We start from the raw sequence: 56,761 nt of genomic DNA, 5'->3' as shown, positions 1-56,761 counted from the left end.
CCGCGGCCCTCGTGGCCGCGCATGTAGACGACAGCACCTGCGCCCTCTGCCTGAATCTGCTCGAGCGCCTCGTTCAGCTGCGGTCCGCACTCGCACTTGAGCGAGCCGAACGCTTCGCCGGTGAGGCACTCGGAGTGCACGCGCACGAGCGCGTCGTCGGGCAGCGAGTCGCCGACCATGACGGCGACGTGGTCTGCGCCGGTCGAGCGGTCGCGGTATGCGCGCATCGTGAAGTTGCCGTAGATCGTCGGCACAACGGTTTCGACCTCGAACTTGACGTGCGACGAGGCCGAGACCGAGGCAGCAGCCTCCTGCGGCTGGGCACCGGCGTCGAGGTACTCGATCAGGTCTGCGATCGTGATCAGCGGCAGGTCGTGCTCGACGCCGAACCGCAGCAGCTCTTTCATGCGCAGCATCTCGCCGGTGTCTGCCACCAGCTCGCCGATCAGTCCGACGGGCTGCATGCCCGCCAGCCGCGTCAGCTCGACCGCTGCCTCGGTGTGCCCCGAGCGCTCGCGCACGCCGCCGTCGACAGCACGCAGCGGAATCACGTGACCCGGGCGAACGACGCTTGTCGGCCCCGAGTCGGGGTTCGACAGAACGCGTGCAGTGTGGGCGCGGTCGTCTGCCGAGATGCCGGTGGTGTTGCGATCGGATGCGTCGACCGAGACCGTGTAGGCGGTCTTGCGGGTGTCTTCGTTGTCGACGACCATCGGGGCCAGGCCGAGGCGGTCGACGAAGTCGCCGGGCATCGGCGCGCAGAGGTAGCCAGAGGTGTGGCGCACCATGAAGGCGACCCACTCGGTCGTGGCGGCGTCAGCGGCGAGGATGAGGTCGCCCTCGTTCTCGCGGCCCTCGTCGTCGACGACGATGACAGGTCGCCCTTCGCGCAGCACCTCGAGGGCGCGTTCGATGGTGTCGGTCATTCGTTCTCTCCGTTCGATGCGGTTGCTGCGTGTGCAGTCGTGTGCTGCGCTGCCACGAGGTCGCGCATCCGCGCCACGTGTCTTGCCAGGATGTCGGTCTCGATGTTGACGCGGTCGCCAGCCTCGAGCGCGCCGAGCACGGTCGCTCGAAGCGTCTCGGGGATGAGCGAGACCTCGAACCAGTGCTCTTCCGCGTCAGCGTCAGAAAGCGCTGAGACAGTGAGGCTCACGCCGTTGACCGTGATCGAGCCCTTGCGCGCCACGTAGGTCGCGAGGTCGTCGCTGAGGCTGAAGCGGTACACGCTCCAGTCGTCGGCCGGCTCGACCTGCAGCAGCGTCGCTGTGCCGTCGACGTGCCCCTGCACGATGTGGCCGCCGAGCCTGTCACCGAGGGCCGCGGCTCGCTCGAGGTTGACGCGGTCGCCGACCTTGCTGTCGCCGAGTGCGCCGGTGTCGAGCGAGACACCCATGACGAATGCGGTGAACGTGTCGTGGGTCTGGTCGACCACTGTGAGGCAGAGACCGTTGACGGCGATCGAGTCGCCGTGCTTCGCGTCGCTCACGGCGATGGGCCCGCGAACGACCAGGGTCGCGCGGTCGCCGTCGCGGCTGAACTCGGTGATCTCGCCGAGCTCTTCGATGATGCCTGTGAACACTAGGCGTCCTCCTTCTTGGCTGCCGCGTCTGCGGCCGGGTGTGCGATCAGCAGTATGTCGTCGCCGAGCTGCTGTGTCTTCGAGACCGCGAGCCGCAGCTGCTGGCCGATGGTCGTGACGCCCACATCGCCGGTAGCGAGCCTGTCGCCGCCGAGCAGTGTCGGCGCGATGTAGACGTGAATGTCGTCGACAAGGCCCTCGCGGAGGAAGGCGCTCGCTAGTGTGGGGCCGCCCTCGACATAGACCGACTGCACTCCCTGCGACGCGAGCAGCTCGAGGCTGGCTGTGAGGTCTCCGCTGACCTGCTGGAACTCGTGCGGGTGTTCGCGGATGCGCGCATCCGCCGGAACGCTGCGGGTTCCGAACACGACGGGGCGGGGCTGGGATGCGCCCTCGATTCGAGCGGTCAGTCGCGGGTCGTCAGCGATGACGGTGCCGGTGCCGACTGCGATCGCGTCGTGGGCCGCGCGCTGCTGGTGCACGTGCTCGCGGGCTGCGTCGCCCGTGATCCACTGGCTTGTGCCGTCTGCGGCGGCGGTGCGGCCGTCAAGGGACTGCGCCCACTTGACCGTGACGCGAGGGCGCCCGGTGCGCTGCACGAGCAGCCAGTCTGCAATCAGGGCTTCGGCCTCGTCGACGGCCCATCGCTCGACCTGCACGCCGGCTTCGCGAAGGCGCTCGGCCCCGCTTCCGGATTCGATGCCGGGGTCGGCGGCTCCGTAGACCACGCGGCTGATGCCGGCCTCGATCAGTGCGAGGGCGCACGGGCCGGTGCGGCCGAAGTGGTTGCAGGGCTCGAGCGTGACAACCATGGTCGCGCCTTCGGCCTCGCCGGGGGAGAGCTTCGAGAGCGCGTCGACCTCAGCGTGGGGCGTGCCGGCACCGCGGTGCCAGCCTTCTGCGAGCGTGCGGCCATCTGCGGAGACCACGACGGCGCCCGTCTGGGGGTTGAGGGTGCGGGGGCCGCGCAGAGCGATCTGCAGCGCATGCGCCATGGCGCCCTGGGCAGCGTCTGGCTGTGCAGCGTCTGGCTGGGCGGGTTCGCTCGTGGTTGCGTTCATTGGCATCTCGACTCCGGTGGGGTCGAGTCGGATGTCCGGGGCGCGCGACGACAGCGGGTGCTGCCTCCCATCCCGACTGTACGGTCTGCGCAGGAATTTCACCTGCCAGGCCAGCTTGCGCTGGTTTGTGGGCTTTGACCACAGGTGCGGAATCTCACCGCATCTCGGAGCACTCGACTCAACATGAGCGTACAACGCGACTTCTCGGCGACCTATTCCGAGCACATTCCGTGGGCTCTCTGGCGTGACAAGCAGGTGCACGATATGCAATTAGACGTAGGGCAACAACACCCGTTACCCTTTCTCTGTGCAAGAGACACTTGAGGAAGCAGCAGCGAAGCCGCGGTCGATGAAGACCAGATGGCTCGGTGCCGAAGTCGACTATCAGTGGGCGTGGGATCTGCAGCGGCGGCTGCACGAGAGCGTGTGCGGCGGCGGCGAGAGCGAGACGCTGCTGCTGGAGCACGCATCCGTGTTCACCGCGGGCTCGCGAACCGAGCAGCACGAGCTGCCCGTCGACCAGACGCCCGTCGTCTGGGTCGATCGCGGCGGCAAGATCACCTGGCACGGACCGGGCCAGGCCGTCGTGTATCCGATCGTGGCGCTGCCCGACGCGGTGCGAGTCGTCGACTGGGTGCGCCGTCTCGAGGAGGCGATCCTGCGCGCCCTCGCCGAGTGGGGCATCCGCGCACGTCGCATCGCCGACCGCGCCGGAGTCTGGCTCGACGACGCCGCCGGGCCCCGCAAGATCGCGCAGATCGGCGTTCGCGTCAGTCAGCGCGTGAGCATGCACGGAGTCGCGATCAACGTCTCGTGCGGGATGCAGGGGTTTGATCAGATCGTGCCCTGCGGCATCACCGACGCGGGGGTGACGTCAATGCAGACCGAGCTCGCCGGGCGCGGTGCAGCGGCCCCGCACGTGCGTGAGGTCGCCGAGGCATTCGCCCGACACCTGCAGGAGCTGCTCGACTTCGAGCCGTTCGACACCATTGCCGAGACCAACAAGGAGGAGCAGCGATGAGCGTTGCCTCAGACGGACGCAAGATGCTGCGGCTCGAAGTCCGCAACTCGCAGACCCCCATCGAGCGCAAGCCCTCGTGGATCAAGACGACGGCGAAGATGGGGCCCGAGTACCGCGAGCTCAAGGCGCTCGTGAAAGAGCAGGATCTCAATACGGTCTGCCAGTCGGCCGGGTGCCCCAACATCTACGAGTGCTGGGAGGATCGCGAGGCCACGTTCCTGATCGGCGGCGACCAGTGCACGCGGCGCTGCGACTTCTGCCAGATCGACACGGGCAAGCCGGCCGCGTTCGACGCAGAGGAGCCCGGCCGCGTCGCCGACTCGATCAACAAGATGGGGCTGCGGTACGCGACGGTCACGGGCGTCTGCCGCGACGATCTCGAAGACGAGGGCATCTGGCTCTATGCCGAGACGGTGCGCAAGATCAAAGAGGTGAACCCGGGCGTCGGCGTCGAGATGCTGGCTCCTGACTTCACGGGGCACCGGCACCTGCTCGAGCAGCTCTTCGACACGCGCCCGGAGGTGTTCGCGCACAACGTCGAGACGGTTCCGCGCATCTTCAAGCGCATCCGCCCCGGCTTTCGCTTCGACCGCAGCCTCGACGTGCTGCGCTGGAGCCGCGAGGCGGGCCTAGTGACCAAGTCGAATCTGATCCTCGGCATGGGCGAGACCGACGAAGAGGTCGTCGACGCGCTCGCGCAGCTACACGACGCCGGGTGCGAGCTCATCACCATCACCCAGTACCTGCGGCCCTCGCTGCGGCATCACCCGATCGACCGCTGGGTCGAGCCCGACCAGTTCGCCGAGTTCGGCCGGCAGGCCATGGCGATGGGGTACTCGGGCGTGATGTCGGGGCCTCTGGTGCGCTCGTCGTATCGTGCGGGGCGGCTGTATCGACAGGCGATGGAAGTGCGCAGCGGCACGGCGGCTCCCGAGCCGATGCTTGCCGGGATGGGCGCAGACCTGCGGCCGCGCGCTGGCGGTGTCAGCAACGGACGGGGCAACTGAGACGCTGACTCACGGATTCTGCTTGCGCTCGTGCATCTCGCGATATATCGTGTTTCTGTAACGCGATATATCGCAATGGGGGGAATCCATGAACGACACGAACGCAGACGACAAGAGCGACTTCAGCAGCCAGAGTGACGCCGACTACACCGTGCAGGCCTGGCGCGTGGCTCCGGGGTCGAGTCGCACGATCGATATGACCGAGGTGCGCGAGCTGCATATCGGCCTCATGGGCGGCCAGGTGAGCGTCGTCGGCCATGACGGCGACGACACGCGCATCGAGGTCGACGGGGTCGTGCACGAGAACGTCGACATCAGCCTTGACGACGGCTTGCTCAACATCAACCAGCCCAAGATGCAGTTCTCGCGAGCCTTCGACTCGCTGAAGTCGGTGTTCGGCTCGTCGACGAAGGCGAGCGTGCATGTGCTGACACCGCGAGGCACCAAGGTCAAGGTCGGCACCAAGACGGCCGAGGTGCTGGTGAGCGACCTTACCGCTGGTGCCACCGTGAACTCGGCAACGGGTGAGATCCAGGTCAACGGGGTCACGGGGCGCATCGACATCAACTCAGCTTCGGGCAGGGTCGACGTGTTCGACCTCGACGGTCGACTCGAAGCGCGCACGGTCAGCGGCGAGGTCACAGTCATGGGCAGCTCCGACGAGATCGGCGTCGACACGGTGTCGGCTGACGTGCTGCTCGACCTCAGCGGGCATACATCGTCGATCAGCATCAACAGCGTCTCGGGCAATGTGACCGCCCGGCTCGACGCAGACCTGGGGGTCGCCGCCCGGCTTCGCTCGGTCAGCGGATGGATGCGGCTGTTCGACGGCCAGGCCGTCAAGGGAGGGCAGACGGTCGAGACAGAGGGTGAGGCGACCGTGCGCATCACGAGCTCGTCAGTCTCGGGTGACCTCACCGTGATGCACCGATGAGCGCGGTGTTTGCCCACGGCGACCTGCGGCTGTTCCTACTGCATCTGCTCGAAGAGAAGCCCCGGCACGGCTACGAGCTCATCCAGCTGATCGACGAGCGCTTCGGCGGCACCTACACGCCGAGCCCCGGCACGATCTATCCGCGGCTGGCCAAGCTCGAAGGCGAAGGCCTGGTCGAGAGCAAGCGACAGGGCCGTACGACGAGCTACGCGCTCACGGACGCGGGCCGAGAGTACATGACCGCCAATGCGCACCGCGTCGACGAGATGCTGGGAACCGTGTCGGCATCCGTTCGATCCCTTGCTGACGATGTACGCGAGAGCGTGCGCGCCTCGATGAAGACGCTGCGGGCAGACCTCGCCGCGGCACGGGCTTCGGAGCAGCCTCCGACCGATCGGAGCGGGGCCGAGTGGGCTCCCGACACGGATGCGGGGGCGAAGTTCTCGGCAGCGACAGTCGATCGTGAACTCGCTGATCTGCGGCGCAGCGTTCGGGGATGGATGCGCGGGCACGACCTCGACGAAGGGGCGACTGCCGAGGTGGTTGCTGAGGTGCATTCGGCGAAAGAGCGACTGCGCGCGCTGATCACCCGGGACTAGGGTAGGTGTGTGAGCGATATTGAGATTGGCCGCAGCAAACGCGGCCGCCGGGGCTTCTCGTTCGACGACATCGCGGTTGTGCCGACCAGGCGCACTCGCGACACCGAGGTCGTGAACCTGGGGTGGCAGATCGATGCCTACAAGTTCGAGGTGCCGTTCATCGGAGCGCCGACCGATTCGGTCGCGTCGCCGGCGACGGTCATCGCGATGGGCAAGATGGGCTCGCTCGGCGTGCTCAACCTCGAGGGCGTCTGGACTCGCTACGAAGACCCCGAGCCGCTGCTGGCCGAGATCGCACAGCTTCCCGGCGAGCAGGCCACCAGCCGCATGCGCGAGATCTATGCCGAGCCGATCAAGGGCGAGCTGATCAAGGCGCGTCTGGCTGAGATCCGCGAAGCCGGCGTCACGGTCGCCGCGAGCCTGAGCCCGGCTGAGCTACTGAACCACTACGAGACGGTGCTGGACGCCGGCGTCGAGCTCATGGTGATCCGCGGCTCGACCGTCTCTGCTGAGCACGTCTCGACGGAGGGCGCGTCGCCACTCAACCTCAAGCGCTTCATCTACGAGCTCGATGTGCCGGTGATCGTCGGCGGCGTCGCAACCTACACGGCGGCGCTGCACCTCATGCGCACAGGAGCCGCCGGCGTGCTCGTCGGCTTCGGCGGGGGAGCCTCGTCGAGCTCGCGCTCGGTGCTCGGCATCCACGCGCCCATGGCAACGGCCATCAGCGATGTCGCGGCCGCTCGCCGCGACTACCTCGACGAGTCGGGCGGACGCTACGTGCAGGTCATCGCCGACGGCTCGCTCGGCACCTCCGGCGACATCGTCAAGGCCTTCGCGATGGGATCCGACGCAGTCATGCTCGGAACCGCGCTCGCACGGGCGACGGATGCACCGGGCCGCGGCTGGCACTGGGGTCCCGAGGCGCACAACCAGAAGCTGCCTCGCGGCAACCGCGTGAAGGTCGAGCAGGTCGGCCCGCTCGAAGTCGTGCTCAACGGGCCGGCGCCGGTCGCCGACGGAACAGCGAACCTGACGGGGGCGCTGCGCAAGGCCCTCGCCACAACCGGATACCAAGACGTGAAAGAGTTCCAGCGCATCGACGTGGTGCTGTCGAACTCGTAGAGATCGAAGGAGTCAATCATGGCAACTACAAAGAACCGCCGACCTGTCTCACGCTCACGCAAGCTGGGCCCCGAAGAGCGCGCGGAGGCAATTGCCACCATGCGCGACCGCGAGGTCGATGTGCTCGTGATCGGCGGCGGCATCGTCGGCGCCGGCTCAGCGCTTGACGCCGCGACCCGTGGCCTGCGCACCGGGCTCATCGAGGCCCGCGACTTCGCGTCGGGCACCTCCAGCCGCTCGTCGAAGCTCATCCACGGCGGCATCCGCTACCTCGAGCAGTTCAACTTCGGGCTCGTGCGCGAGGCGCTCATCGAGCGCGGCCTGCTGCTGCAACGCCTTGCTCCGCACATCGTGAAGCCGGTCAAGTTCCTGTACCCGCTGCAGACGCCGCTCGCCGAGCGCTTCTACATCGGCGCCGGCATGGCGATGTACGACGCGTTCAGCTACACGGGCTTCATGAAGCCGGGTGTTCCGCTGCACAAGCACTACTCGAAGAAGCAGCTGCAGCGCGAGGCTCCGAGCCTCGACACCGACAAGATCATCGGCGGACTCTCGTACTACGACGCTCAGGTCGACGACGCGCGCTACGTGGCGACGCTGGCTCGCACCGCATCGTCCTACGGCGCCCACGTCGCACCCCGCGTTCGCGCCGAGGGGTTCCTGAAGGTCGGCGGCCGCGTCGTCGGCGTGCAGGCGCACGACGTCGAGACCGGCGAGAAGTTCGAGATCCGCGCCAAGCAGGTCGTGAACGCGACCGGCGTCTGGACGGGCGACACGCAGGCCATGGTCGGCACCCGCGGCCAGGTCAAGGTGCGTGCCTCGAAGGGCGTGCACCTCGTGGTGCCGCGCGACCGCTTCCACTCCACGATGGGCCTGCTGCTGCGCACTGAGAAGAGCGTGCTGTTCGTCATCCCGTGGGGTCGCCACTGGATCATCGGCACGACCGACACCGACTGGGAGCTCGACAAGGCGCACCCGGCAGCGACGGCCGCCGACATCGACTACATCCTCGAGCACGTCAACTCGGTGCTCAGCGCCAAACTGACCCGTGACGACGTCGAGGGCGTCTACGCAGGCCTCCGCCCGCTGCTGGCGGCCAACGACGACGGCTCGACGGCATCGCTGTCGCGCGAGCACCACGTCGCGCACACTGTGCCCGGCCTCGTCATCATCGCCGGCGGCAAGTTCACCACCTACCGCGTGATGGCCAAGGACGCGATCGACGAGGCTGCCGCAGCGCTCGACGGCCGCGTGCCCGAGTCGTGCACCGAACAGATTCCGCTGATCGGAGCAGAGGGCTACCGCGCCGCCTGGAACAAGCGGGCGAAGATCGCTCGTGCCTTCGGCGTGCACACCGTGCGCATCGAGCACCTGCTCAACCGCTACGGCGTCATGACCGACGAGCTGCTCGACATCATCCGCGAGTCGCCCGAGCTGGCCGAGCCGCTGCCGGGCACCGAGGACTACATCGGCGCCGAGGTCCGCTACGCCTGCACGCACGAGGGCGCGCTGCACCTCGACGACGTGCTGACGAGGCGCACCCGCATCTCGATCGAGTCGTGGGACCGCGGAGTCGCCGCGGCGCCCGTGGCCGCACGCATCATGGCGGATGCGCTGGGCTGGGACGACGCGCGCGTCGAGCACGAGGTCAACACCTACAACAAGCGTGTGAAGGCCGAGCTCGAGAGCCAGGAGCTGCCCGACGACGAGTCGGCAGACCGCGCTCGCCTCGAGGCGCCCGACATCATTCCGCTCGGCTCGCTGCCGACGCAGCAGCCGGTCGGCACGCGGGAGCCCGCGCAGGCCGAGTAGCTGCGAGGCGGCTCGTTCACGAGAAGCCGCGATGTCACGAAAGACCGCACACTGTGCGGTCTTTCGTGCACACACGGCCGAATCACGGCTGCTCATGACGGCTGCGCATGGGAGGGCCCGGGCTCGCCTCAGTGTGTGCGGCCGGCGATGCTGCGGGCCACGAGCGCGCTCACCCCGGGCACCCTCGCAAGGCGAGCGACGCCGCGTCTGGCGGCCTGCGCCACCCGCGTCGACGGCACGAACGCAGACGCCCCGCGGCGTCCCGAGCGCTGCACGCCCTCGACGACCGGCCGCCACACGCGCTCGTACTCGGCGGCTCCACCGACGGCACCGTGGCGATCCACGGCGTCGGCGAGCTGCAGGGCTCCGGCCATCGCCATTGCGGCTCCCTGGCCGGCGATCAGCGACACTGCATGGGCGGCGTCGCCCGCAAGCACCACGCGAGCCGACTGCCATCTGGGCACGAAGGCCTGGGCCACGGTGTCGAAGTAGACGTTCGAGCCGACCAGCCCTCGCAGCGCCTCGCCTATGGGGCCGTGGTGCTGCAGCTCGTCGCGGATCGCGGCCGCGGGGTCGTCGGGCAGCGCCTCGGTGTCGCGTCGGAGCACGAAGCCGCTGACGCGATCGGGATGCGCGCCCCGGGTATCGGGATTGAGCGCGAAGACGCCCAGCTGGCGATCGAGTAGGTCGGTGAGGTGCACGGAGGAGCCGAGCTTGCGCGCGAGCTCCGGGGCCTCGCAGATGAAGGCGCCGACCTGGTAGCCGAGCGATCGTACGAACTGCCGCTCGTCTCCGAAGGCGAGCCGGCGCACGCTAGAGTGCAGCCCATCCGCCGCGACGATGAGGTCGGCACGAGACTCGCTGCCGTCACTGAGCTCTGCGACTGCGGCGTCGTCATGCTGCTCGATCGATGTCACCGTCGTGCCGTACCGCACCTCGGTGCCGGCCGGGAGCCCGCGCAGCAGCACCTGCTCGATGTCTGGCCGCAGCACTGATGTGAACTCGTGGTCGAGGCTGCGGCTCACGCGCGCGAGCGGGATGCTGGCGGTCGTGCGGCCGGTCGCGTCGATGTAGCGCAGCTCTTGAAACGCGTGGCCGACAGCCCTGAGCTGCTGCAGCACGCAGAGCTCGCGGGCAGCTTTCCAGCCCGCTCCGAACACGTCGATCATGTAGCCGCCTTCGCGAGGTGCGGGCGCCTGCTCGACGACGGTGCATCGCCAGCCGATGCGGCCGAGGGCGATCGCATTCGCAAGCCCCGCGATGCCGCCGCCGCTGATCAGCGCATGGGGCGCCGCCTCGTGCGTGCCAGGGCTTGACGCAGCAGTCATGTCTCCAGCGTAGGGTCGCCGTCGCGCTGCGTGAAGGCCTCGGCTGACATGCGCCTGCGGTGTCGCAGGTCAGCAGTAGAATGGAGGCGATGACAACGGCACCCACATTCTGGCAGGTGGCCAAGCGACCCCAGTGGATCGGGATCCTCGCGGCCTGCCTCGCCGTCGCCGCCATTTTCGGCATCCTCGCCAACTGGCAGACGGCCCGAGCGGTCGAAGGCGGCCAGGGCGACGACCGCGACACCGAGACTCCGGTCGCGCTCGACTCGGTCGCTGTGCCCGGCGAGCCGCTGACCTCTGAGGCGGGCGGCCGCATCGTGACCGTCACCGCGACCGTGCAGCCCGACGATTTCATTGTGCTCAACGGACGCAAGCAGGAGGGGGCCGAGGGATGTTGGGTCGTCGGCCGCGCGATCGTCGAGCAGGGCGAGAGCAAGGGTGCGTCTCTCGCATTCGCCTCGCACTTCGTCGACGACTGCGACGAGGGCGAGATCGACGCCGCTCTGAACGAAGCGGGCGCATACGCTGGCAGCTCGGCTGATCTGGTCGGTCGATATATGCCGAGCGAGTCGCCCACCATCGGCGACTTCGAGACCGGCGAGAGCCGAGCGATGAGCGTTGCCGACCTCATCAACACCTGGAGCGACTACGAGCCGCCGGTCTATGCGGGCTACCTGCTGCTGCACGACCCCGCAGACCCGCAGACGTCGCTCTCGATCCACTCCGAGCGGCCGGTCACGCGCACCGACCTCAACTGGCTCAACGTGTTCTACGCGGCAGAGTGGCTGCTGTTCGGCGGCTTCGCGCTGTACCTCTGGTACCGACTCGTGAAGGACGCCCGCGACCAGGACATCGAGGCGCTCGATGACGACGACATCGACCTCGACGACATCGACCTCGACGACATCGACCTCGACGACATCGATACTGGCGAGCTCGACCTCATCGATCCCGACTACGAAGAGCAGCAGCGAAGGTAGACTGAATCAGTGCCAAAGCCAATCGACAACATCCCGAAGATCCGCAAGTCGCTGACGTTCTACCGCTGGATGGCGTACATCGCGGGATCGTTCCTGCTGCTGCTGGTTGTCGAGATGGTGCTGAAGTACTCGCCGACGCATGTTGAGGTCTACCTCGGCGATCCGCGCGGCTTCTTCTTCCTGGCGCCGGTCATGCCCGAGCCGATGTGTCAGTGGTACTCGCTCTTCGTGCCGGGCGGCATGGGCTGCGAGATCATCTCGACCGGTGAGGGCTTCAACCTCTCGCTGTTCATCCTGATCGCGCACGGCTGGATCTACGTCGCGTACCTGCTCGCGTGCTTCCTGCTGTGGCAGGCCATGCGCTGGCCTGTGCGCCGCCTCGTGATCATGGCCCTCGGCGGCGTCGTGCCGTTCCTCTCGTTCTTCACCGAGGCCAGCATGCACCGCATCGCTGTCGCCGAGATCGACGTGCTCGAGCGCAAGAAGGTCGTGCTCGACCGCAAGCGAGCCGAGCGCAGGGCAGAGAAGGCAGCTGCCGCAGAATCCGCTGCGACCGAGCCGGCCGACCAGGCCTGAGACGACTTTCCCCACCTGACAGAGGAGCCACAGATGGCAGACACGAATCAGCGACCGGTGCTGGTCGTCGACTTCGGAGCCCAGTACGCCCAGCTGATCGCGCGTCGCGTGCGTGAGGCCAAGGTCTACTCCGAGGTCGTGCCCCACACGATCACCGCTGCAGAGGTGCGCGAGAAGAACCCGATCGGCATCGTGCTCTCGGGCGGCCCCTCGAGCGTCTACGAAGAGGGCGCCCCGAAGCTCGACGTCGACATCTTCGACCTCGGCATTCCGACGCTAGGCATCTGCTACGGATTCCAGGTCATGGCCGCTGCCCTCGGCGGCACCGTGGCCCGCACGGGGCGCCGCGAATACGGATCGACGGCCGTGCAGGTCGGCGACCACGGCACGCTGCTCGCGGGCCAGCCAGAGGCGCAGACCGTCTGGATGAGCCACGGCGACTCGGTCTCGGCAGCGCCCGAGGGCTTCACCGTGCTCGCCACGACCGAAGACACTCCCGTTGCCGCCTTCGAGAACGCCGAGCGCTGCTTCGTGGGCGTGCAGTGGCACCCCGAGGTCAAGCACTCCGCCTACGGGCAGGATGTCATCGAGCGCTTCCTGCATGACGTCGCGGGCATCCCCGCCGACTGGACCAGCGGAAACGTGATCGACGAACAGGTTGCGCGCATCCGCGAACAAGTCGGAACAGGCCGTGTCCTCTGCGCCCTGTCGGGAGGCGTCGACTCGGCAGTCGCCGCAGCCCTCGTGCACAAGGCCGTCGGCGACCAGCTCGTCTGCGTCTTCGTCGACCACGGCCTGCTGCGCCAGGACGAGCGTCGCCAGGTCGAAGAGGACTACGTCGCCTCGACGGGCGTGCGCCTCGTCACGGTCGATGCTCGCGAGCGGTTCCTCGATGCCCTCGCAGGCGTCACCGACCCCGAAGAGAAGCGCAAGATCATCGGCCGCGAGTTCATCCGCGTGTTCGAGCAGGCGCAGGCCGACCTCGTCGCCGAGAGCGCTGACGCAGGCGACCCGATCCGCTGGCTCGTGCAGGGCACGCTCTACCCCGACGTGGTCGAGTCGGGCGGCGGAGCAGGCACCGCGAACATCAAGAGCCACCACAATGTCGGCGGGCTTCCCGACGACATCGAGTTCGAGCTCATCGAGCCGCTGCGCGCCCTGTTCAAAGACGAGGTGCGCGAGATCGGCCGTCAGCTCGGACTGCCTGAAGAGATCGTCGGCCGACAGCCGTTCCCGGGGCCCGGCCTCGGCATCCGCATCATCGGCGAAGTCACCTGGGACCGCCTCGAGCTGCTGCGCAAGGCCGACGCCATCGCGCGCGCCGAGCTCAGCGCTGCGGGCCTCGACAACGAGATCTGGCAGTGCCCCGTCGTGCTGCTGGCGGATGTGCGCTCGGTCGGAGTGCAGGGCGACGGCCGCACATATGGTCACCCCATCGTGCTGCGGCCCGTCTCGAGCGAAGACGCCATGACCGCCGACTGGACGCGCCTGCCGTACGACGTGCTCGCACGCATCTCGAACCGCATCACCAACGAGGTCGACGACGTCAACCGCGTCGTGCTCGACGTGACCTCGAAGCCCCCGGGCACGATCGAGTGGGAGTGACGGGCATGCCTCTCGACGAGACGCGCGTGCACGAGCTGCGCCGCGACTTCGCGATCCTGTCTCAGGAGGTGAACGGGCATCCGCTCGTCTACCTCGACTCGGGTGCGACCGCGCAGCGTCCCGCTCCTGTGCTGGATGCCGAGCGCGCATTCCTCGAGCAGCACAACGCCGCCGTGCACCGCGGAGCGCACACGCTCGCTGGCCTCGCGACCGACGACTACGAGCAGGCGCGCGAGACGGTGGCGCGCTTCGTGGGCGCCGACGCTGACGAGATCTCCTGGACGCTGAATGCGACCGATGCCATCAACTCGGTGTCGATTGCGCTCGCGAAGGCGAACGCGGCTGGCGGCGCCGAAGAGCGCATCCGCCTTGCTGCAGGCGACGAGATTCTCATCACCGAGGCCGAGCACCACGCCAACCTGGTGCCGTGGCAAGAGCTTGCGGCGGCAACCGGCGCGACGCTGCGCTGGGTCGAGGTCGACGACGACGGCTGCTGGAGTCTCGACGACATGCGCGCACTCATCACCGAGCGCACGCGCATCGTCGCCTTCGCACACGTTTCGAACGTCACGGGCCAGGTGGCGCCGGTCGCCGAGATCGTCGAGGCGGCCCACGCCGGCGGCGCGCTCGTCGTGCTTGACGCCTGCCAGTCGGTGCCGCACCGCGCCGTCGACTTTCACGCCCTCGGCGTCGATGCTGCGGCGTTCTCGGGCCACAAGATGCTCGGGCCCAACGGCATCGGTGTGCTGTACCTCGCGCGTGATCTCGGCCGGGCGCTGCCCCCTGCGCGCACGGGCGGCTCGATGATCACGACCGTCACGATGGAGCACACCGAGTACATGGAGGCGCCCACGCGCTTCGAGGCCGGCACCCAGCCGGTTCCGCAGGCCGTCGGGCTTGCGGCTGCCGTCGACTACCTCGAGGCGATCGGCATGGATGCCGTCGAGCAGCACGAGCGCGAGCTCGCCGAGCGCATGGTCGCCGGTCTCTCTGCGCTCGAGGGCATTCGTGTGGTCGGGCCGGCTGCCGGAGTCGACCGCTCGGGGCTCGCCTCGTTCATCGTCGACGGCGTGCACGCCCACGACGTCGGCCAGGTGCTCGACGTGCAGGGCATCGCCGTGCGAGTGGGGCACCACTGCGCCCAGCCGCTGCACCGCCGACTCGGCGTCGCTGCGACGACCCGCGCATCCGCCTACGTGCACACGACCGAAGCCGAGGTCGATCAGATGATCGAGGCCGTCGCCGGTGTTCGCGCCTACTTCGGGGTGCAGTCATGAGCGGCGCACTCGACGGGCTCTACCAGCAGCTGATCCTCGAGCACGCGAAGCGGCGCGACGGCGAAGGTCTGATCGACGACTTCGACGCAGAGCGCTTCGACCGAAACCCCACATGCGGCGACGAGATCCGGATGCGCATCAAAGTCGAAGACGGCATCATCACCGGATTCGGGTGGGAAGGCGACGGCTGCAGCATCTCGCAGGCGAGCGCATCCGTTCTGGCAGGCATCGCGCCCGGACTCATGCGCGACGACCTCGAGACGCGCATCGATGCGTTCCGCACGCTCATGCGCTCGAGGGGCACAGGCGAAGGCGACGAGGAGCTGCTCGAAGACGCCGTGGCATTCGCGGGCGTCTCGAAGTTTCCGATGCGCGTCAAGTGCGCGATGCTGTCATGGACGGCGCTCGAGGGCTGCCTGCAGCAGATCGACGCTGGCCAGACTGATGCAGGCCAGCCCGACGCTCAGTAGATCGAGATGTCGCCCGTGAAGCGCTGGTAGAGCTTGTTGTAGCCGCGCTCGCCGATCTTCAGCCACAGCTTCGACTGCGGCTGACGCACCTGCAGATCCCAGCCGCCGATGTACTCGACGCGGGGGCCGAAGCCGAGCTTGAACTGCCCGAACGTGTAGGCCGGGTGGTCTTCGCCGCTCTTCGCCCACGTGGGTGCGACGCCGAGCATGTCGTACGTCGTGCATCCTTCGTCGCGCAGCAGGCGCATCGCCTCGTACTGCATCAGGTTGGCCATGCCGGGGGACTGCAGCTCGCGGTCTGAGCCGCCGTGCTCGTAGTACCCGCTCGTGCCCGTGTGCGACACGAACGACATGACGGCGGGGGTTCCGTTGACCTCTGCCCCCAGGAAGAAGCCTTCGCCTCGCGCGACATTCTCGCGCCAGAGCGCCTCGACATAGCGCTTGGGGCGCAGCTCGAGGTCGACCTTGCCGCCGCCAGCCATGGCCATGAGGCGGTGCAGGTGCCCGGAGGTCTCTTCTGTCGGCTCGAAGCGCTTGATCTCGACGCCGTCCTTCATCGCCCGACGCACCATGTTGCGCGTCTTCTTGTTGAAGGCCATGAGCAGCTCGTCGTCGGTCTTGTCGATCGGCACGATGACGGTGCGGTTGTTCGAGTGCACGCCTGGGCGACGGGCGAGGTCGGGGGCGGTCAGCGGAGCGGTCGCCGCGATCTCGACTTCGACGCCTTCGCTGTCGCGCACCGGCGGCTCCATGAGCACGTGGAACACGCCGGGTCTCGCAGCGCGCAGGAACGCTCGGAGAGCATCCATGTGCTCTGCGAATGCCGCGACGCTCGTGACCGCAGGGCCGCGCGGGATGTACCAGAGGCGGCCCGTCGCCGGAATCGAGCGTTCGAGCACGAGTGCGACGCTCTCGACCGTGTTCTCGCGTGCGAACACGATGTGCCGCGGCGTCACGCCGAGCTCACGCTTCGCGGCGACGAACGCCGTGCTCAGGCGGAAATCGCCGCCGGCAGGGTTGGCCGCGACGAGTGCGTCCCAGTCTGAGACTTCTGCTTCGCTTGCCCAGCGGGCAGTCAGTGTGGTCATCGGCTCCTCTTGGAAGTTCTCGGGCACGCCACTCAGGCTACCCGTTCGCAGACGGCTGCTCGCTAGTAGATCGAGAAGTCGCCGGTGCGCGTGCGGTAGACCTTGGCGAACGCGCGCTCGCCGATGCGCTGCCACAGGCTGTGCTGGGCGCGCCGGACGATGAGGTCGAATGCGCCGATGAATGTCGTGCGCGGGCCGAAGGTGAGCTTGAAGTTGCCGGACGCAAACGACACGTGGTCGGCATTGTTTGTCGCCTCGGGCGGCGCGACGCCGAACATGTCGTAGACGTCGACGCCCTCGTCGCGAAGGTGTCGCATGATCTCGTAGTGCAGCAGATTCGACATGCCGGGCGTGGTGAGCTCGCGCTCCGAGCCGCCGTCCTTGTAGAAGCCCTTCGTGCCGCTGCGGATCACGAATGCCATGACGGCGATCGTGCCGTCTGTCTCGATGCCGAAGAAGCGTCCCTGGCCGCGCTCTGCGAAGCCGCGCCACACCGATTCGACGTACGGCTTGGGCTTGAGCATGAGCCCCTCCTTGTCGCCGCCGCCGACCGAGCGCATGAGCTCGTGCATGCGGTCGAAGGTCGCCTGGGTGGGCTCGAGCTCTCGGACGACGACGCCGTCTCGCTGGGCACGGCGCACCATGTTGCGCGTCTTCTTCGGATACGACATCAGCAGCGCCTCGTCGTCGAGCTGCACGGGAACCAGCACGGTGTGGGTGTTTCCCTGGATGCCCTCACGACGCACGAGGTCGGGCGCGTTCAGAGGGGTCGAGGCAGCGAGTTTGGCCTCGGCCTCTGCTGTGCTGATGATCGGCGGCTCGATCGTCGCCACGAACACGCCCTTGCCCTCGGCGCGCACGAACCGGCGCAGCGCATCCATGTGCTCTTCGAACTCGGCGACCGTGGCGACTGCGGGTGCTCGCGTGATCGACCAGAATCTGCCGAGCAGCGGCACGCGGCGCTCGAGCACGAGCGCGCAGCTGACACGCTCGCCGTCGCGTTCGAACACGATACGCAGCGGCTTCATGCCGAACGGGATCTTGGCATCGGCGATGGTCGTCGACAGCAGGAAGTCGCCGCCTGCAGGGTTGTCGGCGACCAGGGAATCCCAGTCGGCGACTTCAGGCTCGGTGGCCCAGCGGGTGGTCAACTTGCTCATGATGTGGCAGACTCCTTGCTCGTTATCAAAAGGCCGTCCCAGGCTATCCGCTCGCGCGTCCGGAAGTTCGCACAACGCGGAGTAGCATTGGGCAGTACTTTGCAGCGATTCACCGATCAGCCAGCCTTGCGCGACTGTGTCGAAACCTAAGGAACAGTAGCCAATGCGCGTTTTGGTTGCCCCAGACTCTTACAAGGGCAGTCTCACAGCGGCCGAAGTGGCCGATGCACTCGCCGATGGTCTTGAAGACCGCGAAGGCGAGATCGACGTCTCGACGCTGCCGCTGGCAGACGGAGGAGACGGCACAGTCGAAGCGGCGATCGCCGCCGGATTCGACGAGCACACCGTAGTCGTCCGCGATGCCCTCGGCCGCGAGACCGAATCCGAGTTCGCGTTCGATGGCGAGACCGTCATCATCTCGACAGCCAACACGATCGGCCTCGCCGACCTCGGCGACGCCCTCGACGGCGACATCGCCATCTCCTACGGGCTCGGCCAGATGCTGCGTGCGGCTCTCGAGCTGAACCCGAAGCGCATCGTCGTCGGGCTCGGGGGCTCTGCCACGACCGACGGAGGCGCCGGCATGCTCGCGGCCCTCGGCGCCAAGGTCAAGGACGCCAGGCGCCACGAGCTTCGCGGTTGCGTCGCCGAACTCGGCAGGGCGCGCCAGGTCGAGCTCAGCCGCCTGCGCGACTTCGACGACGTCGAGCTCATCGGCGCCAGCGACGTCACGAACCCGCTCTGCGGCCCCAAGGGCGCAGCGCGCGTGTTCGGCCCGCAGAAGGGCGTGCACGACATCGAGGGCGCCGACCGCGCGCTCTCGAACTGGGTCGAGCGCCTCGAAGAGGCAGGCGTCGAGAACGCAGTCGAGTTCTCGACGACGCCAGGTGCCGGTGCCGCCGGCGGTCTCGGCTTCGCCATCCTGTTGCTCGGCGGCAGGCTCGTCTCAGGCGCCGACTACTTTCTCGACATGGTCGGGTTCGACGAGGCTGTTGCAGAAGCCGATGTCGTCATCACGGGCGAGGGCGCTCTCGATGCCCAGACCGCTGACGGCAAGCTCATCTCGCGCGTCATCGCCCGCTCGGGCGACGTGCCGGTGCACGCCGTGGTGGGCACGCTCAACCTCGGCGACGAGCAGGTGCGCGAGCTCGGCCTGCAGTCGGTGACCGCGGTGAACGAGGTCGCCGGAGTCGACACCCACGATGACGACGAGCTCACGGGCGACACGCTCGAGCAGATCGGCCGAGAGATCTCACTCGGCACCCCCGCAGTCGTTCGCTGACCGACTAGCCGTGCCGCGCCTGACCGCGCAGCACCTTGACGCTCTTGAACGGCCACGCCAGCAGCACTGCCGGCACGACGCACGCCGCGAAGAGCGCGAACAGGCTTGTGGCGAGCATGTCGGCGCTTGAGATCCACATGGTCGTGTACCGCGAGATCCACTGCTCGATCGCATCGATCGGCAGCAGTCCGCCGCTGGGAAAGAGGTCTCCGAGCTGAGTCGGAAGCACGGCGGTGAGCGCCACCATGACGAGCGTCGGCAGGAAGACCAGCACCCAAGCCAGACCTCGCTTGCCGCGCACCGACAGCCAGGTCATGATGCCGAACAGCACGATGACCGCGGGGACCACCAGGACCACGAGCCTCAACCCGGTCTCGGGCGCCAGCCAGAACTCGGGATCCTCTGAGAACAGCAACGGGGGCGAGACCAGAGCGCCGTATGAGAGTGCCGCCAGGAGGATGCCGCCGACGCGGCCGCCGGCAGTGCCCGGCAGCAGCAGGATGCTGATCATCAGCAGCGGCGCACCGATGTAGGTGAAGAGGTTCAGCAGCGACTCGTAGCCGACGCCCTCAGCGACGGTCACGACCGAGACGGCTCCGCGAAGCAGCAGCCAAGCGGCGACCAGCATCAGCAATCCGCCGATCAGCAGCCTCCACCAGCCCCCTGCAGTCAGCTCGCGATTGGTGTCGCGGTCGTACGGGCCGTGCGCAGGCGCGGCGTACTGCTGGTGCGCGGACTGCTGCGGGGCCGCTGCACGCTGCGAAGGAGGGGCAAATCGCTGACCGGTCGTCGCGATGCGCTGCGTAGGGGCATCGGCAGCGTGGTTGCGCTGGGGAGCCTGGTGAGTGCGATCGGCGCCGCCCTGCATGCCGATCGCCTGTGTCGGCGCATCCGACCCCGTCTGGGGCGCAGCCCCGCTGTACTGCTCGTCGTACTGTGACGCGTCGAACTGCGGCAGCACACGGGTCTGCTCTTCGGTGGTGCTGTCGTTCGGGAACGGTCCGCGATTCTGCAGCGAGCGCTCGTCGACCTCGAAGTCGGCCGAGTCGGATGCGCCGGCACCGTTTCCGCGCCAGCGGGGGTCGGGCTCGTCGAAGGGGGCGGTCTCGTCGTTGCGCACGGGTGGCTCCTCACATGTTGTCGATACGAGTCTGCCCCGGTCGCGAAGGACCGGGGCAGAGGCTCACACGATAGGGACAGTGTAAGTGAGCTTCCTCAGCGTTGTCTCAGGATGGCGATGATGCGGAGGATCTCGACGTAGAGCCAGATGATCGTCATCGTGATGCCGAAGGCCGCGCTCCACTCGTACTTGGCGGGTGCGCCGCGCTTGACGCCGTTCTCGGTCATCTCGAAGTCGATGACGAGCGAGTATGCACCGAGCACGACTGCCAGCAGGCCGAGGACCACGCCGAGCGGAATGCCGAAGACCTCCATGGAGCGGAAGCCCCAGGGGGAGTCGTTGACGCCCATGAGCACGGTGATGAAGTTGACGAGCGAGAAGAGCCCGTAGCCGACCATCGCGATCAGGAAGATCTTGTTCATCTTGGGCGAGGTGCGCACGATGCGGAAGCAGTAGAGCGCGAGCGTGGCGCCGAAGACGCACGCGGTCGCGAGCAACGCCTGGAAGATGATGCCGTCGAGGTTCGAGCCGAACTCGAGCGTTGCCGAGAGGCCGCCGAGGAACATGCCCTGCGCCGCTGCATACGCGAGGATGAGCCCGCGGCTCGGCTCACGCTTGAAGACGTTGACGAGGCCCAGTACGAGACCGGCCAGCGCACCGCCGTAGGTCATGACGTAGAAGGGGATCGCGAGCTCTGCGAAGTAGACCGCGAGGGTCGCGACGAAGCCGAGTGCGACGACGCCGAGCGTCACCGCGGTCTTGACGATCGTGCCGTCGATCGACATGCGACCGGTCTCCTGCGGCGTGGCCGAAGGAGCGTTGTACATGTCGCCGAGCTGCTCTGCCGAAGGCGTCTGCGCCTGGCTGAACTGACCCTGACCGAACTGGCCTGCGCGACGGCTGTTGTTGGTGAACGCCGGGTTGTTGTTGAATGCTGGGTTTGCCACTGTGCCTCCTGTAGACCTCCATGGTATCGGCGACCGGTGACGCGCAACTCCGGAAACCCGCGGGTTCATAGGCAATTGAGGGCGAGTTCACGCGGGGCGAACACCGCCGCGCGTACGATGGCCGCGTGAGCGACGCATCCGCACCCCTCCAACCAGAGCCCGTTCAGGCCGCACGGCGCAGTCCCCGCATCATCGCCCACCGCGGTGCCAGCGGATACCGCCCCGAGCATTCGCGCGCCGCATACGAGCTGGCGATCGAGCAGGGGGCTGACGCTGTCGAGCCCGACCTGGTGCTGTCGCTCGACGGCGAACTCGTCATTCGCCACGAGAACGACATCTCTGACACGACCGACGTTGCCGCGCATCCGGAATTCGCACACCTGCGCACCACCAAGACCGTCGACGGCACCCAGCACACCGGCTGGTTCACCGAGGACTTCACGTGGGAGCAGCTGCAGACCCTGCGGCTGCGAGAGCGGCTGCCCGAGCTCCGGCCGTCGAACGCGGCCTTTGACGACGAGCGCATGCTGAGGCTCGAAGACCTGCTCGAGCTGCTCGAGCCGACAGGCGTCGACCTGGTCGCCGAGATCAAGTCGCCGGGTCACTTCGCCGAGTGCGGCTTCGACATCGGGCGGGTGTTCGCAGAGCGGATGCGCGCAGCCGGCTGGGCAGACCGGCCCGACCGAGTCTGGGTCGAGTCGTTTGAAGAGCCTGTGCTGCACACGGTGCGCGACGGGGGCGTGCAGGGTCCGCTGGTCTATGCGGTCGGCTCCTATGGTGCTGAGGTCGAGCCCGGGCAGCTGCGGCAGCTTGCCGACCGCGGCGTCGACGGCCTCTCGGTCGAGAAATCGATGCTGCTCGCAGACGGCGGCCAGGCGCTGATCGAGTCGGCAGGGGAGTGTGGACTCGACACGTTCGTGTACTCGCTGCGACCCGAGAACGCCTTTCTCGATGAGCGGTACCGGTCGGCGGGGGAGCCTGCCGAGCAGGGCAACTGGCCGGCCGAGTGGCGCGTTCTGGCTGCGACCGGAGTCGGCTGGGTCTTCGCCGACCACCCCGACTTCGCTGTCAGCGCGCTTCGCGATTAGCGGCTGGGCCATCCGTGTCGGCGGTGCGACGTAGGATTGCTGGCGTATGAACACACACGGCATGGACTCGCTCTGGGGCATTGAATTCGACCCGCCGAAGCAGCAGGCTTCTGGCATCGACCCCCGCCTGCTCGACGGGCTCAACGATCGGCAGCGCGAAGCTGTCGAGCACAGGGGGCCCGCGCTGCTGATCCTCGCCGGCGCAGGCAGCGGCAAGACCAAGGTGCTCACGCACCGCATCGCCGGGCTGCTGGGCGCTCGCGAGGCGTGGCCGAGCCAGATCCTCGCAATCACGTTCACCAACAAGGCCGCCGCCGAGATGCGCGATCGCGTTGCGTCGCTCGTCGGCGAAGAGGCTCGCGGCATGTGGATCTCGACGTTCCACTCGGCCTGCGTGCGCATCCTGCGACGCGAGGCCGAGCGCTTCGGCTTCAAGCAGGCGTTCACGATCTACGACTCGGGTGATGTGCGCGCGCTGATCAAGCGGCTGCTGAAGCAGTCGGGCGGCGACATCCAGGGGCTCACCCCCGGCGGTGTCTCGTCGAAGATCTCGCGCGCGAAGAACGAGCTGCACGACGTCGACTCGTATGCATCGACCGCGAGCATGCAGAACCCGCAAGAGTCAGCGTTCGTCGAGATCTGGCGTGCCTATGACGCTGAGCTGCGCCGCGCCAATGCCTTCGACTTCGACGACCTGATCTCGCAGACCGTGTTTCTGCTGCGGGCGTTCCCGGATGTGGCGGCGCAGTACCGCAAGCGGTTCCGGCACGTGCTGGTCGACGAATACCAGGACACCAACGCGGCGCAGTATGCGCTGATCCGCGAGCTGACGAAGCCCGTCACACGACTCGAGCTTCCCGAGCTGCGCACCGACCTGCCGGGCGCATCCCTCACTGTCGTCGGCGACGCCGACCAGTCGATCTATGCGTTCCGCGGTGCCGACATCCGCAACATCACCGACTTCGAGCGCGACTTCTCAGACGCGAAGGTCATTCTGCTCGAGCAGAACTACCGGTCGACGCAGAACATCCTGTCGGCCGCCAACGCCGTGATCCGCAACAACTTCGACCGGCGCGAGAAGAACCTGTTCACCGACACCGGCGACGGCCCCAAGATCATCGGCTTCACCGGCTACTCGGGCTACGACGAGGCGCAGTTCGTCGCCGACGAGATCGTCGCGCTCACCAGCGGCGGCATGCGCTGGAGCGACGTCGCGGTGTTCTACCGCACCAACGCGCAGACGCGCGCGCTCGAAGAGGTGCTGATCCGGTCGGCGATTCCGTACAAGGTCATCGGCGGCACCAAGTTCTATGAGCGCGCAGAGATCAAAGACGCCATGGCGTATCTGGTCACAGCCGCCAACCCGGCAGACGCACTGAGCCTCAGGCGAGTGCTGAACACGCCCAAGCGCGGCATCGGTCCGGCAACCGAAGCCGGCCTGCAGGCGTTCGCCGACGAGCAGGGCCTGACGCTGCGCGAGGCCATGCGCAGGGTCGACGAACTCGGCTTCGGGCCCAAGGTCACCAAGGCGATTCGTGATCTCACGACACTGCTCGACGAGCAGCTCGAGAAGCCCGAGCAGGTGCCCGGCGAGATCCTCACCGACCTCATGCAGCGCTCGGGCTACCTCGATGCGCTCAAGCGCTCGCCCGATCCGCAAGACGCCGCTCGGCTCGAGAACGTCGAAGAGCTCATCGGCGTGACCCGCGAGTTCAAGCGGTCGAACCCCGACGCGACCCTGGTCGACTTCCTCACCGAAGTCGCACTCGTCGCGGCCGCCGACGAGCTCGACGACAGCGAGGGGCAGGTCTCGCTCATGACGCTGCACACTGCCAAGGGGCTCGAGTTCGACGCCGTGTTCATCACCGGTGTTGAAGAGGAGCTGCTGCCGCACCGCATCTCGGCGGCAGAGCCCGGAGGACCGAGCGAAGAGCGACGCCTCTTCTACGTCGGCATCACGAGGGCGCGCAAGCAGCTGTTCATCTCACTTGCCATGACGCGAGCCCAGTACGGAGAGATCGCGCCGGCCATGCCCAGCAGGTTCCTCGAAGAGATCCCGGCTGAGCTGATCGACTGGCGACAGGCCCCCGGGCAGTTCGGGTCGCGCGCAGTCGGAGGAGGCTCGGGCGGTCGCCGCGAAGTCGGCAGAGGCGGCAGCTCAGGCGGCTACTCGGGAGGCAGCAGCTGGCGCAAGGATCCGCCGTCGCTGCCCAAGGCGCCCGCGAAGAAGGGCGATTTTCCGAACACCATCGCCGAGGTGCGCGACAACAGCGACATGCAGCTCGAACCGGGCGACCGCATCCGTCACAAAGACTTCGGCGAGGGGCAGGTGCAGTCCGTCTCGGGCGCAGGTCCCAAGCGCGTGGCTGAGGTGCGGTTCGAATCAGCGGGCAAGAAGCGGCTGCTGATCAAGATCGCGCCCATCACGAAGCTCTGAGCTCTCACGCCTGCAGACGCAGAACTGCCCTCCGAACATGAGCTCGGAGGGCAGTTCTGCTCTGGCAGCGACAGCGGGGTCAGCGCGTGTCTGGAGGAGAGTCGCTGCGGTCGCCGGCTTCGCTGGGAGCACCGCGCTCGCTGGCTTCAGCGTGCTCAGCGTGCTCCTCGTGCTCGAGGATCTCGGCGTCGACAGCGGCCATGGCCGAGGTCTCTGACGCCGCGGTCTCGGCTGCGAGCCGTGCTTCGTACTTCTTGCGACGAGCGCCCAGCCATATCGAGAGTCCGATGAAGACTGCGATCGAGCCGTAGGCGAAGATCGAGAACGGCGACTCGACGAGGTACATCGGGTCGGAGTTGCCGAGCTGCATCGCCTTGCGCAGCTGCGCCTCTGCCATGGGGCCGAGAATGGCGCCGATCACCAGGGGTGCGATCGGGAACCCGAGCCTGCGCAGGAAGAACCCGATCACGCCCAGCACGAACAGCACCCCGATGTCGAACACCGTGAAGTTCGCAGCAAAGGCTCCGAGCCCTGCGAACACCAGGATGCCCGCGTAGAGGTAGGGACGGGGGATCTGCAGCAGCTTCACCCACATGCCGACCAGTGGCAGGTTCAGCACGACCAGGATCGTGTTGCCGATGTAGAGGCTCGCGATCAGGGCCCACACGAGCACGGGCTGGTCTTCGAAGAGCCTTGGCCCGGGCTGGATGCCATACGTCTGGAACGCCGAGAGGATGATCGCGGCGGTCGCGGTCGTCGGGATTCCGAGTGTCAGCAGCGGGACGAGCACACCGGCAGCGGCGGCGTTGTTGGCCGACTCAGGGCCTGCGACGCCTTCGATGGCGCCATTGCCGAACTGCTTCTTGTTCTCGCCCTTGGCAAGCTTGCGCTCGGTCGCATACGACAGGAATGTCGCGACGTCTGCGCCACCGGCGGGGATGGTGCCGATCGGGAAGCCGATCGCAGTTCCGCGAAGCCAGGGCTTCCAGCTGCGCGCCCAGTCGGACTTGCGCATCCAGTTGCGCCATCCCTTGGTGATCGGGATCAGTGGGATCTGGCCGCCGCGAAGACGCGACGCGACATAGAGCGCCTCGCCGAGGGCGAAGAGGCCGACTGCCACGAGGACGACGTCGATGCCGTCTCCCAGCTGTGCCGAGCCGAACGTGAATCGTGCCTGGCCCGTGAGCAGGTCGGTGCCGATCAGGCCGATGAACAGGCCGATCGCAAGCGACGCGATGCCGCGCCAGGCGCTGGAGCCGAGCAGCGCGCCGACCGTGAGGAAGGCCACGATCATCAGCGCGAAGTAGTCGGCTGGACCGAGTTGCACCGCCCATCTGGCAACGATGGGACCGAGCAGCGTCAGCAGCACGGTGGCGATCGTGCCAGCCACGAACGAGCCGATGGCAGCGGTTGCGAGCGCCGAGGCGCCACGGCCCATCCTGGCCATCTTGTTGCCCTCGAGGGCGGTGACGATCGACGCAGACTCGCCTGGAGTGTTCAGCAGGATCGAGGTCGTCGACCCTCCGTACATGCCTCCGTAGTAGATGCCGGCGAACACGATGATCGCGGCGGTCACGTCGAGGGAGTAGGTGAGGGGCAGCAGCAGCGCCACCGTCATGGCGGGGCCGATGCCGGGCAGCACGCCGACGGCGGTGCCAAGAAGCACGCCGATGAAGGCGTAGAGCAGGTACTCGGGCTGCAGCGCGGTCGTGAAGCCCTGCAGGAGCAGTTCCAAGGTTTCCATCAGATGCCGATCCAAGAGGTGAAGACGCCTGTCGCGGGCAGCGAGAGGTTGAGGCCCACGGCGAACGCGACCTGCGTGACGATGCCCATGATCGCGCCGACGATGATCGTCATCCACCACCGCTTGGCGCCGAGCGCAGTGGCCGCGCCGGCGAACAGGATGGTGACAGCGATGGGCCAGCCGAGGTAGGGGATGGTCACGAGCAGCGACAGGAAGGCGATGCCGACGATGCCGACCGTCACCCATGAGGTGCCGGATTCGAGGTCGACGTCTTCGCCGCCGTCGGGCTCGCCGTACTTGCCGCGCAGCTGCGCGATGAGCAGTGCGACCGACGCCAGCAGCATCAGGCCGCCGACAGCGTAGGGGAAGGCGCGGGCGCCGATTGCACTCGCGGAGCCGACTGGCTCGCGAATCGTCGTGGCCGAGATCAGGATGCCGACCGACAGTGCGATCAGCAGCGCGACGAAGACCATCGACTCGATTCGGAACGAACGGGGAGCGCCCGACGCACCCGTGGGTGCGTCGGGCGCCTGAGCGACATTCGTCATTCGAGCAGTCCGATTGACTTGAGCGTCTCCTGCGTCGTCGCGATGTCATCGGCGAGCAGGGCCTCGAACTCCTCACCGGCGAGGTAGGCGTCGGCCCAGCCGTTGTCGGCGAGGGCGCTCTGCCATGCCTCCGACTGCTGTGCCTGCGCGACGACGTCTTCGAGTGCCGCGCGCTCTTCATCGGTGATGTCACCGGGTGCGATGACTCCGCGCCAGTTGGTGAGCTCGATGTCGATGTCGCTCTCGATCAGGGTCGGCGCATCCGGCAGCATGTCGACGCGCTCGGGGCTCGAGACGGCGAGTGCGCGGAGGTCTCCCGATGCGACGTGCTCCGAGAACTCAGCGACACCCGAGATGCCGGCCATGGCGTTGTTGCCGAGCAGCATGGTCACAGCCTCGCCGCCACCGGAGTTCGGGATGTAGTTGAGCAGGCCGGGGACCTCTGACGACTCCACGCCCGACTCGGTCAGCAGCAGGCCGGCCAGAATGTGGTCGATGCCTCCCGCCGAGCCGCCCGTGACGGTCACAGCCTGACCGTCGGCGACGATCGCATCCACGAGATCCTGTGCCGTCTGGAACTCGCTGTCAGCGGGAACGACGATGACGAGAGCCTCTTCGGTGAGCTTGGCGATCGGAGTGGTGTCTTCGATGCGCACGTCGCTGGCGTTGGTCTCGACGGCGCCGACCATGACGGCACCCGTGACCATGAGCGTGTAGGGGTCGGTCTCGGTCGCAAGCGATGCGAGGCCGACGGTGCCGCCGGCGCCGCCGATGTTCGTGACGGGAGCGGAGCCGACGAGGCCCTCGCCCGTGAGGGTCTGCGACAGCGTGCGAGCGGTCTGGTCCCAGCCACCGCCCGGGTCTGCGGGTGCGATGACGTTGACGCTGTTGAGTGCGCCCTCCGCATCGGCATCGCCTTCGCCGCCGGCCGACGAGCATGAGCTCAGTGCAAGCGCGAGAGCCGCAGCAGCGGCAGTGGTTGTCGCGGCAGCCTTGAAGCTGCGACGCGAGCGCGAGTGTGATCGCATTTCTCCTCCTTGAGATTCGGCCGAAGCGAAATGGCCGTGACGTGAATCTAGGCGAGTGGGAGCGCGGAGGCGCGGTTGTGGTCTTTGTGTTCAGCACGGGCGCTCAAACGTTGCCTGTTGGTTACAATTCGAGGCGTGGGGACGATGACGTTTCGAAGTCAGCTCCTGGCGCTGCAGACGCTGGTGATGCTCGTCGTCGTGCTCGGAGCGGGCTCGACGGCTGCGTGGGTGCAGGAGCGCATCATCCGCGATGCCTACGTCGACCGCATGATCGCCGTGGCCGGCTCTGTCGCCCAGCTGCCCTCGGTGCACGACGCCCTCGACGACAAAGAGCCGTCACTCGTCATCCAGCCGATCGCCGAGCTCACTCGCGAGGCTGCCGACATCACGTACGTGGTCGTGAGCGACGTCGACGGCATCAGAGCCTCGCACCCCAACGAAGAGCTGATCGGCGAACGGGTGTCGACAGAGCCCAACGCGATCATCAGCGGCGAGATGTACGTCGGCACGCAGACTGGCACGCTCGGTGAGTCGTGGCGCGTGAAGGTGCCGATCACCGCAAGCGACGGCACCATCGTGGGCCAGGTGTCGGTCGGCACGCTCGAGTCGCAGCTGCGCACCGAGTTCATCGAGTCGCTGTGGTGGCTGCTCGGGGCCATCGGCATCGCGGCGGTCGTCGGCGTGCTGCTGAACGCCTGGCTCGCCAACCACATGCGGGCGCGCATCTACGGGCTCGAGCCCGCCGAGATCAAGCGCATGCTCGAGACCCGCGAGGCCACGCTGCACGGCATCGCAGAGGGAATCCTCGTCACCGGCGCCGACGATCGCATCACCCTGGTCAACGATGCAGCACTGCGGATGCTCGGCCACGAAGACGAGTCTGGTCTCGTCGGCGAGCAGCTCACCAGTGTGCTCGACATCGACGCCAGCGTCTCTGACCAGCAGCTCGCCTTCGTCGAGGATCGCATCCTGCTGGTGCGCAGCGACACCGTCGAGGTGCGCGGCGAGCAGGTGGGGCACGCCGTCATCCTCGTCGACCAGACCGACCTCGAGACCGCTCTGCGCGAGCTCGAGGGTGCGCAGACCACCAACGACTCGCTGCGCGCGCAGCAGCACGAGTTCTCGAACACGCTGCACACGATCCACGGGTTGATCGAGCTCGGCGAGGCTGAGTCGGCGCTGCGGGTCGCCGAGCGCGCAGGCTTCGGCGGGGCACTCGGAGAATCGGATGCGCAGGTCGGCATCCGCGACCTGGAGGTCGCGGCAATGCTGCTCGGCAAGCGGGCGCGCGCGAAGGAGCTTGGCGCCAACCTCGAGATCGCAGACGACGCAGCGCTCCCGGATGCGCAGGCGGGTGAGGGAGCGGCTCGCGTGACCGTGCTCGGCAACCTCATCGACAATGCCTTCGACGCAGCCGGGGCCGGTGGCACCGTTCGCGTCTCGCTCTCGCACGACGACAGCCGAGTGCGGATGCTCGTCGAAGACTCAGGGGCCGGCATCGCCGAGGACGATCGGCAGCGCGTGTTCGAGCTGCGCTACAGCAGCAAGCTCGGCAGCGGCGGCAAGGCCCGCGGCTACGGGCTCACGCTCGTCAAGCGCCTGCTGACCCATGCCGGCGGCAGCATCGAGATCCTCGACTCATCACTCGGCGGGGCGGCGTTCAGTGTCGAGATCCCCATCGCACAGGAAAGGGCATGACCGTGCTCCGCACACTCATCGTCGAAGACGACAGGCAGGTGGCCGACGTCACGCGCGCATTCGTCGACCGGCACCCCAGGTACCGCGTCGCCGGCGTCGCCGGAACAGCAGCCGGGGCGACCCAGGCGCTCGCGAACCTCGAGATCGACCTCGTGCTGCTCGACATGCAGCTGCCAGACGGACTCGGGCTCGATGTGCTACGAACAGCCCGCGCTCGCGGCTATGGGGGCGAGGTCGTGGCCCTCACGGCGGCTCGTGACGTCGACACCGTGCGCGTCGCGCGCCAACTGGGCGTGCGGCACTACCTCGTGAAGCCGTTCAGCATGAAGGCGCTGCACGAGCGTATGGATGAAGTCGCCGTATCGCTGAACGGACCCGTGGCCTCAGGCGCAGCACTCGACCAGGGGGATGTCGATCGCCTCATGACCGGAAGCGTGCCCGTGGTGTCGTCGAGAGAGTCGCACACCCTCGGCGCAGTCGCCGAAGCGCTTGCCGCACTGCCCGACGGGGTATCCGCATCCGCCATAGGAGAGACGCTGGGACTCGCACGCGTGACTGCGAGGCGGCACCTCGAGCGACTCGTCGAGCAGGGCCGCGCAGAGGTCGAGCCCGTCTATGGCCGCGCAGGCCGGCCCGAGATGGTGTACCGGTCGCTCGACGTCGGCTAGACCACTGACGTGTTGAACAGCGACCCGACCAGGAAGGTGATGCCGAGGGCGAGCATGCCGCCGATCAGCACCCTGAAGGTCGCCTGACGCTTGCTCGAGGCGCCGACGCGCGCTGAGACGACACCCGTGATGATGAGCGCGACGAGCGTCGAGAGGGCGATCGCCCAGACCGCGTGCTCGTGCGGTGTGAAGACCGTCGCGAGGAGGGGGATGGCCGCACCGATCGCGAAGGCGAAGAGCGATGCGATGGCGGCGGCCCATGGGCTGTTGAGCTCTTCCGGGTCGAGCTGGTACTCGATGTCGAGGTGCGCCGTGAGCGGGTCGTGCTCGGTCAGCTCGACCGCGACCTGGTGGGCGGTTGCCGGCTGCAGGCCGCGGAGCTCGTACATGTGAGCGAGCTGGTCGACCTGGCCGTCGGGGTTCTCTTCGAGCAGCGTCGCCTCGCGCTTGATCGCCGCACGCTCGCTGTCGAGCTGGCTCGAGACCGAGACGTATTCGCCGACGGCCATCGAGCATGACCCGGCCACGAGTGCTGCGACGCCAGCGGTGAGGATGCCGAACGCGCCCGTTCCTGCTCCCGCGACACCGACCATGAGCGCTGCTGTCGAGACGATGCCGTCGTTCGCGCCGAGCACGCCTGCGCGAAGCCAGTTGAGGCGAGCATTGAGCGAGGGGACCGGCGGCGGCATGTCTGGCCGGCGCTGTGAAGCGGACTGCATGCCTCAATGGTCGGCCGTCGTGGCCGCATCCGCAAGCAAGCCAGCGCTTGGTGGCGGCCTTCGGCACAGGGAACGGATGCGCTTCGGAGCACCGAAAGAACCTGTCGGCGAGCGGGCGGTCGGGGTGTTCGCCGTGGGCGAATGAACGGACGCTCGCTCATGTTCGGGGCGACTGGTCACTCAGAGCGGAGTAGGCTTGCCTTTGGCGTATGCCCCAACATTCGAAGGCTGATTGGATATCGCGTGGATCTCTACGAGTACCAGGCCAGGGACATCTTTGAGTCCCATGGCGTCCCCGTTCTCGCTGGAATCGTTGCTGACACCCCCGAAGAGGTCGAGGCAGCAGCCCGACAGCTCGGTGGCGTAGTGGTGGTCAAGGCACAGGTCAAGACAGGCGGCCGCGGCAAGGCCGGCGGCGTCAAGGTCGCAAAGACCCCCGAAGAGGCGAAGGCTGCTGCTGAGGCGATCTTCGGACTCGACATCAAGGGTCACGTCGTCAAGCGCGTCATGGTCGCTGCCGGAGCCAACATCGTGGAGGAGTACTACTTCTCGGTGCTGCTCGACCGCGCCAACCGCTCGTACCTCGCCATGTGCTCGTACGAGGGCGGCATGGAGATCGAGCAGCTCGCAGAAGAGCGTCCCGAGGCGCTCGCTCGCGTCGAGGTCGACCCGGCAACAGGCCTCGACCTCGCGAAGGCGCTCGAGATCGTGAAGCAGGCTTCCTTCCCCGAAGAGCTGCACGACAAGGTCGCACCTGTTCTCGTCAAGCTCTACGACGTCTACACCGGCGAGGACGCGACGCTCGTCGAGGTCAACCCGCTCGTCAAGACGGCTGAGGGCGACATCATCGCGCTCGACGGCAAGATCTCGCTCGACGAGAACGCCGACTTCCGCCAGGAGGGCCACGGCGCCCTCGTCGACCAGGAGGCCGAGAACCCCCTCGAGGCCAAGGCCAAGGCCCTCGACCTCAACTACGTCAAGCTCGACGGCCAGGTCGGCGTCATCGGCAACGGCGCAGGACTCGTCATGTCGACGCTCGACGTCGTCGCCTACGCAGGCGAGCAGTTCGGCGGTGTGAAGCCCGCGAACTTCCTCGACATCGGTGGAGGCGCATCGGCTGAGGTCATGGCGAACGGCCTCAGCGTCATCCTCGGCGACGACGACGTCAAGAGCGTCTTCGTGAACGTCTTCGGCGGCATCACAGCTTGTGACGCTGTCGCGAACGGCATCGTGCAGGCGCTTGAGATGCTCGGCGACAGCGCGACCAAGCCGCTTGTCGTGCGTCTCGACGGCAACAATGTCGAAGAGGGACGCGCAATCCTCAGCGAGGCGAACCACCCGCTGGTGACCGTAGTCGGAACCATGGACGAAGCCGCAGCCAAGGCTGCCGAGCTGGCTGCGTAAGGGAGTACAGGAATGTCAATCTTCATCAACAAGGACTCCAAGGTCATCGTCCAGGGAATCACCGGCGGTGAGGGCACCAAGCACACCGCTCGCATGCTCGCTGCAGGCACCCAGATTGTCGGTGGCGTCAACGCTCGCAAGGCCGGCACCACGGTGCAGCACAAAGACGCAAGCGGCAGCGACGTCGAGCTACCCGTGTTCGGTTCAGTAGCCGAGGCTATGGCCGAAACCGGCGCGGATGTGTCGGTCGTCTTCGTTCCGCCAGCGTTCGCCAAGGACGCAGTCATCGAGGCTGTCGACGCTGAGATCGGCCTGCTCGTCGTGATCACCGAGGGCATTCCCGTGCAGGACTCGGCTGAGTTCTGGGCACACGCGAAGGCCAAGGGCACGACGCGGATCATCGGCCCGAACTGCCCCGGCATCATCACCCCCGGTGAGGCACTCGCAGGCATCACGCCCGCGAACATCACGGGCAAGGGCCCCATCGGCCTCGTCTCGAAGTCAGGAACCCTGACCTACCAGATGATGTACGAGCTGGGCGACATCGGCTTCTCGACCGCGATCGGCATCGGTGGCGACCCCGTCATCGGCACGACGCATATCGACGCGCTCGAGGCCTTCGAGAACGACCCCGAGACCAAGGCGATCGTGATGATCGGTGAGATCGGCGGCGACGCCGAAGAGCGTGCTGCCGAGTACATCAAGGCCAACGTGACGAAGCCGGTTGTCGGCTACGTTGCAGGCTTTACGGCACCTGAAGGCAAGACGATGGGCCACGCAGGCGCCATCGTCTCGGGCTCAGCAGGCACCGCAGAGGCGAAGAAGGAGGCCCTGGAGGCCGCCGGAGTCAAAGTCGGCAAGACGCCGAGCGAGACCGCGCTGCTCATGCGCGAGATCGTGAAGGGCTTCTAGCTCTTTTCTTCAGTTGGGGGTCGGCCTATGGGCCGGCCCCCTTCTGCGTGCCATCTCCACACCGGAGACTCAGCCTTCGTCGAGAGCACGACAAGGTGCCAAGGGCAGGATTGAGAATGTCGAAAGAAATGGGAGTGCAAGCCGATGGCGAATGTGAAGATCGACTACCAGCTGCTGAATCAGATTGCGGGGTCGCTCAAGAACCTCTCTGTCGATCTCGCGGCGGAAACCACTTGGGAAGACAGTCTCGAAGACTCGGTCTCCGAGGTCTGGGACGGCACGACTGCGACGATTGCGAAGGAAGCAGTCAGCACGATGATCGGCGACTGGGACTACGTGCGGTCTGTGATGTCGCTGCAGGCCATGAACGCGGCGCAGAAGGCGGATGTGATCGGGCAGGGCTATGCCGAGTGGGATGACGGTGTCGGCGTGCCCGGTTCGACGGCGCTCGAAACGGGCGACTGGAGCGACGCGGGAGGATCCTCATGAGCGGCGATCAGCTAACCATTCACACACCCGCAGGGCGAGTGATCGCAGAGCCGGTCAGCGATTATGAAGCGATCGCCGAGAACGCAGCTCAACTGCAGGCCACGGGCGAGGAGACGATTGAGCTGGACAGGTTCGTCCTGAGCATCATCAACGGCGAGATCGAAGTGCAGGAGGGCATCTCCATCGACGCCCTTCAGCAGATGGCACTCACGGTCGGAGACTCGCTGGGGCCGCTCGGCGAGTACTTCTGCAATGTCGCTGAGGCGGCATGGATTTACCACGAAGCGTGCAGCACCGCGGTCGACGCCACAAAGCATCTGAAGGGTCGACAGGACAACCTGCAGCAGTCACTGCTCACCCTGGTCAACCAGCGCGAGGACGCAGAACTGCTGAAGCAGCAGACGTACACGCTGCCTGATGATGACACCGCGAGCGGCACGCTCACGAGCTACACCGTGCTCGACACAGAGGGCATGCTCAACGCGACTCCCGTGACGTCGTCGCTCGCTGGCAAGAAGCGCGATGACGCCATGCGGGCGATCGAGTCCAACCTCACGGGGCTCGCCACGATGCATGAGATGGTGCATGCGCGCCAGGACCGGCAGCTGGAAGCCTTTGACACTGCTTATGAGGAGTGGGAGGTCGCTGCTGGCGTATTCGCGGATTCACTCGACGGTGTGCTCGGTGTGCTCAAAGACACGGATGCGGAAAACGCCTTCCAGCGCGATGGGTCGTTCGCTGACGCGCTCGGCACCGTCGGCGGGGTAGCAGACATGGCCTCTGCGATTCCTGGTGTGGGATTGGTCGCGGCGGCCCTTGGAGTAGCCACATCTTTGCTGGAGGCCGGGTACCAGATCCACCAGGCGAACAGGCTGCATGGTGAAGGTGACAAGTCGATTCGAGTGGCTGAGGGCCAGGTGCGCAAAGAGTATGGGGATGCGGGCGTTGCAGTGCTCGGGCTCATTCCCTTCGTGGACTTCGCGCGTCTGTACGGCAAGAACCAGCCAAAGGCCAGCGACGTTGAAACGCCTGAAGCACCTGCTCCGAATGGGCACACGGTGCGTCCGGAATCCGATGCCCCAGATGAACGACGCCCAGATTTGCCGGTGGATGTAGGGGTCGACACGTCTCCGATCGATGGCTGGGCCGGGGATGCTGAAGAGACGAATCCCGACTATGACTACAGCCCGAATGAGCCGGTGGGAGGCGTTCCCGATCAGCCGCCAGTGCGGATTCCAGAGGCTGAGGAGCCCGGCAGCGACGGTGAGCCGGTGCAGATTCCAGAAGCTGAGCAGCCCATGGAGGTTGAGGTCGACGGAGAAGACGACGGCACCGGCATCGAAGTTGAGGTCGAGGGCGCTCATGGCTGACGGCCTGCTGACGGCAGGCATCCGCATGCCTGGAGCCTGGTGCACCGACGACGATGCGGAGACTGAGCCGACACCGTTCAAGATGCCGGGAGTCGACGTGCGACCGGAGTGGCGGGGGAAGCACGAAGACGGAAGCTCGAAGCTCGTCGTGTTCAGCGTGAGGCTTTCGCCGAAGACCTCGATGGAAGCACTCCGCGAGGGCCTCAAGCGTGACGTGATGGCTGAGCCGGGACATGCCTCTGGCGATGCGCTGGCTTGGGTGTCTCACATCGACGGAGAGTACTTTCCGGCCATCATGCGCACGCCTGCCGGAGGCGGGCGCCCCCTGATCTGGCTTGCCCGGCTTTCGGAGGAGGCCGTGCCGGATCGATTCCCCGAGATCCTGTCGGCGATCGAGGCGACCGAATGGGAATGGGCGTGAGCGAGGCGCGAACTGGCCAAACCAGCGCTCTGCGCTGAAGTCAGATGTGACCGGCTCCGCAGGCCAGCCTCCGCCCGCCTGCCTCTGCGCTGTGCTCACAGCCTGCGTCTCTCCACAGCAGGAACGATCTGCGGCCCAAGTCTCACCACAACTCACGCGGCTGAGGGGGTCGAGCCGACATATGCGGCTCGACCCCCTCTCAGGCGTGAGTTGTGGCGGATTCGGCGCTTAGACCGAGGCGAGGATGCCGTTCAGCGTCGTCGACGGGCGCATGACGCCGTCCGTCAGCTCGCTGTCGACGCGGTAGTAGCCGCCGAGGTCGACCGACTGCCCCTGCACGTCGAGCAGCTCGCGCTCGATCGCTTCGGTGCCGTCTGCAAGCGCCTTCGAGACCGAGGCGAAGCGCTCTGCGAGCGCAGCGTCTTCGGTCTGCGCCGCGAGGGCCTCGGCCCAGAAGCGTGCCAGCCAGAAGTGGCTGCCGCGGTTGTCGAGCTCGCCGGCCTTGCGCGAAGGCGACTTGTTCTCTTCGAGGAACCTGCCGGTTGCGGCGTCGAGAGCCTCGGCAAGAACAGCGGCGCGCGGGTTCGATGCAGCGCGCGACAGGTGACGCAGCGACTCGGCCAGCGCCATGAACTCGCCCAGCGAGTCCCAGCGAAGGTGGTTCTCGTCGACCAGCTGCTGCACGTGCTTGGGCGCAGAGCCGCCGGCACCGGTCTCAAAGAGGCCGCCGCCTGCGAGCAGCGGCACGACCGACAGCATCTTGGCGCTGGTGCCGAGCTCGAGGATCGGGAAGAGGTCGGTGTTGTAGTCGCGCAGCACGTTGCCCGTCACCGAGATCGTGTCTTCGCCGCGACGGATGCGCTCGATCGAGAGCTTGGTCGCGTCGAGCGGGCTCAGGATGCGGATGTCGAGACCGTCGGTCTCGTGCTTCGGCAGCTCTTCGTTGACCTTCTTGATGAGCTCGGCGTCGTGCGCGCGAGCCTCGTCGAGCCAGAAGACAGCCGGCGTCTCAGAGAGGCGAGCGCGCTCGACGGCCAGGCGAACCCAGTCGCGAACCGGAACATCCTTGGTCTGGCATGCGCGCCAGATGTCGCCGGCCTCGACGTCGTGCTGCAGCAGCACTTCGCCGGCCTGGTTGACGACCTCGACCGAACCGGTCTGCTTGATGTGGAAGGTCTTGTCGTGTGAGCCGTACTCCTCGGCCTTCTGCGCCATGAGGCCGACGTTGGGAACCGAGCCCATGGTCGTCGGGTCGAAGGCGCCGTTGATGCGGCAGTCGTCGACGACGGCCTTGTAGACGCCGGCGTACGAGCTATCGGGAATCACGGCGAGCGTCTCGGCGGGCTTGCCGTCTGCGTTCCACATGATGCCGCCAGCGCGGATCATGGCAGGCATCGAGGCATCGATGATGACGTCGGACGGCACGTGGAGGTTCGAGATGCCCTTGTCGGAGTCGACCATGGCGATCGCGGGTGCGGCTGCGAAGCCATCGTCGATCGCGGTGCGAACACCCGAGGCGACGTCGGCAGGCAGCTCGTCGATGCCCGCGAGGATGCCTCCGAGGCCGTTCTCTGCGGTCAGGCCGGCAGCGGAGAGCTGCTCGCCGTACTGCTCGAAGACGCCCGGCAACACTGCGCGAACGACGTGGCCGAAGATGATGGGGTCTGAGACCTTCATCATGGTGGCCTTGAGGTGTGCCGAGAACAGCACGCCCTCGCTCTTGGCGCGAGCGACCTGCTCGGCCAGGAACGCGTCGAGTGCCTTGGCGCTCATGAAGGTCGCGTCGATGATCTCGCCGGCGAGCACCTTCAACCCGTCTTTCAGCACGGTCTCGCCGTCTGCGGTGACCAGGCGGATCTGCAGCACGTCGTCTGCGGGCAGCGTGACCGACTTCTCGTTGGCGAAGAAGTCGCCCGAGCTCATGGTCGCGACGTCGGTCTTCGAGTCGCTGCTCCAGGTGCCCATCGAGTGGGGGTGCTTGCGTGCGTAGTCCTTGACTGCGCGGGGAGCGCGGCGGTCGGAGTTGCCCTCGCGGAGCACGGGGTTGACGGCCGAGCCCTTGATGGAGTCGTAGCGCGCGCGGATGTCGCGCTCTTCGTCGGTCGACGGCTCCTCAGGGTAGGCAGGCAGGGAGATGCCAGCGGCCTGCAGCTCGGCGACAGCAGCCTTCAGCTGCGGCACCGACGCCGAGATGTTGGGCAGCTTGATGATGTTGGCGTCGGGGGACTTGGCGATCTGTCCCAGCTCGGTCAGCGCGTTGCTCTCGCGCTGATCCTCGGGAAGCAGGTCGGCGAAGACGGCTACGATGCGGCCAGCGAGCGAGATGTCGCGGGTTTCGATCTCGACGTCGGCGGCCGAAGCGAACGACTGGATGATCGGCAGGAACGAATGCGTCGCAAGCATCGGCGCTTCGTCCGTGTAGGTGTAGATGATGTTCGACACTGGTGGAGACCCCTCAGTTCACGTGTGATGGTGGCACGCACGAGAAGTGCCACGCCTGCCTCCCAACTTACCGCGCCGCATGCCTCTCCGGCGAGCCAGGGCAGTCGGGGGCCGCCCATCCGGGTACAGTTTCGGTGTGTATCGCCTCAACGTCTCGCTCGCCCAGCTCGTGCAGGCGCTGGCGATTGCCGGTGTCGGCCTTGCCATCATGTTCGTGCCGCTGGCGCTCGTCTGGAGCATCGATCGAGGCTTCGGGCCCGACATCCTGCTGAGCTGGAGGGCCGCTGTCGACGCGTGGCTGCTCGGCCACGGCGTCACGCTCGACGCCCAGCTGCCTGAAGCGGTCGCCGCCCGTCTCGGGGCAGAAGAGGCGCTGCGCCCGTTCTCGGTGACACTGTGGCCGCTCGGCATCGGGCTGCTCACCTTCGTGCTCTCGTACCGATCGGGCCTTGCGCTCGAATCCGCCGCAAGCGGCATGGCCGCCGACCACGTGGAGCGAGTGGAGGGGTTCGGAGGCACGCCCCGCCCGCACAGCATCTTCACCCAGGTGCTGCTCTGGGGCGTCATCGGCTCGACCCTCACGACAGCGGTCGTCGGTTTCGTGCTCGCCCTGACCGCCCAGCATGAGACGGTGAGCCCGAGCCTGGTGCAGGCCGCCTACATGCCGGCGCTCGTGTCGCTCATCGGGCACGTGACCGCGATCCTCTGGCGTCACCGCACGCTCATCGCCGACTTCGTCACCGAACGACTGACGATTCCTGCAGAGTGGGCCATGCCCATCCGCGCAGGCCTGCACGTCGGCGTCGTGACGATCGTGGCTCTTGTCGCCCTCGGCTCTGCGGCCACGGGCCTGACCCTGTTCACGCATTTCGATCGGATGGTCGCCATCAGCGAGGCGTCGTCGCCGACGGTCCTCGGGGCGCTCGTCATGTTCCTGGCGCAGCTCGCCCTGCTGCCGAACGCAGTCGTCTGGGCGATCTCGTGGATGATCGGTGCTCCTGTGCAGCTCGGAACGGGCTCGACGCTCTCGCCGTTCGAAGCGTCGCTCGGGCCGCTGCCCGGAATCCCCGCCTTCGGAGCGATTCCCTCGACGATTGAGCCCTGGTTCCTCGCACTGGTCGTGCTGACAGCGGTCGTCGTCGTGGCCCTCGGCATGATGGCCGCCCGCCGATTCATGCCCGAGCACGACGAGTGGTGGCAGCCGCTCGTGGCGGCCGTCTCAGCGACGGTGCTCGCCGCCACCGCGCTCGTGGTCGTCACGGTGCTCAGCTCAGGTGCGATCGGACCCGGGCGGATGCAGGAGCTCGGCCCCGACATCGGCGCGGTCGCTGCGATCGCCTTCGGCGGTCTCGCTCTTGCCATGTCGGCGGCGTTTTATGGCTCGGAGGGCGTCGACTACGTCATCGGGCGAGACGCCGAGGGCGGACTGTTCGACAGCGACCCCGACGACGATGGCGACGCCGACGATGCAGCTGCGGCCGACGATGCAGTCGAGGTTGAGGCCGAACCTGCAGACCCCGATCACACCGAGACCGAGCAGCTGGACGACGCGGTCGCAGAGACAGAGCCCGACCGAGACGCGGCACCCCGCAGCGAACCCTAGAATGGTCGAGTGCTTCGTCTGGTCGTGATGGTCTCGGGTTCGGGAACGAACTTCGCCGACCTCTTGAGCCGCACGCAGACGGGCGAGGTCCCCGCGCAGATCGTCGCCGTGGGCGCCGACCGCGAGTGCGCCGGCCTCGACTATGCTCGAGAACACGGCATTCCGGCGTTCGTCGAGCCGTTCGCTGCACCGCGCGAAGCGTGGAACCACCGCGTCGTCGACCAGATCGAGGCGCATCAGCCCGATCTCACAATCCTGAGCGGCTTCATGCGCCTGCTCGCACCGGCTGCCGTCGAACGACTCGCGCCGCGGCTGCTCAACACGCATCCGGCCTACCTGCCGGAGTTCCCAGGCGCACACGCCGTGCGAGACGCCCTGGCCGCTGGCGCGACCCGCACCGGCGCATCCGTCATCGTCGTCGACGCAGGAGTCGACACGGGGCCGATTCTGGCGCGCGAGCGCATCGACATCGCCGCTGACGAGACCGAAGACCACCTGCACGAGCGCATCAAGGTCGTCGAGCGCGACCTGGCCGCGCGAGTCATCACCGACATCGCAGGCGGCGCGCTGCCGCTGACCGCGAACTGACACGAGCCGCGAGCTCACACGACACTGGAGGAGCACACCATGGCCGGACCCAGCCACGACGCATCGCTGTACCGAGAGCGCGACCGCATCACGCCCAAGCGCGCGCTGATCTCTGTCTCAGACAAGTCAGGCGTCGTCGAGTTCGCCACGGCGCTCGCGAACGCCGGCGTGCTGCTGGTCTCGACCGGATCGACGGCAAAGCTGATCGCAGGCGCCGGCCTCGACGTCACCGAGGTCGCTGAGGTCACCGGGTTTCCCGAGACCCTCGACGGCCGCGTCAAGACGCTGCACCCCGCTGTGCACGCCGGCATCCTCGCTGACCTCCGCCTCGAGAGTCACGAGCGCCAGCTGACCGAGCTCGGCATCGCCCCGTTCGATCTCGTCGTCGTCAACCTCTACCCGTTCGTCGAGACCGTGCGGTCGGGCGCCGCCGCCAACGACACCGTCGAGCAGATCGACATCGGCGGACCGGCGATGGTGCGCGCATCCGCCAAGAACTTCGCCAACGTCGCGATCGTGACGAACCCGTCGCAGTACGACGAGGTCGCGGCATCGCTGGCAGAGGGCCTCACCCTCGAGCAGCGCCGGGGCCTCGCCCGCGACGCTTTCACGCACACGGCCGAGTACGACAGCGCCGTCTCGGAGTGGTTCGCGACCGGCACCGTCGCCGACGCCGATGAGGCGTCCGAGGGCGAGTCGGTCGAGGGTGCGGATGCGCTGCTCGCCTCGATCGGCAGCGCTCAGTCGGTCGCCAGCCTCCGGTACGGCGAGAACAGCCACCAGCAGGCGGCCGTCTACGGCCTGCCCGGTGGTCGCGGCATCGTGCAGGCGACGCAGCTGCACGGCAAGGAGATGTCGTACAACAACTACCAGGATGCCGATGCGGCGCTCAGGGCGGCATTCGACTTCGCGGAGCCCGCCGTCGCGATCATCAAGCACGCGCAGCCGTGCGGCATCGCAGTTGCCGCGGCTGACGCCGACGACGCGATCGCCAGTGCTCATCTGCGGGCACACGAGTGCGACCCGGTCAGCGCCTTCGGCGGCGTCATTGCAGCAAACCGCCCCGTGACCCGCGCCATGGCCGAGACCGTGAAGGACATCTTCACCGAGGTCGTCATCGCACCCGGGTTCGAAGAGGGTGCAGTCGAGCTGCTGCAGACGAAGAAGAATGTGCGCATCCTGCAGCTCCCCGAGGGCTACGAACGAGAGAGCGCTGAGCTGCGTCAGGTCTCGGGCGGCGTGCTCGTGCAACAGCCCGATGTCTTCGACGGCTTCTCGACCGACTCGTGGCAGCTCGTGGCTGGCGACGCTGTCGACGAGGCGACGCTTGCCGACCTGGCATTCGCATGGCGTGCGGTGCGCTCGGTCAAGTCGAACGCGATCCTGCTGGCATCCGGCGGAGCCAGTGTGGGCGTGGGCATGGGCCAGGTCAACCGGGTCGACTCGTGCAAGCTTGCAGTCGAGCGCGCAGGCTCGCGTGCGAGCGGCTCGGTCGCCGCGTCAGACGCGTTCTTCCCGTTCGCAGACGGTCCGCAGATCCTGCTGGATGCGGGGGTGCGGGCGATCGTGCAGCCTGGCGGCTCCGTGCGCGATGAGGAGGTCGTTGCGGCAGCTCGCGACGCAGGTGTGACGATGTACTTCACAGGAGAGCGTCACTTCTTCCACTGATTCGGGCTTCGGCACAGAGACTCGCCGGGGCCGGGGACTTGCGATTCAGGTTAGTCAATCGATAACCTGGAGGGCTGCTGCACGCAGCTCTCCAGAAACCCCCTGTCGCCCGCATCCCCGGTGCAGCCGACAACCCGTGTGAAAGCGTCTTCATGTCCTCCTCAGCTGAGCCCGCCAAGCGAAACGGCATCCTCTCGTCGCTTGCGCTGACCCTCCCGTACGTGCGCCCGTGGCTGCCCCGAATGTTCGTCGGCGCGCTCTCGGCGCTCGGCGCCACGATCGTCGCGCTGGTGATCCCGATGGTCATGCGCGTCCTCGTCGACGGCCCTCTGGCCGAAGGAAACCCTGAGCAGGTGCTGCCGTTCGGCCTGCTCATCCTCGGGCTCGGCATCGCTGAGGCAGTCTGCATACTGCTGCGCAGATTCATGGTCACCGGCCCCTCGACGATGATCGAGGCGACCATGCGCAACTCGCTGTACGCGAAGCTGCAGCGCCTGCAGGTCTCGTTCCACGACCGCTGGCAGTCGGGGCAGCTCCTCAGCCGAGCGGTGCAGGACCTCGGGCGTCTGCGCCGGTTCCTGGCGTTCGGCGCCATCATGTTCACGGTCAACATGCTCACCATCGTGATCGGCATGGGTGTGCTGTTCTACTGGAGCTGGCTGCTCGGGCTCGCATTCCTGGTCATCAATGCGCCGATCCTGATCATCACCTACCGCTTCGAGCGCCAGTACTGGGGAGCGGCAAGGCTCTCGCAGGATCAGACCGGTGACCTGGCGACCACCGTCGAGCAGTCGGTGCACGGCATTCGCGTGCTGAAGGCGTTCGGGCGCGGCCCGCACGCGCTCGCGGGCTTCACGACGCAGGCGAGCGACCTGCAGGAGACTGAGATCCGCAAGGCGAAGTTCGACGCGACGCTGTCAGCATGGCTCACGTTCATTCCGCTCACGTCGTATGCGGTCTGCCTGTTCCTCGGCGTCTGGCTCGTGCAGCAGGAGGTGCTCACGGTCGGACAGCTCGTCGCGTTCTTCGCGACCGCGGTCGTGCTCACATTCCCCATCGAGTCGCTCGGATTCCTGTACGCGTTCTCGATCGAGGCGGCCAGCGCATCCGTGCGATTCCGCGAAGTGATGGACGCTGACGAGACGATCCACGACCCCGAGGAGGCGACCACGATCGCCCGACCCGAGGGCCGTCTCGAGTTCAGGGACGTGCACTTCAGGTACGACGATGCGGGGCCGCAGGAGCGGGATCTCGTCGACGGCGCAAGCCTCGTCATCGTGCCCGGCGAGACCATGGCGCTCATCGGCGTCACCGGCAGCGGCAAGACGACGCTCACGGCTCTGCCGTCGAGGCTCTACGACGTGACGCAGGGGCAGGTGCTGCTCGACGGCGTCGATGTGCGCGACCTGACGCTCAAGGAGCTGCGCACGCACATCGCGATGGCGTTCGAGGATGCAACGCTGTTCTCGCGATCGGTGACCGACAACGTGCTGCTCGGATCCGGCTCGGACGACAACCCCGAGCTGGTCGAGAAGTCGCTGCAGATAGCGCAGGCGAGCTTCGTGCACGATCTTCCCGAAGGGCTCGAGACGCAGATCGGCGAAGAGGGCATGTCGCTCTCGGGCGGTCAGCGGCAGCGTCTTGCGCTCGCACGCGCGGTTGCCGCAGAGCCTGCTGTTCTGGTGCTCGACGATCCGCTCTCGGCTCTTGACGTCGAGACTGAGGCGCAGGTCGAGGACGCACTGCGCACGGTGCTTGCATCGACGACAGCGCTCATCGTCGCCCACCGTCCCTCGACGGTGCAGCTGGCCGACCGGGTCGCGCTCATGCGCGAAGGCCGCATCGACGATGTGGGAACCCACAGCGAGCTGCTGGCGCGCAACGCACACTACCGATACGTGATCTCGTCACTCGAAGAAGAGACGCGCAAGCGAAAGGGATACCAGTGACCGTCTTCGGTGTCGCCGGCGAAGACCGGCACGAGTACTCGAAGCAGGAGTCGAAGCACGTCAGGCGCCGCTCGCGCCAGCTGCTGATCGAGCTTGTGAAGCCGCACATCGGCCGCGTCGTGCTGACGGTGGTCATGGTGCTGCTCGCAACAGGGGCCGCGGTCGCCGGGCCCTCGATCATCGCCTTCGGCATCGACGTCGCGCTGCCCTCTGTGATCGAGGACGCTGACTGGATGCCCATCTGGGCCGCGGTGATCGTCTACATCGTGGCGGCGGGCTGTGCGGCATTCCTGCTCTACGCCTATACCGTCAACACAGCGCGCATCTCGCAGGCTGTGCTGTTCTCGCTGCGCCGTCGCCTGTTCGACCACACGCAGCGGCTGAGCATGGAGTTCCACGAGAAGTACACCTCCGGGCGCCTCGTGGCATGCCAGACCAGCGACCTCGAGTCGATCCGCGATCTGCTCGACCAGGGGCTGAACGAGCTGGTGCGCGGTGTCGTGTTCATGGCGTTCACGCTGGTGGCGATGGTGCTGATCGACCCCATGTCGGGCCTCGTGCTGGTGATCGCTCTCATTCCTGCGACGCTGCTGACGCACTGGTTCTACAAGAAGTCGACGAAGCTGTTTCGCGAAACGCGCACGACCAGCGCGCGAATGATCCAGTACTTCGTCGAGACGATGACGGGCATCCGCGCGGTGCAGGCCTTCAGGAACGAGAAGATCAACGAAGACGAGTTCGCCGAGCGAGTCGACGACTACCGCGACGCGAACCTGCGCACGATCAACATCTTCGGCATCTACGAGCCCGGCATCGTGGCGATCGGCGCTGTCAGCGTCGCCTCGGTCGTGTTCGTCGGCGCCCTGCGTGCGGCCGAGGGCGACCTCGCGATCGGTGTGCTGCTGGCTGCGATGCTCTACGCTCGCAACTTCTTCCAGCCCATTCAGGGCATCGGCATGTTCTTCAACGGCTACCAGTCGGCTTCGGCTGCGCTCGAGAAGATCTCCGGCGTGCTCGAAGAGCAGCCATCGGTCGCCGAGCCTGCGGAGCCTGCTCGCCTTCGTCGCCTGCGCGGCTCGCTCGACTTCGACAGCGTGCGCTTCGCCTACAACGAGCAGACGGTGGTGCTGCCCGACTTCTCTCTCGAGATTCCGGCAGGCCAGACGCTGGCTCTTGTGGGAACGACGGGTGCAGGAAAGTCGACGCTCGCCAAGCTCGTCTCACGGTTCTACGATCCGACCACTGGTGCTGTGCGGCTCGACGGCGTCGACCTTCGCGAGATCGGCAACGAAGACCTCCGCAAGGCTGTTGTCATGGTCACCCAGGAGGCTTACCTGTTCTCAGGGTCGGTCGGCGAGAACATCGGACTCGGGCGACCGGACGCGACGGTCGAAGAGATCATCGACGCGGCGAAGGCCGTGGGCGCTCACGACTTCATCATGCAGCTGCCCGATGGCTACGACACCGACGTGAACAAGCGCGGCGGCCGTGTCTCGGCGGGCCAGCGTCAGCTGATCTCGTTCGCGCGTGCGTTCCTCGCAGACCCCGTCGTGTTGATTCTCGACGAGGCGACTGCGAGCCTCGACATCCCGTCAGAGCGACTCGTGCAGGAGGCGTTGCAGACACTGCTCGCCGACCGCACGGCGATCATCATCGCGCACCGCCTCTCGACCGTGGCGATAGCAGACCGAGTGCTCGTGATGGAGCACGGTCGCATTATCGAAGACGGTTCGCCCGACGAGCTCGTCGAACTCGGCGGCAAATACGCTTCGCTCTACAAGGCGTGGCAGGACTCGATGGTGTGAGAATTCTCCCGTGGTGACAGATCACCGACGGTGATTGAATGGTGGCAATGAACAACAGGGAGTTCTCATGCGCGCAGCACTGGTCACCTCACAGAATCCACACGATCCGCTGGACGGGCTGACGATTGATGCCGAGTACCCCCGGCCCGAGTCGAAACCTGGTCATACGCTGGTGCGCCTCAAAGCGGCGAGTCTGAATCCTCACGACGCCTGGACTCTGCGAGGGGTTGGGCACCCGGCAGACCGGGTTCCGATGGTGCTCGGCTGCGACGGCGCCGGCGTCACAGAAGATGGCCGTGAGGTGATCCTCCACTCAATGATGGGCGATGCCGACCGCGGTGACGGCGACGCCACGCTTGATCCCAAGCGGGCGCTGCTCAGCGAGACGATCGACGGAACGCTCGCCGACTGGATTCTCGTGCCCGACGAGCTGCTGGTCGACAAACCTGAGGGCATCACGTTCGTCGACGCAGCTTGCCTCGGAATCGCCTGGGGAACCGCATACCGGATGTTGTTCACGCGTGCGCGCATCCGTCCCGGCGACACCGTGCTGGTGCAGGGCGCGTCGGGCGGCGTTTCAAGCGCCGCGATCGCGCTGGCCGCCGCCGCGGGGGCTACGGTCTATGCGACCGGACGCACTGAGGAGAAGCGTCAGTTCGCGATCGACAACGGTGCGGCTGCAGCGTTCGAGCATGGTGAGCGGCTTCCGAAGCGTGTCGATGTCGTCGTCGAGACCGTGGGGGGAGGCGACGTGGGGTCATAGCCTTCGCAGCGTCAAGCCAGGTGGCACGATCGTCGTCTGCGGATCGACCACGGGCGGCATGCCGCCGGCCGAGCTGCAGCGCATCTTCTACCAGCAGATCAGCGTCGTCGGATCGACCGGATGCACGAGAGGGGAGTTCGCGCGCCTCGTGCAGTTCATGAGCAACGAGGGGCTGCGGCCGAACACCGAGGTGATCGGTTTCGATGAGATTCCGAAGGGCATCGGGCGACTGCTTGAAGGTGACGTGATCGGCAAGCTCGTGGTCGACATCGACCTCTAGTCGCGAAGCGCCAGGCGGCCGACTGCCTCGCCGAACTCATTGTCTTCGATGACCTCGAATCCGAGGTGGCGGAAGAATGCGTCTGGCCCGTCTTCACCGGGCTCCCACATTGCGTAGAGGAACTCGCTGCCGCGTGCTCGCCCCTCAGCTGCGATCTGCTCGACTGCGAAGCGGCCAACGCCCCGGCCCTGTGCTTCTGCGGCGACGTTCATGCGAAGGATGATTGCCTTGAACTCTTCGCGTGTGGAGTCCTCATCGAAGTTGGCCATGATGAAGCCGACCAGTTCGCCCTCTGAGTAGACGACGCGCGGCCAAGCGGTGTTCTGGTTGACGTATGCTTCGGCGATTGAATTCGATACGGGAGCTACAAACTGCTCCTGGCCCGGCTTCAGCGTGAGGCTGTTGGCCGCGACGACGTTAGTGGCGTTGAGTTCTTCCAGTCGCAGTGCTTCCATGAGGCCACGTTACCAGGAGGCGCCCGAAACGGTAGGGGACAATGGGTTCATTGGCAGGGGACTGTATCCTTGTCCGGTTCGCACCTCTGGCATATTCACTCTCAGCATAACTCTGGACTCGATACATGACACAGACGCCCGCTCCTACAAAGCGTCGCACGGAAATTGAAGGCCTGCGCACCGTCGCAGCACTTCTTGTTGCTTTCTATCACATCTGGGTGGGCCGTGTTTCGGGCGGTGTTGATGTGTTTTTCGTCGTGACGGGCTTCTTCATTACGTTGACGGTGCTCAAGCACGTGGACGCCGGTCGGATACGTCCGCTTGCATACTTCGGCCGGCTTATTCGACGCCTACTTCCAAGTGCGGCCATAGTGCTCGCATTTGCTGGCTTCATTACGTTGCTTTGGGCTCCAGCACCCTTGATGCAACGAAACTTTGAAGAGATCATTGCCTCGTCGTTGTCTTTTGAGAATCTGTACCTCGCTTTCAACGCAGTGGACTACCTCAATGCGGAAGATCCCAAGACACCGGTGCAGCATTTCTGGGCGATGTCGATACAGGCGCAGTTCTATGTACTCTGGCTGCTAGTCGCAGCACTCGTGCTGTTGATGGTGAAAGTGCTCGCAGCGAATGCGCGCAAGACAATGATGATTGTGCTCGCCACACTTGTTGTATTGTCGCTTGGGCTTTCGATATGGCAAACGGCTGTGGCTCAGCCGTTTGCTTATTTCGTCCCGTGGACCCGTATGTGGGAGTTCGCGGTGGGTGGCATTCTTGCGATACTTGGCTCACGGTTGCACTTACGTGGGACTGTTGCGGCCATAGCGTCCCTGGGCGCGGTGGTTGTCCTCGTTCTGACTGGGGCTGTACTCCCGGTCGAAGGAGGGTTCCCCGGCATCATCGCGGCGGTGCCGGTGCTGGCGGCAGCTGCGATCCTCGTGAGCACACGTGAAGACGAGAAGTGGTGGGCGGGCACCAGGCTCCTTTCGTGGTCGCCATTGGTCTGGCTCGGTTCGATTGCGTTCGGCATCTACTTGTGGCATTGGCCATTGCTAGTGCTTTATCGATACTGGTACGGGCTCGACGGGCAGCCCGGAATTCTTGCGGGGCCAGCCATTATCATTTCCGCCATCGTGCTCGCATATCTAACTAAGCGGCTGCTCGAGAACCCCGTGCAGCGTTGGTGGCGCCCTGGAAGAGCCGCAAAGCCAGGTCGTCGTATCGTAACGGTGGGACTCGTGTTGGCTTGGTGCATCGCGGTGGTGATTCCTGTCACGACACTCGTAAGCGCTGACGTTCGGCAGAACGAAGCGCCGGTCGTGGCGAGTGAGTGCAATGGCTACAACGCACTGACAGCTGGCTATGCAGCGTGCCAAGAAGCGTTGCAAGGCGTTCCGTTGAGCCCTCCTCGTGCGGAGCTCTTGGATGATGTGAGTTCGGCGTACGTTTGCTACACCCAGTCCGACGCCTCGGTGCTGAAGGAGTGCGATCCAGTTGGCCCGGACGACGCAGAGTTGAAGGTCGCTGTAATTGGCAACTCCCATGCTGCGATGCTGGCTCCTGCTTTCAACGCGATGGCAGAGTCGCGGAATTGGCAAGTTACATCGTTGCCTGCCAATGGATGCGTTTGGACGTTCACGCGCGACGAAGCTGAGGGTTGCGGGACTCGTCTTGAGCAGCAGGAGCAGCTGTTTCTTGGAGACGACCCATTCGACGTTGTCGTGGTGGTGGGCGGGTACTTTGCCAGTGGGGGCGCCCATGAAATAATAAATCAGCGGATTCAGCAGCTGGTCGATGCGGGATCGAAGGTAATCGCCATTGAAGATAACCCTCGTCTTGATGAGGAACGATACGACTGTCAGCTGAGGGCTGATGATCCGAAACTGTCGGGTGAAGAGTGCGCACTCCCGGAAGAAGTCGGGTACGGATTTGACGATGCGTATTGGGACGTAGCGCAGGAGCGGGATGATGTAATCGCGATCCCAACCCGGGACCTGTACTGCATTGACGGAGACTGCCCTCTTGTAATCGGAGGCGTGATTGTCTATCGGGACGAGCACCACCTGACATCGACTTATGTCGCGACGATGTTCCCCGAGCTTCTCTCGCGCATCGATGAGCGGACGGACGCCCTCACTGCTCCGTAGAGGGGGCGGTCAGCGACGCTCGACCAGATCTCGCGCCGCCTCCAGCGCTCCGCGAGAGAACACACCATAGCGTCCGGTCGCGAGACCACGGACGACCGCGGGGACGCGGCTGGGGTACCAGGTCGGTAGCCCGAGACGAGTACGCTCGTGCCGAGCTTTGGCAATCAGCAGAGCGCGGGTCTCGTCGTCGCCGATACCGCGATCGAATGCGGCCTGAGCGAGGCTCGTGGCGCGGAGGGCCTTGCGCCGATGCGCACCTGAACCCTGCTGCCGGAGGTGCTTCCATTTCGCGAGGAGGTCTAGTTTCTGTGCCCCGACCTCGTTGGCGCCGTGCTGACGGTAGTCGGTCAGGGCCTCGGGCACCAGCACGAGTGAGCCCTCGATGGCTGCAAGCATCGCGAGCCACTCATCGTGCAGCCAGCCGTCGGGAATCGGCAGAGCATCCCTCGCGAAGTCCCCGCGCATCACGGTTGTGGCGCCCGTGACAAGGTTTCGCCGCAACAGCACTGCAAGAGCATGGCCCGTCTGCAGACTCTCGAGCTCCCATTCAGAGACCTCGAGCGACTCAAGCAGAGTGTCACCGAGCGGATTGAGCGCCTCGTCGACGAGCCGCGCATCCGAGTGCACCAGCGAACTCGTCTGCAGCGCCGGCACGAGCGTGGCCAGCCGCTCAGGGTGCCACACGTCGTCTTGGTCGCTGAGGGCGACGACGTCGCCGGTCGTGGCCGCAATCGCGTCGGCGAAGTTGTCGCGCACACCGAGGGCAGGGGAGTGCTCGCGAACGACGAGGTCGACGTCAGTGTCTGCAGCGAGCTCGCGCACGATGGCCACGGTGTCGTCGCCCGAGGCGTCGTCGCCAAGCACGATCTCGTGCACCGGCACGGTCTGCGCGAGGATGCTGTGCACCTGCTCGCCGACGTAAGCAGCACCGTTGTGCGTGCACAGGGCGACGCTGATGCGTTCGCCGACCGGGGTCAGATGTCTGCGTGAAACTGCCATATCTGCTCCGCTGCGTTGTTCCAGGTGAAGTGTCTGACTCGGTCTGAGGCACGTGCCGCGAGGTCTCGCCCCAGCTCGGGCTCGTCGAGCATCCGGCGGATGCCCTCGGCAAGAGGCCGCGTGAGGGTGCCGTCTGCATCGGCCGAGACGCCGAGGGCTGCTCCGTCGGCCACCTCGTCGAGCGAGTCGGTGGCCACGTGCACGACCGGGCATCCCATCGTGAAGGCGGCAAGCATCGGCAGGCCGAAGCAGTCATTCGTGCTGACGTGCACGAGAGCGGATGCGCGAGACAGCACGACTGCGAGGTCGCTGTCGTCGAGTTCGCCCACGGGTATGTATCGGGCAGGCGGCAGCCCGGCGGCGACGGCCATGCCAGACAGCGTCGCGTCGTCCCAGGCGACGGGGCCGACGACGACCACGGGCACGTCGGGCATCGCGGCGTCGGCGAGCAGCTGCACGACGGCCTCGCCCGTCGCCTTCGACGACGAAGCGGTGACGAGCACGACAAATCGCTCGGGCAGGCCGAGCAGCTTCGCTCTGTCATCAGCGCCGTCGTGCAGGGCGATCGTGGGCGCGACGCCGCCGGGAATCACCCGGATCCTGCCGCCGAAGTCGTGCATCTCTGACAGCTGCGATGCCACAGCGTAGGTCGGAACGACCACGCCGTCGGCGTGCTTCCAGGCACGTCTGATGGCCTTCTCGAACCAGCGGTCCTTGGCGGCTCCGCGGTCTGAGACCGGTGTCGCCGCATGCACTGTGACGACCGTCTGGCCAGTCATGAAGTCGCCGCGGCGTCGCAGGGGAGCGAAGAGGCTCGTGGCATGCACGAGGCCGCTGAGCGAGAAGGTCGTGAGCGAATGGAGCCATGCCTCGCGCATCTCGCGCGACGGCAGCACTGCCTGCTCGAGGTCGACGAGACCGGGAAGCAGCCTCTGGGTCTCTGCCTCGCGCTCCTTCGACATCGCAGCTGCGAAGGCGGCCACGTCGATGCCGTCTGGCGCTGTCTGGACCAGCGCTCGGGTGATCTCTTCGCTGTACCAGGAGATGCCGCTGCGCACGGGACCGGCGACGTCATCGAGGATGACCCGGAGTGTCGTGCTCATCGTGCTCCTGCGGCTGGTGATTCAGAGGGCAAGGCGCCCCATGCGACGCAGCTCGTCGCGAAGCGCCTCACTCCAGATTCTAGGCGATCGCACGTCTGCGATCGCTGTGTGGCCGAGCACGCTATAGGCGGGTCGCGGAGCCGGGCGCACGAACCGTTCAGATGTCGTCTCGTGCACCCGCTCGGAGTCGAGGCCCGAAAGCGTGAATATCTCGCGTGCGAACTCCCACCAGCTTGCTTCGCCGCTGCACGTGCCGTGGAAGACGCCTGAGCGCACATCCGCGTCGAGCAGCGCGAGGATCGTCTGTGCGACCTCGATCGTCGATGTGGGCTGCCCCACCTGATCGGTGACGACCGTGAGGGTGTCGCGCTCGTCGGCGAGCCGCAGCATGGTCTTGACGAAGTTGCCTCCGTGCATTCCGTAGAGCCACGCGACTCGCAGCACGATCGTGTCGCCGTGCGCCGCCTGCGCCAGCTGCTCGCCGGCAGCCTTCGTGCGTCCGTAGGCGCCGAGGGGAGCCAAGGGGGCGTCTTCTGCGTATGGCTGCGTCGCGGTTCCGTCGAAGACGTAGTCGGTTGACACCTGCACGAGCACGGCGCCTGCGCGCTCTGCGGCGATAGCCAGGTTCTCGGCGCCTGTCGCATTGATCGCGTAGGCGCTGTCTTCGGCGGTTTCGGCCTGGTCGACGTTCGTGTAGGCGGCGCAATTCACGATCGCGTCAAAGCCTTCGGCAGCGCGGATGCACGCATCGCGTTCGGTCACGTCGAGTTCGGCACGCGAGACGCCCACCAGGTCGTGCTGGGTCTCGGCTTCGAGCAGATCGCGCCCGAGCATCCCGCCGGCTCCTGTGACGAGCACACGCATCAGAGCGCCGCCTTTGCCTTCAGCGGCTCCCACCACGCACGATTGTCGCGATACCACTGCACGACCTGAGCAAGGCCCTCTTCGAAAGGCACCTGCGGCTCGTAGCCGAGCTCGGCGCTGATCTTCGAGATGTCGACGGAGTAGCGAAGATCGTGGCCCTTGCGGTCGGCGACGCGGTCGACATACGACCAGTCGCGACCAGTGGCCTCGAGCAGCAGGTCGGTCAGCTCGAGGTTGCTCAGCTCTGTGCCGCCGCCAATGTTGTAGACCTCGCCTGCGCCACCGTCGGTGACGACCAGTGAGATGCCGCGGCAGTGGTCGTCGACGTGCAACCAGTCGCGAACGTTGTCGCCAGTGCCGTAGAGGGGCACGTGCAAGTCGTCGATGAGGTTGGTGACAAACAGCGGGATGACCTTCTCTGGAAAATGGTAGGGCCCGTAGTTGTTGGAGCACCGCGTGATCGACACGTTAAGGCCGTGCGTGCGATGGTACGACCGCGCGATCAGGTCACTGGAGGCTTTGGACGCCGAGTAGGGGCTGTTGGGCTCAAGAATGTGGTCTTCTGACCATGAGCCTGCAGTGATCGACCCGTAGACCTCGTCGGTCGACACATGCACGAACTTTGGGATGCTGTGACGCAGCGCCGCGTCGAGCAGACGCTGCGTGCCCCCGACGTTGGTGTCGACGAACACCGAGGCGTCTTGCAGCGAGCGGTCGACGTGGCTCTCTGCCGCGAAGTGCACGATCGCGTCGACGCCCGGCACGATGCGATCGAGCAGCTCGGCATCGCAGATGTCGCCGTGCACGAACTCGAGCCGGTCGCTGTCGGCGACGGGGTCGAGATTGGCACGATTGCCTGAGTAAGTCAGTGCATCGAGCACAATCACTTCGGCGCCTGCCAGCTTCGGATACGCGTCTTGCAGCGATCGGCGGACGAAGTTCGAGCCGATGAAACCGGCTCCTCCTGTGACCAGCAGCTTCACGGGGCCCTACTCTCTCTTGCGGTTGTCGCTTCGGTGATTATCGCATCCTGCTCTGACACGGTTGCGTTGCTCAGAAGAGCCCCGTCGCGATCAGCGATCGCAGGATGCGGCGATCGCGGGCACGACGGCGGAACTCGCCTGCGTGCTTCGAGAGCAGCCAGTTCGCGCCCATGTGCTGCCTCTCGAGCGCGCCGGTGAGATTGACGAGCAGCTCGCTGTCGTCGTAGTCATCGGCTGCGATGTCGACGGCGATGCGCCCGACGACCGCGCACTGCGCTCTGAAGTCGCCGTTCGTGAGCTGCTTGAATCGCTTGGCGCGAGGAGCGACGCCCATGTTCGCGCCCGTGACGTTCTCGGAGTGCTGCCGGTACATCATCGTGGGCACGTCGCTGATGTGCCATGAGATGCCCAGCACGCGCGCGGCGGCGTAGAAGAGCCAGTCGTGCGCTGCGATGTCGGAAAGTGACGGATGTGCGCGCACGGCATCCGTAATCCGGTCGAAGGCATCGCGGTGCAACAGAAAGGTGCAGCCAGGCCCCGCGCTCTCGAACAAGAAGTCGAAGCGACGCTGCGGCTGAGACTTCACGAGAGGCACAGGGTCGCGATCGGGGAACATGGCCAGCACATCGCTCGAGACCGCTTCGTGCTGCTGCAACAGCTGCCACTGCTGGTCGAGCTTGTCGGCGAGCCAGATGTCGTCCTGATCGACGAATCCGACCGCCTCAGCATCGCGGAGGTCGGCGTGCAGGGCGAGCCTCATGAAGTTCTTGGGGGCGCTGCCGCCGGATCCGGCCGTGATGAGCGTGACTCGGGGGTCGCGCTCAGCCAGAGTCTTCACATACTCGGCTGTTCCGTCGGTCGAGCCGTCGTCAGCGATGACGAGGCGGATGTCGACTCGGCGCTGTGCGAGCACGGACTCGATCTGAGTCGAGAGAAACGAGCCTCCGTTGTACGTGGCCATGAGGATGGCGATCTTCGGGGCCCGATCGGTCTGAGGCATGCCCTCGATCCTACCCATCGGGGTGCCTCGACCGTTGCTAGGCTGAGCGGGTCGGGCACGGAAGGAGACTCGCTCATGCGTGGCATTATCCTCGCCGGTGGCACCGGCAGTCGGCTCTGGCCGATCACCAAGGGCATCTCGAAGCAGCTGATGCCGATTTACGACAAGCCGATGATCTACTACCCGCTGTCGACGCTCATGATGGCGGGCATCAACGAGATCCTCATCATCACTGCTCCAGAGCACCGCTCGCAGTTCGAGGCGCTGTTCGGCGACGGCAGCCACCTCGGCATCTCGATCGAGTACGCCGAGCAGCCGAGCCCTGACGGCCTGGCGCAGGCATTCGTGATCGGCGAGGACTTCATCGGCGATGACTCGGTCGCCCTAGTGCTCGGCGACAACATCTTTCACGGCACGGGCCTCGGATCGAGCCTGCGAGAGCATTCAGACATCGACGGCGGGCTCATCTTCGCCTATCACGTCGCGAGCCCCGAAGCCTATGGCGTCGTCGAGTTCGATGACGACATGCAGGCAGTCTCGATCGAAGAGAAGCCCAAGCACCCGAAGAGCAGCTTCGCTGTTCCCGGGCTCTACTTCTTCGAGAACAGCGTCATCGAGGTCGCGAAGACCATCGAGCCGTCTGCGCGCGGTGAGCTCGAGATCTCGAGCATCAACGAGCACTACCTGCACGAGGGACGTCTCAGCGTGCAGGTGCTCGACCGCGGTGTCGCATGGCTCGACACCGGCACATTCGAGTCGATGATGCAGGCGAGCGAATACGTCAAGGTCATCGAGGCCAGGCAGGGCTTCAAGATCGGATGCATCGAGGAGGTCGCGTGGCGCGCCGGCTGGATCGACGACGAACAGCTCGCTGCTCTCGGCGAATCACTGCTGAAGAGCGGCTACGGAACCTACCTGCTGAAGCTGCTGGAGCGTCGCCCGTGACCCGTCCGGGCACGATTGTCGTATTCCCTGCGTATGACGACAATCCGTTTCTGCGACTGCTGCTGAGCGTCGCGAAGGAGCGCGAATCGCGGATCGTCAGCACGGTGACGCTCGATGAGCTCGAGGCTGCTCTGAAGCCGCTCGGAGCCGGTGACGTGCTGCACTGGAACTGGGTCGCCCAGGTGACGCAGAAGCCCAGGACTCCTTGGGGCGCCAAGCGCAGCGTCGACCGCACGCTGCGCATGATCGATGCTGCGAAGGGCAGGGGAGTGCGTCTCGTCTGGACCCTGCACAACACGCTGTCGCACGACGCTCGCAACGCCGCCCAGGATGCCCGGCTGCATCAGGAGCTCGCCGATCGCGCCGACGTCATCCACGTCATGAACCGGGCGACGGAGTCGGCCGTCACCGACTTCACGCTGCCCGAAGGCCGGATCCGCTATCTGCCGCACCCGAGCTACGTGGGCGTGTATCCGCCCGCTGTCGACCGAGACAGGGCAAGGGAACGGCTCGGCGTCGCCGCCGACGCGTTCGCAGTGCTGGCTCTCGGCCACATGAAGCGCTACAAGGGCGTGCTCGACCTCGTCGACGCGGCCGCCGCTGCCGAGCGCAGCCCGACGCTGCTGCTCGCCGGGCAGGGAACCCCAGCCGACTGGAAGGCGATCGACTCGCGCATCCCCTCGTCGCTGCAGTCGGTGCGCAATCCCAGCTACGTGCCCGACGGCGAGGCGCCGTGGTGGTTCGCAGCAGCGGATGCGGTGGTGCTGCCGTACCGCCGCATCCTGAACTCGGGTTCGGCGATGCTTGCAGCGACCTTCGCGACAGCGGTCGTCATGCCTGACGAGCCGGCGGTCGTCGGCGAGTACGGCGATCAGGACTGGGTCGTGACGTTCGACCGCGACGATCGCGTGCGAAGCCTCGCAGCAGTGCTCGACGACACATCGATCGAATGGGCAGCCAAAGGCGCCCGCGCCGCGGAGTTTGCGGCGACGCTGCCGCCTCGTGAGATCGCCGAGCGGTTCGACGATCTGCTTTGCGAGGTTGTCAGACCCTGATCGCAAGGTCAGAGCGGCATGGATGTCTGCTCTCGCAGAGGTTGCGCTAAAGGTTCCGCAAGGGTGATTCCGTATGTCTCGGTGAAGTGATGGTAGTCGCGGTAGACGTACACATTGCCAACAACGGTGGGGCACGTGCCGTCGAGACAGAACCAATACGTCATATCAACTAGAGTTGCCCCGTCAAGAGAGAGAGCTGCTTGGGCTGCTGCATCTTCGCCAACAGGAACAAGAACATCATTTTGTCGCGTCGCGCACTCAGCCGCCGGGTTGATGCGAGAGCACTCCAGTACATCAGTTGTGGTGTGTGGGTAGTCACGCATAACGATGATTTCGGTTCCGCGATCGATCTGTGACGACCACGCATTGACGTATCCTTGGACGCCTGCTTCAAACGAATCCTGCGAATTGTTCTCGACGATGAAGTCGGTATTGAGCGCGAAGGCCGAAGTGACAATGTAATCGTATGGCTCCTCTGTAGCCAATCGATCGATCAGATCTTGCACCCATTCTGTACACGAGTCACGGATTGCAGTGGGGACTGCTGCACGAATAGGGGCTCTTCCCGGTTCGTGGTGATGGGGAGCGTCGCGTCGTTGACGTAGAACGGCT

The 56,761-nt window shown here is 66.2% G+C and carries 52 protein-coding genes and 1 riboswitch (1 of these 53 cut by a window edge); of the genes, 32 read left to right on the top strand and 20 right to left on the bottom strand.

Annotation, left to right across the window (positions count from 1 at the left end; all coding sequences use genetic code 11):
- The 3 genes in view from ribA to ribD are tightly spaced (each overlapping or abutting the next) and all read right to left on the bottom strand, a layout consistent with a single transcriptional unit that may run on beyond the window.
- A protein-coding gene (ribA, locus tag CZ674_RS11440) for a GTP cyclohydrolase II (protein ID WP_086992657.1) crosses the window boundary here: on the bottom strand, window positions 1-926 show its 5' portion. The gene continues 361 nt to the left of window position 1, outside the view; only the first 926 of its 1,287 coding nucleotides appear in the window; the start codon lies at window positions 924-926; its stop codon lies beyond the left edge, outside the window.
- The gene (locus CZ674_RS11435) at window positions 923-1,582 is read right to left on the bottom strand and encodes a riboflavin synthase (RefSeq protein ID WP_086992656.1); all 660 of its coding nucleotides are present in this window, start codon (window positions 1,580-1,582) and stop codon (window positions 923-925) included. The genes ribA and CZ674_RS11435 overlap by 4 nt, the downstream gene beginning before the upstream one ends.
- Window positions 1,582-2,649, bottom strand: a complete 1,068-nt coding sequence (ribD, locus tag CZ674_RS11430; protein WP_407640222.1) for a bifunctional diaminohydroxyphosphoribosylaminopyrimidine deaminase/5-amino-6-(5-phosphoribosylamino)uracil reductase RibD — start codon at window positions 2,647-2,649, stop codon at window positions 1,582-1,584. The genes CZ674_RS11435 and ribD overlap by 1 nt, the downstream gene beginning before the upstream one ends.
- 49 nt (window positions 2,650-2,698) lie before the next feature.
- A riboswitch (FMN riboswitch) is annotated at window positions 2,699-2,818 on the bottom strand.
- Window positions 2,819-2,950: 132 nt separating this feature from the next.
- On the opposite strand from ribD, the gene lipB reads away from it, so the two are divergent.
- The 6 genes from lipB (at window position 2,951) to CZ674_RS11400 (ending at window position 9,141) form a co-directional block, all read left to right on the top strand.
- Complete coding sequence (gene lipB / locus CZ674_RS11425; RefSeq protein WP_234988566.1) at window positions 2,951-3,664, top strand: lipoyl(octanoyl) transferase LipB; 714 nt, start codon at window positions 2,951-2,953, stop codon at window positions 3,662-3,664.
- Window positions 3,661-4,671 carry a lipoyl synthase gene (gene lipA / locus CZ674_RS11420; RefSeq protein WP_086992653.1) on the top strand — a complete coding sequence of 337 codons (1,011 nt, stop codon included), beginning with the start codon at window positions 3,661-3,663 and terminating at the stop codon, window positions 4,669-4,671. The genes lipB and lipA overlap by 4 nt, the downstream gene beginning before the upstream one ends.
- Window positions 4,672-4,759: 88 nt before the next feature.
- Entirely contained in the window at window positions 4,760-5,605 is an 846-nt protein-coding gene (locus CZ674_RS11415) for a DUF4097 family beta strand repeat-containing protein (RefSeq protein ID WP_086992652.1), read from the top strand.
- The gene (locus tag CZ674_RS11410) at window positions 5,602-6,204 is read left to right on the top strand and encodes a PadR family transcriptional regulator (RefSeq protein ID WP_086992651.1); all 603 of its coding nucleotides are present in this window, start codon (window positions 5,602-5,604) and stop codon (window positions 6,202-6,204) included. The genes CZ674_RS11415 and CZ674_RS11410 overlap by 4 nt, the downstream gene beginning before the upstream one ends.
- A 9-nt stretch (window positions 6,205-6,213) precedes the next feature.
- Window positions 6,214-7,329 (top strand): GuaB3 family IMP dehydrogenase-related protein, encoded by a 1,116-nt coding sequence (locus tag CZ674_RS11405; RefSeq protein WP_086992650.1) that lies wholly within the window; start codon window positions 6,214-6,216, stop codon window positions 7,327-7,329.
- A gap of 18 nt (window positions 7,330-7,347) precedes the next feature.
- The gene (locus CZ674_RS11400; RefSeq protein WP_086992649.1) at window positions 7,348-9,141 is read left to right on the top strand and encodes a glycerol-3-phosphate dehydrogenase/oxidase; all 1,794 of its coding nucleotides are present in this window, start codon (window positions 7,348-7,350) and stop codon (window positions 9,139-9,141) included.
- A gap of 128 nt (window positions 9,142-9,269) precedes the next feature.
- Here the strand turns inward: CZ674_RS11400 and CZ674_RS11395 are convergent, their stop codons facing one another.
- Entirely contained in the window at window positions 9,270-10,469 is a 1,200-nt protein-coding gene (locus CZ674_RS11395) for an FAD-dependent monooxygenase (RefSeq protein WP_086992648.1), read from the bottom strand.
- A gap of 89 nt (window positions 10,470-10,558) precedes the next feature.
- Here CZ674_RS11395 and CZ674_RS11390 point away from each other — a divergent pair, with 89 nt between their 5' ends.
- The 5 genes from CZ674_RS11390 to sufU are packed head-to-tail and all read left to right on the top strand — an operon-like array spanning window position 10,559 to window position 15,377.
- Window positions 10,559-11,449, top strand: a complete 891-nt coding sequence (locus CZ674_RS11390) for an SURF1 family cytochrome oxidase biogenesis protein (protein ID WP_159456976.1) — start codon at window positions 10,559-10,561, stop codon at window positions 11,447-11,449.
- Window positions 11,450-11,458: 9 nt separating this feature from the next.
- Window positions 11,459-12,025 carry a DUF3817 domain-containing protein gene (locus tag CZ674_RS11385; protein ID WP_234988565.1) on the top strand — a complete coding sequence of 189 codons (567 nt, stop codon included), beginning with the start codon at window positions 11,459-11,461 and terminating at the stop codon, window positions 12,023-12,025.
- A gap of 33 nt (window positions 12,026-12,058) precedes the next feature.
- Window positions 12,059-13,630, top strand: coding sequence for a glutamine-hydrolyzing GMP synthase (gene guaA, locus CZ674_RS11380; protein ID WP_200810099.1), 1,572 nt, complete (start codon window positions 12,059-12,061; stop codon window positions 13,628-13,630).
- A 5-nt stretch (window positions 13,631-13,635) separates the two neighbouring features.
- On the top strand, window positions 13,636-14,907 hold the full coding sequence (locus tag CZ674_RS11375) for an aminotransferase class V-fold PLP-dependent enzyme (protein WP_086992796.1): 1,272 nt from the start codon (window positions 13,636-13,638) through the stop codon (window positions 14,905-14,907).
- Window positions 14,904-15,377, top strand: a complete 474-nt coding sequence (sufU, locus tag CZ674_RS11370) for a Fe-S cluster assembly sulfur transfer protein SufU (RefSeq protein WP_086992645.1) — start codon at window positions 14,904-14,906, stop codon at window positions 15,375-15,377. Before CZ674_RS11375 ends, sufU begins: the two co-directional genes overlap by 4 nt.
- Here the strand turns inward: sufU and CZ674_RS11365 are convergent.
- Window positions 15,371-16,492: a lipid II:glycine glycyltransferase FemX gene (locus tag CZ674_RS11365; RefSeq protein WP_143244731.1), complete on the bottom strand. Its 1,122-nt coding sequence runs from the start codon at window positions 16,490-16,492 to the stop codon at window positions 15,371-15,373. The two genes, sufU and CZ674_RS11365, sit on opposite strands and share 7 nt — an antisense overlap.
- Before the next feature lie 35 nt (window positions 16,493-16,527).
- Window positions 16,528-17,625, bottom strand: a complete 1,098-nt coding sequence (locus CZ674_RS11360; protein WP_086992643.1) for a lipid II:glycine glycyltransferase FemX — start codon at window positions 17,623-17,625, stop codon at window positions 16,528-16,530.
- A gap of 163 nt (window positions 17,626-17,788) precedes the next feature.
- On the opposite strand from CZ674_RS11360, the gene CZ674_RS11355 reads away from it, so the two are divergent.
- On the top strand, window positions 17,789-18,907 hold the full coding sequence (locus CZ674_RS11355; protein ID WP_086992642.1) for a glycerate kinase: 1,119 nt from the start codon (window positions 17,789-17,791) through the stop codon (window positions 18,905-18,907).
- Between the two features lie 4 nt (window positions 18,908-18,911).
- Here the strand turns inward: CZ674_RS11355 and CZ674_RS11350 are convergent, their stop codons facing one another.
- On the bottom strand, window positions 18,912-20,027 hold the full coding sequence (locus tag CZ674_RS11350; RefSeq protein ID WP_086992641.1) for a hypothetical protein: 1,116 nt from the start codon (window positions 20,025-20,027) through the stop codon (window positions 18,912-18,914).
- A 95-nt stretch (window positions 20,028-20,122) separates the two neighbouring features.
- Entirely contained in the window at window positions 20,123-20,974 is an 852-nt protein-coding gene (locus tag CZ674_RS11345) for a Bax inhibitor-1/YccA family protein (protein WP_234988564.1), read from the bottom strand.
- 125 nt (window positions 20,975-21,099) lie between these two features.
- Here CZ674_RS11345 and CZ674_RS11340 point away from each other — a divergent pair, with 125 nt between their 5' ends.
- Complete coding sequence (locus CZ674_RS11340; RefSeq protein WP_086992639.1) at window positions 21,100-22,062, top strand: glycerophosphodiester phosphodiesterase family protein; 963 nt, start codon at window positions 21,100-21,102, stop codon at window positions 22,060-22,062.
- Window positions 22,063-22,123: 61 nt separating this feature from the next.
- Window positions 22,124-24,499, top strand: a complete 2,376-nt coding sequence (locus CZ674_RS11335) for a UvrD-helicase domain-containing protein (protein WP_200810105.1) — start codon at window positions 22,124-22,126, stop codon at window positions 24,497-24,499.
- 79 nt (window positions 24,500-24,578) lie between these two features.
- Here the strand turns inward: CZ674_RS11335 and CZ674_RS11330 are convergent, their stop codons facing one another.
- The 3 genes from CZ674_RS11330 to CZ674_RS11320 are packed head-to-tail and all read right to left on the bottom strand — an operon-like array spanning window position 24,579 to window position 27,819.
- Window positions 24,579-26,243 (bottom strand): tripartite tricarboxylate transporter permease, encoded by a 1,665-nt coding sequence (locus tag CZ674_RS11330; protein ID WP_086992637.1) that lies wholly within the window; start codon window positions 26,241-26,243, stop codon window positions 24,579-24,581.
- The gene (locus tag CZ674_RS11325) at window positions 26,243-26,791 is read right to left on the bottom strand and encodes a tripartite tricarboxylate transporter TctB family protein (protein ID WP_086992636.1); all 549 of its coding nucleotides are present in this window, start codon (window positions 26,789-26,791) and stop codon (window positions 26,243-26,245) included. The genes CZ674_RS11330 and CZ674_RS11325 overlap by 1 nt, the downstream gene beginning before the upstream one ends.
- A complete protein-coding gene (locus CZ674_RS11320) occupies window positions 26,788-27,819 on the bottom strand; it encodes a Bug family tripartite tricarboxylate transporter substrate binding protein (RefSeq protein ID WP_086992635.1) in 1,032 nt (343 codons plus the stop codon). Before CZ674_RS11320 ends, CZ674_RS11325 begins: the two co-directional genes overlap by 4 nt.
- A gap of 144 nt (window positions 27,820-27,963) precedes the next feature.
- On the opposite strand from CZ674_RS11320, the gene CZ674_RS11315 reads away from it, so the two are divergent.
- Together CZ674_RS11315 and CZ674_RS11310 are read left to right on the top strand one after the other, a co-directional pair.
- Complete coding sequence (locus CZ674_RS11315) at window positions 27,964-29,517, top strand: ATP-binding protein (protein ID WP_086992634.1); 1,554 nt, start codon at window positions 27,964-27,966, stop codon at window positions 29,515-29,517.
- Entirely contained in the window at window positions 29,514-30,185 is a 672-nt protein-coding gene (locus tag CZ674_RS11310; RefSeq protein WP_086992633.1) for a response regulator, read from the top strand. Before CZ674_RS11315 ends, CZ674_RS11310 begins: the two co-directional genes overlap by 4 nt.
- On the opposite strand, the gene CZ674_RS11305 is transcribed toward CZ674_RS11310, so the two are convergent.
- Window positions 30,182-30,904, bottom strand: a complete 723-nt coding sequence (locus CZ674_RS11305; protein WP_086992632.1) for a VIT1/CCC1 transporter family protein — start codon at window positions 30,902-30,904, stop codon at window positions 30,182-30,184. The genes CZ674_RS11310 and CZ674_RS11305 overlap by 4 nt on opposite strands.
- Here CZ674_RS11305 and CZ674_RS14210 point away from each other — a divergent pair.
- The 6 genes from CZ674_RS14210 (at window position 30,903) to CZ674_RS11280 (ending at window position 35,500) form a co-directional block, all read left to right on the top strand.
- Window positions 30,903-31,049 carry a hypothetical protein gene (locus CZ674_RS14210; RefSeq protein WP_159456975.1) on the top strand — a complete coding sequence of 49 codons (147 nt, stop codon included), beginning with the start codon at window positions 30,903-30,905 and terminating at the stop codon, window positions 31,047-31,049. The two genes, CZ674_RS11305 and CZ674_RS14210, sit on opposite strands and share 2 nt — an antisense overlap.
- Before the next feature lie 98 nt (window positions 31,050-31,147).
- Window positions 31,148-32,308: an ADP-forming succinate--CoA ligase subunit beta gene (gene sucC, locus CZ674_RS11300; RefSeq protein WP_086992631.1), complete on the top strand. Its 1,161-nt coding sequence runs from the start codon at window positions 31,148-31,150 to the stop codon at window positions 32,306-32,308.
- Between the two features lie 12 nt (window positions 32,309-32,320).
- Window positions 32,321-33,220 (top strand): succinate--CoA ligase subunit alpha, encoded by a 900-nt coding sequence (gene sucD / locus CZ674_RS11295; RefSeq protein ID WP_086992630.1) that lies wholly within the window; start codon window positions 32,321-32,323, stop codon window positions 33,218-33,220.
- A 144-nt stretch (window positions 33,221-33,364) separates the two neighbouring features.
- Window positions 33,365-33,709, top strand: a complete 345-nt coding sequence (locus CZ674_RS11290; protein WP_086992629.1) for an SNARE domain-containing protein — start codon at window positions 33,365-33,367, stop codon at window positions 33,707-33,709.
- On the top strand, window positions 33,706-35,079 hold the full coding sequence (locus CZ674_RS11285; protein ID WP_086992628.1) for a hypothetical protein: 1,374 nt from the start codon (window positions 33,706-33,708) through the stop codon (window positions 35,077-35,079). Before CZ674_RS11290 ends, CZ674_RS11285 begins: the two co-directional genes overlap by 4 nt.
- Window positions 35,072-35,500, top strand: a complete 429-nt coding sequence (locus CZ674_RS11280) for a hypothetical protein (protein ID WP_086992627.1) — start codon at window positions 35,072-35,074, stop codon at window positions 35,498-35,500. The genes CZ674_RS11285 and CZ674_RS11280 overlap by 8 nt, the downstream gene beginning before the upstream one ends.
- A 228-nt stretch (window positions 35,501-35,728) precedes the next feature.
- On the opposite strand, the gene CZ674_RS11275 is transcribed toward CZ674_RS11280, so the two are convergent.
- The gene (locus CZ674_RS11275) at window positions 35,729-37,942 is read right to left on the bottom strand and encodes an NADP-dependent isocitrate dehydrogenase (RefSeq protein ID WP_086992626.1); all 2,214 of its coding nucleotides are present in this window, start codon (window positions 37,940-37,942) and stop codon (window positions 35,729-35,731) included.
- Window positions 37,943-38,078: 136 nt separating this feature from the next.
- Between CZ674_RS11275 and CZ674_RS11270 the strand changes: the two genes are divergently transcribed.
- The 7 genes from CZ674_RS11270 (at window position 38,079) to CZ674_RS14630 (ending at window position 46,598) form a co-directional block, all read left to right on the top strand.
- On the top strand, window positions 38,079-39,545 hold the full coding sequence (locus tag CZ674_RS11270; protein WP_086992625.1) for a cell division protein PerM: 1,467 nt from the start codon (window positions 38,079-38,081) through the stop codon (window positions 39,543-39,545).
- A 9-nt stretch (window positions 39,546-39,554) separates the two neighbouring features.
- Window positions 39,555-40,133 carry a phosphoribosylglycinamide formyltransferase gene (gene purN, locus CZ674_RS11265; protein ID WP_086992624.1) on the top strand — a complete coding sequence of 193 codons (579 nt, stop codon included), beginning with the start codon at window positions 39,555-39,557 and terminating at the stop codon, window positions 40,131-40,133.
- A 39-nt stretch (window positions 40,134-40,172) separates the two neighbouring features.
- Complete coding sequence (gene purH, locus CZ674_RS11260) at window positions 40,173-41,801, top strand: bifunctional phosphoribosylaminoimidazolecarboxamide formyltransferase/IMP cyclohydrolase (RefSeq protein WP_086992623.1); 1,629 nt, start codon at window positions 40,173-40,175, stop codon at window positions 41,799-41,801.
- Window positions 41,802-41,953: 152 nt separating this feature from the next.
- Complete coding sequence (locus CZ674_RS11255; protein ID WP_086992622.1) at window positions 41,954-43,750, top strand: ABC transporter ATP-binding protein; 1,797 nt, start codon at window positions 41,954-41,956, stop codon at window positions 43,748-43,750.
- Window positions 43,747-45,555 (top strand): ABC transporter ATP-binding protein, encoded by a 1,809-nt coding sequence (locus CZ674_RS11250; RefSeq protein ID WP_086992621.1) that lies wholly within the window; start codon window positions 43,747-43,749, stop codon window positions 45,553-45,555. Before CZ674_RS11255 ends, CZ674_RS11250 begins: the two co-directional genes overlap by 4 nt.
- A gap of 67 nt (window positions 45,556-45,622) precedes the next feature.
- Window positions 45,623-46,318 (top strand): quinone oxidoreductase family protein, encoded by a 696-nt coding sequence (locus CZ674_RS11245; protein ID WP_327078626.1) that lies wholly within the window; start codon window positions 45,623-45,625, stop codon window positions 46,316-46,318.
- On the top strand, window positions 46,275-46,598 hold the full coding sequence (locus CZ674_RS14630) for a zinc-binding dehydrogenase (protein WP_327078625.1): 324 nt from the start codon (window positions 46,275-46,277) through the stop codon (window positions 46,596-46,598). The genes CZ674_RS11245 and CZ674_RS14630 overlap by 44 nt, the downstream gene beginning before the upstream one ends.
- On the opposite strand, the gene CZ674_RS11240 is transcribed toward CZ674_RS14630, so the two are convergent.
- Window positions 46,595-47,053: a GNAT family N-acetyltransferase gene (locus CZ674_RS11240; protein WP_086992620.1), complete on the bottom strand. Its 459-nt coding sequence runs from the start codon at window positions 47,051-47,053 to the stop codon at window positions 46,595-46,597. The two genes, CZ674_RS14630 and CZ674_RS11240, sit on opposite strands and share 4 nt — an antisense overlap.
- Window positions 47,054-47,178: 125 nt before the next feature.
- Here CZ674_RS11240 and CZ674_RS11235 point away from each other — a divergent pair, with 125 nt between their 5' ends.
- Window positions 47,179-49,200 carry an acyltransferase family protein gene (locus CZ674_RS11235; protein WP_086992619.1) on the top strand — a complete coding sequence of 674 codons (2,022 nt, stop codon included), beginning with the start codon at window positions 47,179-47,181 and terminating at the stop codon, window positions 49,198-49,200.
- A gap of 9 nt (window positions 49,201-49,209) precedes the next feature.
- Here the strand turns inward: CZ674_RS11235 and CZ674_RS11230 are convergent, their stop codons facing one another.
- From CZ674_RS11230 to CZ674_RS11210, 5 genes are all read right to left on the bottom strand, one after another.
- The gene (locus CZ674_RS11230; protein ID WP_086992618.1) at window positions 49,210-50,199 is read right to left on the bottom strand and encodes a glycosyltransferase family 2 protein; all 990 of its coding nucleotides are present in this window, start codon (window positions 50,197-50,199) and stop codon (window positions 49,210-49,212) included.
- A complete protein-coding gene (locus tag CZ674_RS11225; RefSeq protein ID WP_086992617.1) occupies window positions 50,175-51,302 on the bottom strand; it encodes a glycosyltransferase in 1,128 nt (375 codons plus the stop codon). The genes CZ674_RS11230 and CZ674_RS11225 overlap by 25 nt, the downstream gene beginning before the upstream one ends.
- A gap of 21 nt (window positions 51,303-51,323) precedes the next feature.
- Window positions 51,324-52,166 (bottom strand): dTDP-4-dehydrorhamnose reductase, encoded by an 843-nt coding sequence (gene rfbD, locus CZ674_RS11220; RefSeq protein WP_086992616.1) that lies wholly within the window; start codon window positions 52,164-52,166, stop codon window positions 51,324-51,326.
- The gene (rfbB, locus tag CZ674_RS11215; protein WP_086992615.1) at window positions 52,166-53,149 is read right to left on the bottom strand and encodes a dTDP-glucose 4,6-dehydratase; all 984 of its coding nucleotides are present in this window, start codon (window positions 53,147-53,149) and stop codon (window positions 52,166-52,168) included. Before rfbB ends, rfbD begins: the two co-directional genes overlap by 1 nt.
- Before the next feature lie 70 nt (window positions 53,150-53,219).
- On the bottom strand, window positions 53,220-54,149 hold the full coding sequence (locus CZ674_RS11210) for a glycosyltransferase (RefSeq protein ID WP_159456974.1): 930 nt from the start codon (window positions 54,147-54,149) through the stop codon (window positions 53,220-53,222).
- A 75-nt stretch (window positions 54,150-54,224) separates the two neighbouring features.
- On the opposite strand from CZ674_RS11210, the gene rfbA reads away from it, so the two are divergent.
- Window positions 54,225-55,094 carry a glucose-1-phosphate thymidylyltransferase RfbA gene (gene rfbA, locus CZ674_RS11205; protein WP_086992613.1) on the top strand — a complete coding sequence of 290 codons (870 nt, stop codon included), beginning with the start codon at window positions 54,225-54,227 and terminating at the stop codon, window positions 55,092-55,094.
- Complete coding sequence (locus tag CZ674_RS11200; protein WP_086992612.1) at window positions 55,091-56,149, top strand: glycosyltransferase; 1,059 nt, start codon at window positions 55,091-55,093, stop codon at window positions 56,147-56,149. Before rfbA ends, CZ674_RS11200 begins: the two co-directional genes overlap by 4 nt.
- 8 nt (window positions 56,150-56,157) lie before the next feature.
- Here CZ674_RS11200 and CZ674_RS11195 read toward each other — a convergent pair.
- Window positions 56,158-56,761 (bottom strand): SGNH hydrolase domain-containing protein (locus CZ674_RS11195; RefSeq protein ID WP_268802403.1); only part of this gene is annotated, 604 nt, incomplete at its 5' end.

Origin of the sequence: Agrococcus casei LMG 22410, from assembly GCF_900163565.1 — a bacterium.
GTDB classification, from domain to species: domain Bacteria; phylum Actinomycetota; class Actinomycetes; order Actinomycetales; family Microbacteriaceae; genus Agrococcus; species Agrococcus casei.
The sequence above is the reverse complement of the archived record's forward strand: the minus strand, read 5'-3'. Positions and strand labels throughout refer to the sequence as shown.

What these genes read in the sequence shown, in the direction of transcription:
- CZ674_RS11280 (WP_086992627.1), top strand. Translation starts at nt 35,072, where the DNA reads ATGGCTGACGGCCTGCTGACGGCAGGCATCCGCATGCCTGGAGCCTGG.
- CZ674_RS11395 (WP_086992648.1), bottom strand. Translation starts at nt 10,469, where the DNA reads ATGACTGCTGCGTCAAGCCCTGGCACGCACGAGGCGGCGCCCCATGCG.
- CZ674_RS11315 (WP_086992634.1), top strand. Translation starts at nt 27,964, where the DNA reads ATGACGTTTCGAAGTCAGCTCCTGGCGCTGCAGACGCTGGTGATGCTC.
- purH (WP_086992623.1), top strand. Translation starts at nt 40,173, where the DNA reads ATGGCCGGACCCAGCCACGACGCATCGCTGTACCGAGAGCGCGACCGC.
- CZ674_RS11210 (WP_159456974.1), bottom strand. Translation starts at nt 54,149, where the DNA reads ATGCCTCAGACCGATCGGGCCCCGAAGATCGCCATCCTCATGGCCACG.
- CZ674_RS11355 (WP_086992642.1), top strand. Translation starts at nt 17,789, where the DNA reads ATGCGCGTTTTGGTTGCCCCAGACTCTTACAAGGGCAGTCTCACAGCG.
- sufU (WP_086992645.1), top strand. Translation starts at nt 14,904, where the DNA reads ATGAGCGGCGCACTCGACGGGCTCTACCAGCAGCTGATCCTCGAGCAC.
- CZ674_RS11335 (WP_200810105.1), top strand. Translation starts at nt 22,124, where the DNA reads ATGGACTCGCTCTGGGGCATTGAATTCGACCCGCCGAAGCAGCAGGCT.
- CZ674_RS11230 (WP_086992618.1), bottom strand. Translation starts at nt 50,199, where the DNA reads ATGGCAGTTTCACGCAGACATCTGACCCCGGTCGGCGAACGCATCAGC.
- CZ674_RS11255 (WP_086992622.1), top strand. Translation starts at nt 41,954, where the DNA reads ATGTCCTCCTCAGCTGAGCCCGCCAAGCGAAACGGCATCCTCTCGTCG.
- CZ674_RS11400 (WP_086992649.1), top strand. Translation starts at nt 7,348, where the DNA reads ATGGCAACTACAAAGAACCGCCGACCTGTCTCACGCTCACGCAAGCTG.
- rfbA (WP_086992613.1), top strand. Translation starts at nt 54,225, where the DNA reads ATGCGTGGCATTATCCTCGCCGGTGGCACCGGCAGTCGGCTCTGGCCG.
- CZ674_RS11410 (WP_086992651.1), top strand. Translation starts at nt 5,602, where the DNA reads ATGAGCGCGGTGTTTGCCCACGGCGACCTGCGGCTGTTCCTACTGCAT.
- CZ674_RS11310 (WP_086992633.1), top strand. Translation starts at nt 29,514, where the DNA reads ATGACCGTGCTCCGCACACTCATCGTCGAAGACGACAGGCAGGTGGCC.
- CZ674_RS11235 (WP_086992619.1), top strand. Translation starts at nt 47,179, where the DNA reads ATGACACAGACGCCCGCTCCTACAAAGCGTCGCACGGAAATTGAAGGC.
- CZ674_RS11375 (WP_086992796.1), top strand. Translation starts at nt 13,636, where the DNA reads ATGCCTCTCGACGAGACGCGCGTGCACGAGCTGCGCCGCGACTTCGCG.
- CZ674_RS11360 (WP_086992643.1), bottom strand. Translation starts at nt 17,625, where the DNA reads ATGAGCAAGTTGACCACCCGCTGGGCCACCGAGCCTGAAGTCGCCGAC.
- CZ674_RS11240 (WP_086992620.1), bottom strand. Translation starts at nt 47,053, where the DNA reads ATGGAAGCACTGCGACTGGAAGAACTCAACGCCACTAACGTCGTCGCG.
- CZ674_RS11330 (WP_086992637.1), bottom strand. Translation starts at nt 26,243, where the DNA reads ATGGAAACCTTGGAACTGCTCCTGCAGGGCTTCACGACCGCGCTGCAG.
- CZ674_RS11245 (WP_327078626.1), top strand. Translation starts at nt 45,623, where the DNA reads ATGCGCGCAGCACTGGTCACCTCACAGAATCCACACGATCCGCTGGAC.
- rfbD (WP_086992616.1), bottom strand. Translation starts at nt 52,166, where the DNA reads ATGCGTGTGCTCGTCACAGGAGCCGGCGGGATGCTCGGGCGCGATCTG.
- CZ674_RS14630 (WP_327078625.1), top strand. Translation starts at nt 46,275, where the DNA reads ATGTCGTCGTCGAGACCGTGGGGGGAGGCGACGTGGGGTCATAGCCTT.
- CZ674_RS11305 (WP_086992632.1), bottom strand. Translation starts at nt 30,904, where the DNA reads ATGCAGTCCGCTTCACAGCGCCGGCCAGACATGCCGCCGCCGGTCCCC.
- CZ674_RS11290 (WP_086992629.1), top strand. Translation starts at nt 33,365, where the DNA reads ATGGCGAATGTGAAGATCGACTACCAGCTGCTGAATCAGATTGCGGGG.
- sucD (WP_086992630.1), top strand. Translation starts at nt 32,321, where the DNA reads ATGTCAATCTTCATCAACAAGGACTCCAAGGTCATCGTCCAGGGAATC.
- CZ674_RS11415 (WP_086992652.1), top strand. Translation starts at nt 4,760, where the DNA reads ATGAACGACACGAACGCAGACGACAAGAGCGACTTCAGCAGCCAGAGT.
- lipA (WP_086992653.1), top strand. Translation starts at nt 3,661, where the DNA reads ATGAGCGTTGCCTCAGACGGACGCAAGATGCTGCGGCTCGAAGTCCGC.
- CZ674_RS11285 (WP_086992628.1), top strand. Translation starts at nt 33,706, where the DNA reads ATGAGCGGCGATCAGCTAACCATTCACACACCCGCAGGGCGAGTGATC.
- CZ674_RS11390 (WP_159456976.1), top strand. Translation starts at nt 10,559, where the DNA reads ATGACAACGGCACCCACATTCTGGCAGGTGGCCAAGCGACCCCAGTGG.
- CZ674_RS14210 (WP_159456975.1), top strand. Translation starts at nt 30,903, where the DNA reads ATGCCTCAATGGTCGGCCGTCGTGGCCGCATCCGCAAGCAAGCCAGCG.
- CZ674_RS11225 (WP_086992617.1), bottom strand. Translation starts at nt 51,302, where the DNA reads ATGAGCACGACACTCCGGGTCATCCTCGATGACGTCGCCGGTCCCGTG.
- CZ674_RS11325 (WP_086992636.1), bottom strand. Translation starts at nt 26,791, where the DNA reads ATGACGAATGTCGCTCAGGCGCCCGACGCACCCACGGGTGCGTCGGGC.
- CZ674_RS11320 (WP_086992635.1), bottom strand. Translation starts at nt 27,819, where the DNA reads ATGCGATCACACTCGCGCTCGCGTCGCAGCTTCAAGGCTGCCGCGACA.
- ribD (WP_407640222.1), bottom strand. Translation starts at nt 2,649, where the DNA reads ATGCCAATGAACGCAACCACGAGCGAACCCGCCCAGCCAGACGCTGCA.
- guaA (WP_200810099.1), top strand. Translation starts at nt 12,059, where the DNA reads ATGGCAGACACGAATCAGCGACCGGTGCTGGTCGTCGACTTCGGAGCC.